Annotated in this window: 48 protein-coding genes, 1 tRNA gene and 2 pseudogenes (1 of these 51 running past the window's edge); 24 read left to right on the top strand and 27 right to left on the bottom strand. The window is 61.2% G+C overall.

The genetic code is table 11. The features are described from left to right. Positions 1-349, top strand: partial view of a pseudouridine synthase gene (locus tag R3F00_RS07855; RefSeq protein ID WP_371281224.1) — the end only. It extends 365 nt beyond the left edge of the window; 349 of the gene's 714 nt are visible here — the last part of the coding sequence; its start codon lies off the left edge, out of view; the stop codon is at positions 347-349. Here the strand turns inward: R3F00_RS07855 and R3F00_RS07850 are convergent, their stop codons facing one another. Beyond that, complete coding sequence (locus R3F00_RS07850; protein ID WP_371281223.1) at positions 350-1,594, bottom strand: TIGR03862 family flavoprotein; 1,245 nt, start codon at positions 1,592-1,594, stop codon at positions 350-352. A 114-nt stretch (positions 1,595-1,708) separates the two neighbouring features. Here R3F00_RS07850 and R3F00_RS07845 point away from each other — a divergent pair, with 114 nt between their 5' ends. Then, positions 1,709-2,320, top strand: coding sequence for a rhomboid family intramembrane serine protease (locus R3F00_RS07845; protein ID WP_371281222.1), 612 nt, complete (start codon positions 1,709-1,711; stop codon positions 2,318-2,320). A gap of 33 nt (positions 2,321-2,353) precedes the next feature. On the opposite strand, the gene R3F00_RS07840 is transcribed toward R3F00_RS07845, so the two are convergent. The 3 genes from R3F00_RS07840 to R3F00_RS07830 are packed head-to-tail and all read right to left on the bottom strand — an operon-like array spanning position 2,354 to position 5,989. After that, the gene (locus R3F00_RS07840) at positions 2,354-2,863 is read right to left on the bottom strand and encodes a hypothetical protein (protein WP_371281221.1); all 510 of its coding nucleotides are present in this window, start codon (positions 2,861-2,863) and stop codon (positions 2,354-2,356) included. Further along, positions 2,860-4,314, bottom strand: coding sequence for a DUF1501 domain-containing protein (locus tag R3F00_RS07835; protein WP_371281220.1), 1,455 nt, complete (start codon positions 4,312-4,314; stop codon positions 2,860-2,862). The genes R3F00_RS07840 and R3F00_RS07835 overlap by 4 nt, the downstream gene beginning before the upstream one ends. 10 nt (positions 4,315-4,324) lie before the next feature. Further along, positions 4,325-5,989, bottom strand: a complete 1,665-nt coding sequence (locus R3F00_RS07830) for a DUF1800 family protein (RefSeq protein WP_371281219.1) — start codon at positions 5,987-5,989, stop codon at positions 4,325-4,327. A 304-nt stretch (positions 5,990-6,293) separates the two neighbouring features. Between R3F00_RS07830 and R3F00_RS07825 the strand changes: the two genes are divergently transcribed. After that, positions 6,294-10,109 carry a two-component regulator propeller domain-containing protein gene (locus R3F00_RS07825; protein WP_371281218.1) on the top strand — a complete coding sequence of 1,272 codons (3,816 nt, stop codon included), beginning with the start codon at positions 6,294-6,296 and terminating at the stop codon, positions 10,107-10,109. Positions 10,110-10,130: 21 nt separating this feature from the next. Here the strand turns inward: R3F00_RS07825 and R3F00_RS07820 are convergent, their stop codons facing one another. The 3 genes from R3F00_RS07820 to R3F00_RS07810 all read right to left on the bottom strand — a co-directional run bounded on the left by R3F00_RS07820 (position 10,131) and on the right by R3F00_RS07810 (position 14,183). Continuing rightward, positions 10,131-11,660 (bottom strand): DUF3369 domain-containing protein, encoded by a 1,530-nt coding sequence (locus R3F00_RS07820; RefSeq protein ID WP_371281217.1) that lies wholly within the window; start codon positions 11,658-11,660, stop codon positions 10,131-10,133. Between the two features lie 208 nt (positions 11,661-11,868). Next, positions 11,869-13,026, bottom strand: a complete 1,158-nt coding sequence (locus R3F00_RS07815) for an isovaleryl-CoA dehydrogenase (RefSeq protein ID WP_371281216.1) — start codon at positions 13,024-13,026, stop codon at positions 11,869-11,871. A 56-nt stretch (positions 13,027-13,082) separates the two neighbouring features. Continuing rightward, complete coding sequence (locus R3F00_RS07810; RefSeq protein ID WP_371281215.1) at positions 13,083-14,183, bottom strand: Glu/Leu/Phe/Val dehydrogenase dimerization domain-containing protein; 1,101 nt, start codon at positions 14,181-14,183, stop codon at positions 13,083-13,085. Between the two features lie 365 nt (positions 14,184-14,548). Here R3F00_RS07810 and R3F00_RS07805 point away from each other — a divergent pair, with 365 nt between their 5' ends. Beyond that, on the top strand, positions 14,549-15,157 hold the full coding sequence (locus R3F00_RS07805; protein ID WP_371281214.1) for a hypothetical protein: 609 nt from the start codon (positions 14,549-14,551) through the stop codon (positions 15,155-15,157). Positions 15,158-15,190: 33 nt separating this feature from the next. Here the strand turns inward: R3F00_RS07805 and hflD are convergent, their stop codons facing one another. The 3 genes from hflD to R3F00_RS07790 all read right to left on the bottom strand — a co-directional run bounded on the left by hflD (position 15,191) and on the right by R3F00_RS07790 (position 17,475). Beyond that, positions 15,191-15,814 (bottom strand): high frequency lysogenization protein HflD, encoded by a 624-nt coding sequence (gene hflD / locus R3F00_RS07800; RefSeq protein ID WP_371281213.1) that lies wholly within the window; start codon positions 15,812-15,814, stop codon positions 15,191-15,193. Between the two features lie 97 nt (positions 15,815-15,911). Continuing rightward, a complete protein-coding gene (gene mnmA / locus R3F00_RS07795; RefSeq protein WP_371281353.1) occupies positions 15,912-17,006 on the bottom strand; it encodes a tRNA 2-thiouridine(34) synthase MnmA in 1,095 nt (364 codons plus the stop codon). 22 nt (positions 17,007-17,028) lie between these two features. Continuing rightward, positions 17,029-17,475 carry an NUDIX hydrolase gene (locus R3F00_RS07790; RefSeq protein ID WP_371281212.1) on the bottom strand — a complete coding sequence of 149 codons (447 nt, stop codon included), beginning with the start codon at positions 17,473-17,475 and terminating at the stop codon, positions 17,029-17,031. Between the two features lie 187 nt (positions 17,476-17,662). Here R3F00_RS07790 and clpS point away from each other — a divergent pair, with 187 nt between their 5' ends. Both clpS and clpA read left to right on the top strand, forming a co-directional pair. After that, positions 17,663-17,989 (top strand): ATP-dependent Clp protease adapter ClpS, encoded by a 327-nt coding sequence (gene clpS, locus R3F00_RS07785; protein WP_371281211.1) that lies wholly within the window; start codon positions 17,663-17,665, stop codon positions 17,987-17,989. Between the two features lie 47 nt (positions 17,990-18,036). Next, entirely contained in the window at positions 18,037-20,313 is a 2,277-nt protein-coding gene (clpA, locus tag R3F00_RS07780) for an ATP-dependent Clp protease ATP-binding subunit ClpA (protein ID WP_371281210.1), read from the top strand. A gap of 217 nt (positions 20,314-20,530) precedes the next feature. Here the strand turns inward: clpA and infA are convergent, their stop codons facing one another. The 4 genes from infA to trxB form a co-directional block, all read right to left on the bottom strand. Next, positions 20,531-20,749 carry a translation initiation factor IF-1 gene (gene infA, locus R3F00_RS07775; protein WP_092409181.1) on the bottom strand — a complete coding sequence of 73 codons (219 nt, stop codon included), beginning with the start codon at positions 20,747-20,749 and terminating at the stop codon, positions 20,531-20,533. Positions 20,750-20,883: 134 nt separating this feature from the next. Further along, a complete protein-coding gene (aat, locus tag R3F00_RS07770) occupies positions 20,884-21,669 on the bottom strand; it encodes a leucyl/phenylalanyl-tRNA--protein transferase (RefSeq protein WP_371281209.1) in 786 nt (261 codons plus the stop codon). Then, positions 21,666-22,823 (bottom strand): GNAT family N-acetyltransferase, encoded by a 1,158-nt coding sequence (locus tag R3F00_RS07765; RefSeq protein WP_371281208.1) that lies wholly within the window; start codon positions 22,821-22,823, stop codon positions 21,666-21,668. Before R3F00_RS07765 ends, aat begins: the two co-directional genes overlap by 4 nt. A 113-nt stretch (positions 22,824-22,936) precedes the next feature. Next, on the bottom strand, positions 22,937-23,899 hold the full coding sequence (gene trxB, locus R3F00_RS07760) for a thioredoxin-disulfide reductase (protein WP_371281207.1): 963 nt from the start codon (positions 23,897-23,899) through the stop codon (positions 22,937-22,939). A 270-nt stretch (positions 23,900-24,169) separates the two neighbouring features. Between trxB and ald the strand changes: the two genes are divergently transcribed. The 13 genes from ald (at position 24,170) to R3F00_RS07695 (ending at position 38,930) form a co-directional block, all read left to right on the top strand. Beyond that, on the top strand, positions 24,170-25,237 hold the full coding sequence (gene ald, locus R3F00_RS07755) for an alanine dehydrogenase (protein ID WP_371281206.1): 1,068 nt from the start codon (positions 24,170-24,172) through the stop codon (positions 25,235-25,237). A gap of 45 nt (positions 25,238-25,282) precedes the next feature. Next, positions 25,283-27,604, top strand: coding sequence for a DNA translocase FtsK (locus R3F00_RS07750; RefSeq protein ID WP_371281204.1), 2,322 nt, complete (start codon positions 25,283-25,285; stop codon positions 27,602-27,604). 292 nt (positions 27,605-27,896) lie between these two features. Then, positions 27,897-28,547 (top strand): outer membrane lipoprotein chaperone LolA, encoded by a 651-nt coding sequence (gene lolA / locus R3F00_RS07745; protein WP_371281203.1) that lies wholly within the window; start codon positions 27,897-27,899, stop codon positions 28,545-28,547. Positions 28,548-28,721: 174 nt separating this feature from the next. Continuing rightward, positions 28,722-29,129 carry a MerR family transcriptional regulator gene (locus R3F00_RS07740; RefSeq protein ID WP_371281202.1) on the top strand — a complete coding sequence of 136 codons (408 nt, stop codon included), beginning with the start codon at positions 28,722-28,724 and terminating at the stop codon, positions 29,127-29,129. Next, entirely contained in the window at positions 29,126-29,800 is a 675-nt protein-coding gene (locus tag R3F00_RS07735) for a hypothetical protein (protein WP_371281201.1), read from the top strand. The genes R3F00_RS07740 and R3F00_RS07735 overlap by 4 nt, the downstream gene beginning before the upstream one ends. Positions 29,801-29,812: 12 nt before the next feature. Then, complete coding sequence (locus tag R3F00_RS07730; protein WP_371281200.1) at positions 29,813-32,170, top strand: heavy metal translocating P-type ATPase; 2,358 nt, start codon at positions 29,813-29,815, stop codon at positions 32,168-32,170. A gap of 95 nt (positions 32,171-32,265) precedes the next feature. Then, a complete protein-coding gene (locus R3F00_RS07725) occupies positions 32,266-33,615 on the top strand; it encodes a replication-associated recombination protein A (RefSeq protein WP_371281199.1) in 1,350 nt (449 codons plus the stop codon). Then, on the top strand, positions 33,612-35,156 hold the full coding sequence (dacB, locus tag R3F00_RS07720) for a D-alanyl-D-alanine carboxypeptidase/D-alanyl-D-alanine-endopeptidase (RefSeq protein ID WP_371281198.1): 1,545 nt from the start codon (positions 33,612-33,614) through the stop codon (positions 35,154-35,156). Before R3F00_RS07725 ends, dacB begins: the two co-directional genes overlap by 4 nt. A gap of 79 nt (positions 35,157-35,235) precedes the next feature. Further along, positions 35,236-35,793 carry a hypothetical protein gene (locus R3F00_RS07715; RefSeq protein WP_371281197.1) on the top strand — a complete coding sequence of 186 codons (558 nt, stop codon included), beginning with the start codon at positions 35,236-35,238 and terminating at the stop codon, positions 35,791-35,793. Positions 35,794-35,888: 95 nt separating this feature from the next. Next, positions 35,889-37,166, top strand: a complete 1,278-nt coding sequence (serS, locus tag R3F00_RS07710; RefSeq protein WP_371281196.1) for a serine--tRNA ligase — start codon at positions 35,889-35,891, stop codon at positions 37,164-37,166. A gap of 288 nt (positions 37,167-37,454) precedes the next feature. Further along, the gene (locus R3F00_RS07705; protein WP_371281195.1) at positions 37,455-38,300 is read left to right on the top strand and encodes a hypothetical protein; all 846 of its coding nucleotides are present in this window, start codon (positions 37,455-37,457) and stop codon (positions 38,298-38,300) included. Positions 38,301-38,304: 4 nt separating this feature from the next. Then, positions 38,305-38,505 carry a hypothetical protein gene (locus tag R3F00_RS07700; RefSeq protein WP_371281194.1) on the top strand — a complete coding sequence of 67 codons (201 nt, stop codon included), beginning with the start codon at positions 38,305-38,307 and terminating at the stop codon, positions 38,503-38,505. Between the two features lie 53 nt (positions 38,506-38,558). Then, entirely contained in the window at positions 38,559-38,930 is a 372-nt protein-coding gene (locus tag R3F00_RS07695; RefSeq protein WP_371281193.1) for a hypothetical protein, read from the top strand. A gap of 528 nt (positions 38,931-39,458) precedes the next feature. On the opposite strand, the gene R3F00_RS07690 is transcribed toward R3F00_RS07695, so the two are convergent. The 5 genes and pseudogenes from R3F00_RS07690 to R3F00_RS07670 all read right to left on the bottom strand — a co-directional run bounded on the left by R3F00_RS07690 (position 39,459) and on the right by R3F00_RS07670 (position 41,705). Beyond that, the gene (locus R3F00_RS07690; protein WP_371281192.1) at positions 39,459-40,034 is read right to left on the bottom strand and encodes a tetratricopeptide repeat protein; all 576 of its coding nucleotides are present in this window, start codon (positions 40,032-40,034) and stop codon (positions 39,459-39,461) included. Positions 40,035-40,056: 22 nt separating this feature from the next. Next, on the bottom strand, positions 40,057-40,371 hold the full coding sequence (locus R3F00_RS07685; RefSeq protein ID WP_371281191.1) for a tetratricopeptide repeat protein: 315 nt from the start codon (positions 40,369-40,371) through the stop codon (positions 40,057-40,059). Continuing rightward, positions 40,308-40,775 (bottom strand): hypothetical protein, encoded by a 468-nt coding sequence (locus tag R3F00_RS07680; RefSeq protein WP_371281361.1) that lies wholly within the window; start codon positions 40,773-40,775, stop codon positions 40,308-40,310. Before R3F00_RS07680 ends, R3F00_RS07685 begins: the two co-directional genes overlap by 64 nt. Positions 40,776-41,211: 436 nt before the next feature. Next, positions 41,212-41,427 (bottom strand): annotated as a pseudogene (locus R3F00_RS07675) (hypothetical protein); the annotation flags it as partial. Next, positions 41,358-41,705, bottom strand: a complete 348-nt coding sequence (locus R3F00_RS07670) for a protein kinase (RefSeq protein ID WP_371281190.1) — start codon at positions 41,703-41,705, stop codon at positions 41,358-41,360. The gene R3F00_RS07670 and the pseudogene R3F00_RS07675, both read right to left, overlap by 70 nt. Positions 41,706-41,993: 288 nt before the next feature. On the opposite strand from R3F00_RS07670, the gene R3F00_RS07665 reads away from it, so the two are divergent. From R3F00_RS07665 to R3F00_RS07650, 4 genes and pseudogenes are all read left to right on the top strand, one after another. Further along, positions 41,994-42,158 (top strand): hypothetical protein, encoded by a 165-nt coding sequence (locus R3F00_RS07665; protein ID WP_371281189.1) that lies wholly within the window; start codon positions 41,994-41,996, stop codon positions 42,156-42,158. Between the two features lie 240 nt (positions 42,159-42,398). Next, a pseudogene (locus R3F00_RS07660) lies at positions 42,399-43,036 on the top strand (ECF-type sigma factor). 120 nt (positions 43,037-43,156) lie between these two features. After that, entirely contained in the window at positions 43,157-44,179 is a 1,023-nt protein-coding gene (locus tag R3F00_RS07655; protein ID WP_371281188.1) for a hypothetical protein, read from the top strand. A gap of 1,098 nt (positions 44,180-45,277) precedes the next feature. After that, a tRNA-Ser gene (locus tag R3F00_RS07650) sits at positions 45,278-45,367 on the top strand. Between the two features lie 268 nt (positions 45,368-45,635). Here R3F00_RS07650 and R3F00_RS07645 read toward each other — a convergent pair. The 3 genes from R3F00_RS07645 to R3F00_RS07635 all read right to left on the bottom strand — a co-directional run bounded on the left by R3F00_RS07645 (position 45,636) and on the right by R3F00_RS07635 (position 50,650). Then, positions 45,636-47,795: a serine/threonine protein kinase gene (locus R3F00_RS07645; RefSeq protein WP_371281187.1), complete on the bottom strand. Its 2,160-nt coding sequence runs from the start codon at positions 47,793-47,795 to the stop codon at positions 45,636-45,638. A 263-nt stretch (positions 47,796-48,058) separates the two neighbouring features. Beyond that, entirely contained in the window at positions 48,059-48,958 is a 900-nt protein-coding gene (locus R3F00_RS07640; RefSeq protein WP_371281186.1) for a TSUP family transporter, read from the bottom strand. A 36-nt stretch (positions 48,959-48,994) separates the two neighbouring features. Next, positions 48,995-50,650: an MFS transporter gene (locus R3F00_RS07635; RefSeq protein WP_371281185.1), complete on the bottom strand. Its 1,656-nt coding sequence runs from the start codon at positions 50,648-50,650 to the stop codon at positions 48,995-48,997. Positions 50,651-50,787: 137 nt separating this feature from the next. Between R3F00_RS07635 and acs the strand changes: the two genes are divergently transcribed. Beyond that, entirely contained in the window at positions 50,788-52,731 is a 1,944-nt protein-coding gene (acs, locus tag R3F00_RS07630) for an acetate--CoA ligase (protein ID WP_371281184.1), read from the top strand. 23 nt (positions 52,732-52,754) lie between these two features. On the opposite strand, the gene phoU is transcribed toward acs, so the two are convergent. The 5 genes from phoU to pstS all read right to left on the bottom strand — a co-directional run bounded on the left by phoU (position 52,755) and on the right by pstS (position 57,336). Beyond that, the gene (phoU, locus tag R3F00_RS07625; RefSeq protein WP_371281183.1) at positions 52,755-53,507 is read right to left on the bottom strand and encodes a phosphate signaling complex protein PhoU; all 753 of its coding nucleotides are present in this window, start codon (positions 53,505-53,507) and stop codon (positions 52,755-52,757) included. Positions 53,508-53,516: 9 nt separating this feature from the next. Continuing rightward, positions 53,517-54,260 (bottom strand): phosphate ABC transporter ATP-binding protein PstB, encoded by a 744-nt coding sequence (pstB, locus tag R3F00_RS07620; RefSeq protein WP_371281352.1) that lies wholly within the window; start codon positions 54,258-54,260, stop codon positions 53,517-53,519. Between the two features lie 73 nt (positions 54,261-54,333). Beyond that, entirely contained in the window at positions 54,334-55,221 is an 888-nt protein-coding gene (gene pstA / locus R3F00_RS07615; protein WP_371281182.1) for a phosphate ABC transporter permease PstA, read from the bottom strand. Continuing rightward, positions 55,218-56,189 (bottom strand): phosphate ABC transporter permease subunit PstC, encoded by a 972-nt coding sequence (gene pstC / locus R3F00_RS07610; protein WP_371281181.1) that lies wholly within the window; start codon positions 56,187-56,189, stop codon positions 55,218-55,220. The genes pstA and pstC overlap by 4 nt, the downstream gene beginning before the upstream one ends. Before the next feature lie 160 nt (positions 56,190-56,349). Continuing rightward, entirely contained in the window at positions 56,350-57,336 is a 987-nt protein-coding gene (gene pstS, locus R3F00_RS07605; protein ID WP_371281351.1) for a phosphate ABC transporter substrate-binding protein PstS, read from the bottom strand. Between the last annotated feature and the right edge of the window lie 335 nt (positions 57,337-57,671).

Below are 57,671 nucleotides of genomic sequence, written 5' to 3'. Positions count from 1 at the left end.
CGAATTGCTGCGCTCGGAAAACAATCACGAGAAGGAATACCTGGTAGGTGTGAACAAGGCGGTGACCACGGAATTTCTGAACGGCATGGCGCGCGGTGTGCGAATCCATGGCCAGATGACGAAGCCGTGCCGCACATGGAAGCTCGCCCGGTTCGGGTTTCGCATCGTCCTTACCCAGGGGCTCAATCGGCAGATTCGACTGATGGCTGCGGCGTTCGGCTACCGGGTGAAGCAGCTGCGCAGGGTGCGCATCGTCAATATCAGGCTGGGCGCCTTGAAAGTCGGCCAATGGCGAAACCTGACCGATGCCGAGTTGAAGGGCCTGCTGCCGAATCGTACCCAGTGGTGATCAGGCCCGGCACTGCGCCAGCCATTCCGCTGCGCCGGATCCGGCGATGACGCCACTGGCAAAACAGGCTGTCAGCAGGTAACCGCCGGTCGGCGCTTCCCAGTCCAGCATTTCTCCGGCGCAAAAGATGCCGGGCATGGATTTCAGCATGAGCCTGGCATCGAGTTCTTCAAGGCGGACGCCACCGGCCGTGCTGATGGCCTCTTCCATGGGGCGCGGTTTTCGCAGTCGGACCGGAAGAGCCTTGATGCCCGCGACCAGTCGCTCCACGTCGTCGAAAGCCTGGCGTTCCAGCAGTTCATGCAGCAGGGCGCTCTTTACGCCGTCGATGCCGGCGTACCGGTGCAGGTGCTTGGCCATGGAGTGTTTGCCCCGTGGGCGTGACAGGTCCCGCTGCAGCCGCTTCGCGTCGCGGTCCGGAGCGAGATCGAGATGGATCAACACGGAGCCCTGCGCGGAAATGGCGTCCCTGAGCTCCGCTGATACCGAATAGACGAGACTGCCCTCGATGCCGGTGGAGGTGAGCACGAACTCACCCTGGCGCTGTCGGGAAGTTCCATCTGCGGAATGCCAATGGATGACAACCGGCTTCACGGGCGAGCCGGCATGTCGCGCGCTCAGATGCGTGGTCCAGCCGACATCGAATCCGCAATTGGAAGCTTGCAGTGGCGCAATGTCCACACCGCGCTGATTCAGCAACTCCTGCCAGCGGCCGTCGGATCCCAGCATGGGCCAGCTGCCGCCGCCGAGGGCAAGAACCACAGCATCGCACTCGACCAGGCTTTCCTTGCCGTCGGTGCCAAAGCGCAGAGTCTGCCGATCCGCCCAACCAAGCCACTGATGATGGACATGGAAGTGCACGCCACGGGCTCGCAGACGGCGTACCCAGCCACGTAGCAACGGGGCAGCCTTGAGATCCTCCGGGAATACCCGCCCGGAGCTGCCAACGAAAGTCCTGATGCCGAGATTGCCAGCCCATTCCCGGAGCGCTTCGTTGTCGAACCTCTGCAGCCAGTCACCGATTTCCTCTGCGCGCAGACCAAAGCGGGACGCAAACGTCGGCAAGGCATCGGAATGGGTGAGGTTCAGTCCTCCCTTGCCCGCAATCAGGAACTTGCGGCCCACGGAGCCCATGCGCTCGTAGAGATCAACCGAAACGCCGGCATTTGCGGCGCACTCCGCAGCCATCAGACCGGCCGGTCCGCCGCCGATTACCACGAGTCGTTGCCTGCCGGTTGGTGTCATGCGCGAATGTTCTCATGCTTCGAATGACCGCATATGGATGCGATACTGCGCCGCCCGCATCACGGCGGGGCCAACCGATGCAGCAGGATTCCCCCGCGCAGAGCGATGCAAACCATGAATGCAACCATTGTCATCATCCTGATCACCTGCCTGATTTCGTGGCTGGCATTCAAGGACAATCGCTGGTTCACCGAGTTGATTCTGTGGCCACCAGCGATCAAGCGAGGCAGGCAATACTACCGGCTGGTGAGCTATGGCTTCATCCACGCCGACCTGTCGCACCTGCTGTTCAACATGATCACGCTGTACTTCTTTGGCAGCCTGATCGAGCAGTTCGTGTCGAATTACATCGGCGTGGCCGGGTACGTGGCCTTGTATGTTTCGGCCATCGTCGTTTCGATCCTGCCCACCTACATCAGAAACGTCGACAACCCGGAATATCGGAGTCTTGGCGCATCGGGTGCCGTTTCCGCCGTGCTGTTTGCCTTCGTGCTCCTGCAGCCCTGGAGCCTGATCTTCGTCTTCTTCGTGCCCTGTCCGGCTATCGTCTATGCCGTGCTGTACATCGCCTATTCGATCTACATGGACCGCAAGGGTAGCGACAATATCAACCACAGTGCGCATCTCTGGGGCGCAGCTTACGGCGTGCTGTTCATGCTGTGCATGGAGCCGAGACTGATCGGCGTCTTTCTGGAGCAACTGTCCAGCCCGGGTTTCCTGTCCTGACCCGAGTCGGGTGGCAGACTTGCCCAGCCGCGATCAGGGGCGCGGCTCGAATCCGCCGAAGAAGATGAAGTCGGTCTGCTGATAGGGCGCGCCAAGCATGATCCAGTCGAAAATGAGCGCCTGCTCTTCCAGCGGGATGGGCGGGCGCCCGCGCGGCATGCGATCGCCCACATTGGGCACGTCGCAGTTGAGTTTTTCGAACAGAACACTGTTCAGCGGTTGCCCGGGGACGACCAGGAACCGGCCTGGCTGGCCATTGGAAGGCGCATTGACGAGATTGTCCCAAGAGAACTCGGGATCGAGATCCAGATCGCCCGACGGACTGCCGCCGTGGTCGACGTGGCAGTTCGAGCATCGATTGGCGAACAAGTCCTGGATGGTCGTGGTGTAGTCGATATTCCAGGTGATCGGGATGCTGGCGATGCTCTCGCAGCCGCTCGCGGCGATGGCCGGCGTGCTCGATACCAGTGCCATGGCCAGGGCAAGACCCGCACCGCGAGCGATTGAAGTCTGCACGGTGATGTTCGGCGAGCGATTCGTCAAGACTGCATGAACCCGAGATTGTTCGAAGAGAAGTTCGGCAAGTTCGGGAAAATCGTGTTGAGGTCGGTGGTCGAGGTGACCCCCATCCAGTTGGCGAGCGTGGCAGCCATCTGGTCAACGCTGGTCGAGGGAATGAACTGGCCTCGACTGAGACTGACCGGCCCGTTCAGCGTCTGGTCCGGGAAGGCGCCGTAGAGCTGACCGCCGTTGACCTTGCCGCCCATGATCATGTTGACCGAGCCCCAGGCGTGGTCCGAACCGTTTCCGTTGGTCGACAGGGTGCGGGCGAACTCGCTCATGGTGAAGGTCGTGACCTCATTCTGCGCGCCAATCTCTCCGAGCGCGGTCCAGAATGCACCGAGTGCCTGCGAGACACGCGTCATGTAGGCGGCGTGTCCACTGGAGCCCGTGCTCATGAGATTGTCATGCATGTCGAAGCCGCCGAGACGCACATAGTAGATCTGACGCTGATGCTGCACGTCGAAAGAGGTGGCGCGGGACAGCTTGATCATGCGCGCGACCATCTTGAGCTGGTTGGCCAGCGATTCGTTGGGAAAATCAGTGGCGACGTTTCCGATTCCGCCGGATTCCAGACCGGTGCTCAGCAAGTCGTACAGGCTGCGCGAACGCGCAAATACAGCCTTGTACTCTTCCTGGTACGGCGAGGGATAACTCGCATCAAGCAGGAGCTGAAGCGCGCCGCGCCGCGCTGCACCGGAACTGCTGGTTCCGGTCATGCCGGACAAGCCGGACAGGCCGCTTGAAGACATCTGGTAGGGGAATGTGTTCGCGCCGACTTCGAAGCGATTGCCACCCCCTATCGATATGCAGGGGGAAAGCGTCTGGTTGAGGTTGTTGGTGCGCACGAGATCGGCAACCTGACCACCCCAGCCACGCGCAGATGGTGTGGTGCGACCGATATGCCACAGGTTTTCCTGGTCGCTGTGAGAATAGAGCTGGGGCGGGCGCAGCGCTGGCGTCGAGTTGTATTCCGCCTTGGTGATCGGCTGGATCAGGGGTCCGATATTGTTGACGAAGGCGAGCTTGCCCTGGTTGTACAGCGAACGCAGCCCGGGCTGACTGGGTCCGGTGCGGTCGATCGTGCTTGGATGCAATGCATAGCTGCCACCGGCACCGCTGATCTGGGTCCCGCTCAGCGAATTTCGGGGAATGGCCAGTCCGCCCGGGTTGGAGCTTGCGTTGTAGACGCCGCTGCGCGACTCCTCGTAAACGTCGTAGCGTGCCTGGTCGTAGGGCACGAGAAGGTTCCATGCATCGTTTCCGCCAGCCAGATAGACACAGACCAGGGCCTTGTAGCCGGGAACGGTAGTCTGGGCCAGGGCACTGCTGATCAGGTTGAGCTGGGGCAGCAGTGTCGATGCGCCACCGGCGCAGATCGCACAGGAGAGTTGGCGCAGGAAATTTCTACGGGATGTGGATTCGCCGCTCATGAGACTGGCCTCAACGTTGCACTGCGTATTCGGGGGAAAGAGCCGTCACGTAGATCACAGTGCGTGCCTTTTCATTTGCGGATGTACCATTCATGAAGACCAGCATGTTGATCAGCGCATCGCGCATCATTGTGGACATGCTGCCGTACATCATGCGCTTGTTGACCTCGTCGACCATGGCTGCAGGATCCGAGGACAGTGCCTCAAGCGGCGCGAGGTTGAGCAGGGGCCGGTTGCTAGGCGGATTGGACATGCCGACATAGCTGTTCCAGCTGTAGGTGTAGTAGCTGTTCGAGCTGGAGGTCAGGCTGCTTTCGTTGAGGGTCTGGAATTCCGGAGAGAACAGACCTGCGTCTGCGATGGCGCCCGGTTGCTGGTAGTCCGGCTCGAAGAAATTGAACACCGTATCGGCACCCAGCGGACGCTGGCCGAATGTGCCGCTGGGGTTGGTCATGCCCATCGGGATATTGCCGTACTCGTCGGCTGCCGGCATCTGCGCGTCCCAGGCCCGCCACATCGCCGTCAGCTTGAGCATCGGCTCGCGTGGCTTGCCGCTGTTGACGCCTGGTGCATTGCGAGCCTCGGGATCGAGCAGGATCTGCTTGATGACTGCGCTGAGATCGCCGCGCTCGCCGAATCCGTTGTCGTTGAACTTCTGTGCGACGCGCTGGATATAGGCCGAAGAAGGCGAGCTCGAGACGAATCGCTGGATCAGTTGTCGCGAGATGAAGGGCGCGACGTTCGGGTGGGCGAACAGGAGATCGAGACCGTCGGCGACGTCGTCCGGGCAGGATTGTCCGGCCGGCAGCACCGTGCCACCAATCACTGTCTTGGCGGTGACGTCATGTTCACTGGCAATGCATGTCATGCGCAGGTAGGTGTTGGTTCCGTTGCTGATCGTGGTTGCATTGTTGTAGTTGAAGCCCGTGAAGACCTTGGCGTAATTTGTCACCACGCTCTGGTCGTAGGTCGGAATGGGTTGGCCACCATTGAGAATGGGCGTGAAATTGACGTTTCGCTCGATCAGTCCGATCGTGAACAGCTGCATCACTTCTCGTGCGTAGTTCTCGTCAGGCTGGCGCAGTCCGTCGCTGGAGGCTTTCCTGTTTCGAAAATGACTCAGATATTTGCCCATCGACGGATTCCACGTGACGTGGTCGAGCAGTTCTCCGTAGTTTCCGAATGCATTGCGGGCGAGGATGTCCCAGTATTCGCTGACCTGTATCGATTCGCCGCCCAGACTGCTGTTCTGGTCCGAGATCACGAGTATCTGGCTGAGCGCAAACGCGGCGCGCTGGCGTAGCTGGTCGCTGCCGGTTGCTGCGGTATGAAACCAGCGGTCGAGCCGATTGTTGTGGCTGACGCCGCTCTGGTTGGCCGCAAGCCGTGCGTCATTGACCATCTCCATGTAGGTTCGGGCAGAGGTGGCCGGCTTGTTGAATTCCTGCCGCAGCCATTCCGAATAGCCGATCGTGCGCAGGCGCGCAATTTCCGGGATGGTGGGGCCGAAGCTGGCCTGGGTCAGGAAGCGCGCCGCTTCGGCGTCGCTGGCCGGAAGGTCGGTTGGACTCTCGAAACTGCTGCTGAACAGCGGATCATGGAGCAAGGCATGCGCACTTGTGGCGCCAAAAAGCGCAGCGCAGGCCATCAGTCCGGACAACCAGTTCTTTTTCATACGCGATCCCCGAGAGCTTGCTGGACGATACGCCCGAATGAATCATTCAGTGTGTGACGTTCGTCAACAGAATTGTTTGTTGTTGCGTGACGGAATTCCGACTTCCGGATCAGGTTGTGCAAGGACCGCTGGATGCTGACAAAATGCAACGTCCATAGAAGTTTACACGAGCTGGTTGTCGATTGATCCCTGTCTGCCCATGGATGCTGCAAAGCAGCAGATTCTCGCCTTGCTTGTCGCTCGGGTCGCGGAGGTCTAGCCTCTTGGAAATGCGCGCTTCCCACGCCAAGATGCGGTTCGGTTAATGCCTGGTCCATGTCGACCCTTGCTGTTGCTGGCGATGCTCCTGATCGTCTGCGCTGGCACTCCTGCAGAAGCCGACAATGTGCCCGGAATCGACAACATGCATTTCCGGACCTTCGGCACGGCTGAAGGCCTGTCGCAGGCGACAGCGCGGGTCATGGTGCAGGATCCGAGCGGTTTCGTCTGGATCGGAACCCAGGATGGTCTGAGTCGATTCGACGGCTATGAATTCCGCACCTATCGTTCCGTGCGCGACGATCCGTGGTCGCTGTCGCAGAACCACATCTGGGCCCTGGCCTCGGACAGCAAGGGCAGCCTGTGGATCGGTACCCAGGCCGGAGGGCTGAATCGTTATGACCCGGCCCTGGACCGCTTCACCAGCTATCGATCGAATCCGGGCAATCCCAATTCCCTTGGCAGCAACCATGTCACCGCGCTGCTGGTCGATCGGGATGACCGGGTCTGGGTAGCCACTTCCGGTGGCCGAATCCAGTGGTTCGATCGGGAGGCGTCGAATCTCGTCGACACGCCGATCAAGGCAGCGGCGGAATTGCGACTGGTTCGCTCGATAATGCAGTCGGCAGATGGCGGGATATGGTTCGGCGCCAGAGACGGTTTGTGGCGAGTTGACGGGGATGGTCGTGGACTGCGCGAGATTCGTGCCGGCAACCTGACGCCGCTGGATGTGCATGCCATTGCCCAGACCCCGGATGGCGATATCTGGGCCGGTACCGCCGAGTCGGGTCTGTATCGGCTGGACGCGGCCGGCACCCTCAAGCAGTACTACGGCGCGCGAATGGACGGCGCCGGTGACGGGCTGCCCGATCCGGCCATCCGGGCACTGCTGGCCGACCCCGATGGCGGACTCTGGATCGCCGGAAACAGCCGCGGTCTTTCGCATCTGGATCCGGCCACCGGTCGGTTTCAGCACTACCTGCACGACCCGTCACGCCACCACACGATAGCCGCCAATCGCCTGTCGGCCCTGCTTCGGGGCAGGGACGGCGACCTGTTCGTAGGCAGCTGGGCAAACGGTTTCTCGGTCCACAGTCCCCGCACCGAGGCATTCACGCGCATCGAGAGCGTGGCCGGCAATCCGCTGACCCTGCCGTCCCGCCTGGCGTTGACGGTATGGGGAGACCCTGACGGTACCCTGTGGGTGGGTGTGCTGGAGGGCGGAGGACTGGTCCATCTTGATCCGCAGCGGGGCGTGATCGACCGCTACACGCATGATCCGAAGGTGCCGGGTTCGCTCTCGCACGACTTTGTGCAGAACATCATGAGAACCCGCGACGGCAGCCTGTGGGTGGCCACGATTGGCGGCGGCATCAATATCCTGCGTCGCGGCAGCTCCACGTTCGAACATATTCGACACGACCCGGACGATTCCGCCAGCCTGGCCGAAGATTCCATTCTCTACATGTATGAAGATCGTGTCGGCACGATGTGGATAGGAACAGCCAGCAAGGGGCTCGATGAGCGCTGCGCGACCTGCAAGGGCTTCGTTCACCACAGGCATGATCCTGAGAATCCGGACGATCCCCGAAGAATTGGCGGGGACGCGGTCGGTACGATCGTCGAGACACCTGCCGCGGAATTGTGGTTGGCACTGCGCGCAGGCGGTCTCGACCGCTACAACCGAGAAGCAAGACGATTCGACCACTTCCATTTCAACAGGGACGACAGCACGTCGGTGGGCAGCGATGCGATTTCGACACTGAGTGTCGATTCCAGCGGCGAGCTCTGGATCGGCACTCAGGGGGGCGGCATCAGTCACCTTCTGCCAGGTTCGGAAATGTCTCCGCGGTTCGAGACCTTTGGCAGCAGGGAAGGGCTCGCGGCAGAAGCGATAGGCGCCATTCTGGAGGATTCGGAAGGCTATCTCTGGATGAGTACAACGGCCGGAATCAGTCGTTTCGATCGCAGAACCGGCCGCTTCATCAACCTGGGTCCCAACGATGGCACGCTTCCTGGTGGCTACTGGATAAACGGCGCGACGCGGCTTCCGGGCGGATTGATCGTATTCAGCGGCCTTGAAGGGATCAGCATGTTTGACCCGGCCCAGGTCAGCCTGCCACCGCCACCGCAACCACTGGCAACGCGGCTGCTCTTGCAGAACGTGCCGGTCGAGTTGAGTTGGCGCGACCCCGATTCACCGCTGGATACGAGCCTCTGGCTGGGCGGCAAGGTTTCCTTGCGTCATTACGACGACAACGTCACCTTCGAATTCGCCGCTTTCGATTTTTCCGACCCGGAATCCATTCGCTACAGCTATCTGCTCGAGGGCCATGATTCGCAGTGGATCGAAACAACCGCATCCCGTCGTTTTGCCACTTACACGGATTTGCCATCCGGTAGCTACCGCTTGCGCCTGCGCGCGCGTCATGATGGCGAGGACTGGGTAGAGCTGGAACCCGGCGTCGATGTGCGTGTCGCGCCGTCCCCATGGGCATCGCCGCCTGCGTTTGTCGGCTACTCCATGGGCACGTTGGCGCTGGCCTGGCTGGTTGCCCTGCAGGTGCGCAGGAGTGTGCGCCGTCGGATGGTCGCGCAGGAAAGCATCCGGCAGAGTGAGGAAAGACTGAAGCTCGCGCTATGGGGCAGCGGCAGTGAGCTCTGGGACATCGATCTGCGCAGCGGTCGCATGCTTCGTGAGAACAAGCTGGAGTACTTGGCGGCAACCGAAGAGGCCGTGGATTCTACAATCGATTCCTATCGCCCCTTCGTGCACAAGGACGATCTTGCCGGCTTCAATGCCGCGCTCACCGCGCACTTGAAGGGTATCGCCCCCTCTTTTGAATCGAGCTATCGCACGCTGAACCTCGATCATGATTGGGTCTGGGTGCTGACGCGCGGTCGGTTGGTCGAACGCGATGCCGAGGGATACGGCCTGCGCATGGCCGGTACCACCCACGACATCAACGCGCTGAAGCATGCCGAAGAGGCGTTGCGTCGGCTCAACGAGGAACTCGAACTGCGTGTCGAACGAAGGACATCCGACCTCAGCACCACCAACCTTGAACTTCAGCAGACCCTGGATCGTCTGACCCTGACCCAGCGCCAGCTGCTCGAGGCGGAAAAGCTCGCTTCACTGGGCGGTCTGGTCGCCGGCATCGCTCACGAAATCAATACGCCAATAGGCATTGGTGTCACCGCGGCATCGCACTTGAACGAAGAGGCGCGGCAATTGTCCCGCTTGCTGGAGAATGGCGAGCTCAAGCGCTCCGATCTGGAGCGATTCGAGCACGCTGTCGTCGAAGGCGCTCAGATCATCCTGCGCAACTTGCAGCGCGCTGATCGATTGATAAGGAGCTTCAAGCAGGTCGCCGTGGACCAGTCGACCGAGGATCGCAGGGTTGTCGAACTGGGCGCGTGCGTCAGCGAGATTCTTACCACGCTGGGTCCGACCCTCAAGAAGACGCCGCATACGATTGCCTTGAGCTGTCCTGAACCCGTGGTTTGCGAAACATCGCCCGGAGCGCTGTATCAGATCATGAGCAATCTGGTCATGAACTCGCTGCTCCACGCATTCAGCAATGAAAAGCCGGGAAAAATAGAGATCAGCATCTACCAGCATGAATCTGGCATTGTCATCGACTACAGCGACGATGGCTCCGGCATGGACGAAGTTGCGAGTGCGCGAATCTTCGATCCCTTCTATACGACCCGGCGCGGCTCTGGCGGCTCCGGCCTGGGCATGCACATCGTCTACAACCTGGTCACCCAGGTATTGGGCGGCACCATCGTGGTAAACAGCGCGCCCGGCGAGGGAATCCGGATCTGCATCCGCTTCGATGCCGGCAAAAAGGTCGATTAGGGTCGCGTTGGGGGCAGCGCTTCAGAAGTCGGGCATTTCCTTGCGCAATGCGGCGATCTCGTCCCAGTTCTCGAAGAGAAGGTCGGTCAGTGCCGGGTCAAACTTGAGGCCGCGCTGCGACTTGATGAATTTCCTGATTTCATCGTCCGACCATGGCTCCTTGTAGCAACGGCGGCTGCCCAGCGCATCGAAGACATCGGCCAATGCCGTAATTCTGCCGGCGATCGGAATTTCCGATCCGGCCAGACCACGCGGATAGCCGGTGCCATCGAAATTTTCGTGGTGGGTCATTGCGATTTCCGTTGCCATCCTGAATGCCGGACGCTTTGTCCCTGCAAGCAGCCGGGCACCGATCTCGGCGTGGGTGCGCATGATCACGGTTTCTTCGGGCGTATGCGCACCAGGCTTGTTGAGGATGGCGTCAGGTATGCCAATCTTGCCGATGTCGTGCAATGGCGCGGCATAGTTGAGCAGCTCGCAGGTTTTTTCATCGAGTCCATGCATGCGACCGAGCATGGAAGCGAGGATGCCGACGCGGCGCACATGATTCGCCGTCTCCTTCGAGCGCGTTTCGGCAGCACCCGCCAGCAGATAGACCATGTCGAGCTGGCTGTCGAACAGCTCCTGATTGAGGTGCATGTTTTCATAGGCAATCGAGACATTGCTGCAGAAGACCTGCATCAATTGATGCGCATGCTCGTCCAGACGGTGCGATTCGCCGACGTACAGCAAGGCTTCGGTGGCATCGCTGTCGGAGAAATGCAGCACATAGTGATCGTCGGAAAAGACGTGCTGCTTGCTGCTGAACGCACGCTCCAATGACTCCACCATGTGCTGCGGCAGTTTCTCTTCGGCGTTGCGCGACAGATAGCGTGAAAACTGGCCGCTCGCCGCCGTGACCTGGAAATGCTCCGGAAGCTTGCCGTTCGGATGTGCGATCCGGCAACACAGTGCGCCGCCTTCAACTCCGATCAACTCGGTCAGCTTGGACAGGACTACCGAGGCGAAGTGTTGCGGGTGGTGGTGCGAGAAGACTTCGGATGAGGCCTTGATGACTACTTCAAGACCTCGTCGACTTGCTTCGATGGTGCGCATGTCGCGGTAGGCGCGCAAAGCCGAGTAGAGCGTGGTCGCGAGCTTCTGTGCGGTCAGCTCGGTTTTTTCCTTGTAGTCGTTGATGTCATAGGCAGCCACGATCTCGTGTTCGGGAGCCTGGCCTGGTTGGCCGGTACGCAGGACGATGCGAACGAAATGATTGTCCAGTCGCTCGCGAATGGTGCGGACGAGTTTCAATCCGGCCTGTTCGGTTTCCATCACGACATCAAGCAGGATGACTGCGGTGTCGGTGTGCTCGCGAAGCAGTTTCTCCGCCTCGGCACTCGAATACGCGCTGATCAGCTGCAGCGGACGATCGGCGAAGCGGAAATTGCCGAGTACAAGACGGGTAACCTGATGGACTTCGGGCTCGTCATCGACGATCAGTATCTTCCACGCGGGTGCTGCCTTGGTCGGCTCCGGTGAAAAATCCAGGTTGTCGTCTATCAGCCCCATAAAGACCCTCGTGGCTGCTGACTGCAGTCTACTCCAGCTGAACGAGATGTCGACTGATTGGATGTACTGCCTTGCAGATCAGACGGGACAGGGCGATAGCGCGTATCCGGGCCATGCGACCGGAAAAGGTCTTGATGCCGGTTTCCCGGCAGGACTGTGAATCCGAGCCAGGAGGGTCTCGGGATTCGCTGCCTTGCGGCCCCGAGCCTCAGCTCTTGCCGTGGAACAGCTCGCGGCCGATCAGCATGCGCCGAATTTCGTTGGTGCCGGCGCCGATCTCGTAGAGTTTCGCGTCGCGCAGCAAGCGCCCGGCGGGATACTCGTTGATATAGCCATTGCCACCGAGTGCCTGGATGGCCTCGAGTGCAACCTTGACCGCGTTCTGCGATGCATGCAGGAGGCAGGATGCCGGATCGATGCGCGACTTCACTCCGCGGTCGAAATCCTGGGCGACCATGTAGGCATACGCACGGGCGGACTGAAGATCGGTATACATGTCCGCAATTTTCGCTTGCATGATTCCGAAGGTGCCGATTGGAGCATTGAATTGCTTGCGTTCCCGGACATACGGGACGACCAGGTCCATGGCCGCCTGCATCAAGCCGATCGGACCGCCAGACAGGACCAGGCGTTCCGTATCCAGGCCGCTCATCAGCACGCGCACCCCTTCATTGACCTGGCCGACGATGTTTTCGGCAGGTATTTCGCAATCCTCGAATACCAGTTCGCAGGTATTGGATCCACGCATGCCGAGCTTGTCGAGCTTTTGCGCAGTGGTGAAGCCCCTCATGCCCTTCTCGACGATGAACGCCGTCATGCAGCGCGAACCGGCCGGCTTGGGGGCTGTACGCATGTAGACCAGCAGGACATCCGCGTCAGGTCCGTTGGTGATCCACATCTTCGAACCGTTGGCGACCCAGACATCGCCTTTCTTGTCGGCCTTGCAGGTCATGGATCCGACAACATCCGAACCCGCACCGGGTTCGCTCATGGCCAGCGCACCAATCCACTCGCCACTGCAGAGTCTGGGCAGATACTTGCGCTTCTGTTCGTCGCTGGCGTTGTTGTTGAGGTTCTGCACGCACAGGTTCGAATGCGCGCCGTAGGACAATCCCACGGAGCCGGAAGCACGCGAGATTTCCTCGAGAGCGACAACATGTGCAAGATAGCCCAGTGCCGAGCCGCCGAACTCCTCGGTCACGGTGATGCCGAGCAGGCCCATTTCGCCAAGCTTCTTCCACAGATCGTTCGGGAATGCGTTGTCCCGGTCGATCAGGTCGGCCCGCGGCGCGATTTCCTTTTCGGCAAACGCCCGTACGGCTTCGCGCAGGGCTTCGAGGTCTTCGTCGAGCTTGAACGGTTGCATGGTCGGGATCCGGTCGGTGGGTTGCAGGCGGTTGGCTCTTCCTTGCGCTTTCTGGCCTAGTTGCCGCGGCGCCCGTGGAAGCTTGGAGCCGTTACGCCAAGGTGTGGCAGACGCAACTTGCCGATGGTGGCGATGCGTTCTTCCGCAAGGCGATCCGCAGCGAGGTAAGTCGGGATGCTGTCGCGCTTGGCGATCTCGAAGATCCGGCTGACGTTCTGGTAGATGGTACGCATCATGCGCATCGCACGCTCGCGATTGTAGCCATCGATTTCCAGCGAGATGTTCATTACGCCGCCGGCGTTGACGGCATAGTCTGGAGCGTAGAAGAGCCCGCGGCGGGAGACCTCATCGCCGATCTGGTTGCTGGCAAGCTGGTTGTTGGCCGCACCGCAGATGACCTTGCACTTCAGCCTCTCCAGCGTCTCCTCGTTGATGGTGCCGCCCAGGGCGCACGGGCTGTAGACGTCGGCGTCAGTGTCGTAGATTTCGTCGAGGCCCACGGCGATGCAGCCGTGTTCATCCACTGCGCGCTCGACCAGTTCCTTGCTGATGTCGGTGACGTACACCTTGGCATCATGTTCACGCAGCAGCTTGATGAATTCCATGCCGACGTGCCCCGCACCCTGTACCGCATAGCTGTACTTGCCGACATCTTCATTGCCATAACAGGCATTGAGTGAAGCCAGCAGACCCTGGAGAGTGCCGAAGGCAGTGAAAGGAGAGGGGTCGCCGGATCCACCGTGAACCTGGTGAACGCCGGTCACGAACGAGGTCTCGCGGAATACCCATTCCATGTCGTTGACGTCGATACCGACATCTTCCGCCGTAATGTAGCGACCATTCAGTGAATTCACGAAACGGCCGAAAGAGCGGAACAGTGCTTCCGACTTGTCCCTGGCCGGATCGCCGATGATCACGGCCTTGCCGCCGCCGAGGTTAAGGCCCGCCACGGCGTTCTTGTAGGTCATGCCGCGAGAGAGCCGCAGCACGTCATTGATCGCCTCCTGCTCACTCTTGTAGGGCCACATGCGCAGGCCGCCCAGCGATGGACCAAGAACGGTGTTGTGGATGGCGATAATGGCCTTCAGGCCGGCATCCTTGTTGTGGCAGAACACCACTTCCTCATGGCCGGTATTGGCGAGGGTTTCAAAGATCATTACGTGCTCCGCGATCAGTAGGTACGCCCGGACGCCGCTGTGCGACAGGTTTCGACTTGATGTCTGGCGTCAAAAAGGTTGGACAGGATATTGAAGAACTTGGGTTTCTGGCGCGATCAGCCGCGCCGGGACGGGTCAGCAGGCGCGTAGTCTATCTGCGCCCATGCATGGCCACAAATGCCAGGGGTGGCAGCAGCGATGAATGGCCGGCATCGGCCCCGGGGTTTCAACCGACCCGCGATCCGGTCCGGCGCGAACAAAACGATTCCCGGCCTGTCCGCAGGCCCGCCGGCGTGCGAGTGCCGGACTTGCGGCCAGGTTGACTTGTAACGCAGGATTGGGGTTTGCCCATCTCTGGAGATGTCATGCGTCACCGCATTGCTGGTCTGGCTGTTGCCTTGCTTGTCGGATGTCTTGGTCTGGTCGTCGCCGCGCCGGCGCTGGCCGATGGAAGTGCCGCCGATGCCCTGTTCCAGGCGCACGAGAAAATGCTCGCTTCGCGTTGTGTGACAGAGTCGGTGACCACGTCTGCTGACGGCAAGGAGAGCCGATCGACAATCGAGTTCGACACGATCAATCGGATGCGCGTCGTCACCGACCAGATGTCCTTCATCATTCTGCCGGAGGGGACCTGGATGCGAAGTGGCGACGGGCAATGGACGAAGCCGCCGATAGACATGAGCGCCATGTTCAAGCGGCTGGTCCCTTCGACCATCGAGGAAATCAGGGCAGGTACGAGCAATGTGAAGGACGAAGGCATGCAGTCCGTCGACGGACGCGAACTGCGTGCCATCAGCTACGACGTCAATACCAAGATCATGGGCATTGCGGTCTCGTCGCGGAACACGGTCTACCTCGATGATTCGGGTCGCATTCTGCGCACCGTCAGCGATGGGTCGGCCATGGGGCACAAGACCCATACGGTTCAGAACATCCGCTACGACGATTCGATTCGCGTCAATCCCCCCGGCTGAGTCATTGGCGGTGCGCTGCACCGCGACGCGGTGTCATCCGCGATCGAGCGTGCAGCGCGCGAGCAGGCCTCGCGCGAGCATGGCGTATTCCTTGCGGCGGACCAGCAAGCGCCACTGGCTGCCGCCCATCTGACGCCAGAGAACGGCGGCCCTGATGCCGGCCAGCAACAAGGACCGAATCTGCTCGACGCGACGCGGGTCGGCCAGATTGGTGGGATTCCCGTGCACGACGATGCGCGGGCTGAGATTGGACAAGGTCTGGCTGTACAGCTCGGCCAGGCGCCCCTGAACGGTAGCGTGGGCCACGCCAAGGTGATCGACCTGGCGCTGGATGGACTCAATGCCTTCGCTGATTTGACGAAGCATGTTCTTGCGCCCGGACAGTTTGCGTTCGAGCCGAAGAACGCCGACCGCCAGCTGCGAGACCGCCACGTTGCGCTCGCTGCTGTCGAGGTTCTCGATCAGAACTTCCATGCCGGTCCTGACTCCGGAAAGCCCGCCGAAGACATCGGCGGCGCTGTCGCTGTCAATGCGGAACAGGCTGGCCAGACTGGATTCGATCGCGGCATTCTCTCCGCGCCCCTCGTTGGCAATGGCACGCACTTGCGAACAGGCCTGGAACACCCCGGCAAGTGCGATGACGCGAGACTCACGCATGAGTTGCTGCCATATCGTTGCGACATGTGGCGCAAGCACGATGTAGTGGAGTTGGGGTCAATGGAGTTTCCGATTCAGGGGTTGCCGATGCTGCAGGTCAGGAAGGGTTGGTCCATCCACCGAACGGCGAATCGCTTCGTTCTATGACGCCACCTCCCAGGCAGACCTCGCCATCGTAGAACACAACGGACTGTCCCGGTGTAACGGCACGCTGGGGTTGATCGAATTCGACCAGGCATCCCTGCTCATCGAGCCGGACCAGGCAGGTCTGATCCGGCTGGCGATAGCGGGTCTTCGCCACACAACGGAATTCGCTGGCCGGGGCGGCGCCGGCCACCCATGTCACATCGCTGGCCTGGAGCCTGCTCGAGAGCAGCCAGTCATTGGCGTTGCCCTGGACCGCGAACAGGATATTGCGGCTGACGTCCTTGCCGACCACGTACCAGGGCTCGCCGGTCGAATCCTGTCGACCGCCAATGCCAAGCCCGCCGCGCTGGCCGAGGGTGTAGTACCAGGCGCCCTGGTGTTCGCCGATCCGGGTTCCATCAGGCGTCCGGATTTCACCTGCGCTGGCCGGGATGTAGCGTCCGAGAAATTCGCGGATATCGCGCTCGCCGATGAAACAGATGCCTGTGGAATCCTTCTTTGCATGGCTTGGCAAGCCGGCCTCGCGGGCGATCCGGCGCACCTCGGGCTTGGGCATTTCGCCCACCGGAAACAGGGTGGCGGCGAGTTGATCCTGCCCCAGCGCATGCAGGAAATAGCTCTGATCCTTGTTGTCGTCGACGCCGCGCAGCAACTGCCAGTACCCGTCCCTGAGTCTGTTCCGGGCATAGTGCCCCGTCGCGATGGTTTCGGCGCCCAGCGTTCTGGCGTGATCGAGGAAGGTCTTGAACTTGATTTCCCGATTGCAGAGCACATCGGGATTCGGCGTGCGTCCGGCGCGGTATTCGGACAGAAAATGCTCGAACACCTGATCCCAGTACTCGCGGGCGAAGTTCCGAGCGTGAAACGGGATACCCAGCCGAGCACAAATCGCAACCGCGTCTTTTCGATCCTCTTCTGCCCGGCACGGGCCGAGACGCTCGTCTTCTTCCCAGTTCTGCATGAACAGACCGGCGACATGCTCGCGCGAGCGCGACAGCAGCAGGGCGGCAACCGAGGAATCGACGCCGCCGGAAACGCCGACCATGATCAGCCCCGTGCCCACGGTCCTAAATCGAAAGAGTGCCGGGGGCCAGCCTGCTGATGCTGTCGAGAGGCAGGCGGCGTCCGCCGAGCCAGTCGTCAATGCTGGACAGTATCAACGGGCTGCGCAGACGCTCTCCAGCGGCGGCTATTTCGTCGCGACTGAGCCAGAGCGCGCGCAGGATTCCCTCATCGAGGGGCAGGGAGGGGTCGTGATCGAGCGCTCGCGCAGCGAACGTGAAGCGGACAAACTGACTTCCGGACTGGGTGCTGGTCCACTGCTGGATGCCGACCAGGCATTCGAGTTCGACATGCCAGCCGGTTTCCTCAAGGGTTTCCCTGATCGCAGCGGACTGGAGGGTTTCGTCCGGTTCAAGGTGACCGGCAGGCTGGTTGATCACGGTCCGGCCATGCACGGTTTCCTCGACCAGCAGGAAGCGGCCATCCCTGGGGACCACGGTCGCGACGGTCACGCGTGGGCACCATACCCGGGGCTCTTCTGCCAGTGTTGTCGTCACTCTTTGCACCATATTCATCGGTGCGAAGTTTACAGGACCGCGCATGATTTCCCGCGACCTCGGGAAATGTTCAGCCCTTGTCACTTGAACCGCGGTCGGCGGAACCTATACTGGATGGCAACAACAGGTCCCATGCAAACCCATGTCCCAACTGCCACAGCACGAAAATGACCACGAGCACGGCCTGGCTGTCGAGGTCGCACCGCCCGAGGTTGCCAAGCCGCCTTTGTACCAGGTGGTTATCCTGAACGACGATTTCACGCCGATGGATTTCGTTATTGTGGTCCTTGAAACGTTTTTCACGATGGATCGCGAGCGCGCCACCCAGGTCATGTTGCATGTCCACACGCGCGGAAAGGGCGTTTGTGGCGTATATACAAGGGAAGTGGCCGAAACAAAGGTGACACAGGTCAACGAGTTTTCCAGGACACACCAGCATCCGTTGCTGTGCACCATGGAAAAATCCTGAGCCACCCCACATATCTCCTGCATCAACCATCCATCGAGGCAAACCGGATGTTCAGCAAGGATCTAGAGCTCACCATCGGCCAGTGTTACAAGGAGGCGCGCGAGCAGCGCCACGAGTTCATGACGGTCGAGCACCTGCTGCTTGCGTTGCTGGAGAATCCCTCCGCGACCCAGGTGTTGCGTGCCTGCAGCGCCGATCTGGACAAGCTGGGTCGCGATCTTCGGTCGATCATCGCCGAAACCGTACCGGTACTGCCGCCCGCAGACGAGCGCGACACCCAGCCCACGCTGGGTTTCCAGCGTGTTCTGCAGCGCGCGGTCTATCACGTGCAGTCCTCGGGGCGGAAAGAAGTGACCGGCGCCAACGTGCTGGTCGCGATCTTTGGCGAGAAGGATTCACATGCGGTCTATTTCCTGGGCCAGCAGGACGTGAATCGCCTCGACGTGGTCAACTACCTGTCGCACGGCATTGCCAAGATCGGCGACGAATCGGGCGAGACCGGCGGTGCCGAGCAGGCTGCTCGCGAAGGTGAGGGCGGTGAAGAGCCGCGTGGCAATCCGCTCAACGAATTCGCCAACAACCTCAATGAACTCGCCAGTCAGGGCAAGATCGACCCGTTGATCGGTCGAGAGCTGGAAGTCGAGCGCACGATTCAGGTTCTCTGCCGCCGGCGCAAGAACAACCCGCTCTATGTCGGCGAGGCCGGTGTAGGCAAGACTGCACTGGCCGAGGGTCTGGCCAAGCGCATTGTCGAGGGCCATGTCCCCGACGTACTCAAGGACGCCACGATCTATGCGCTTGATCTAGGCGCCCTGGTCGCCGGTACCAAGTATCGTGGCGACTTCGAGAAGCGCCTGAAGGCGGTCATCAACCAGCTCAGGAAAGAACCCGGCGCGATCCTGTTTATCGACGAGATCCATACCATCATCGGCGCGGGTTCCGCCTCCGGCGGCACCATGGACGCCTCCAACCTGATCAAGCCGATGCTCGCATCGGGCGAGATGCGTTGCATCGGTTCGACGACGTTCCAGGAATATCGGGGCGTATTCGAGAAGGATCGCGCTCTTGCGCGACGTTTTCAGAAGATCGACGTCGTCGAGCCCACGATTGCCGACAGCGTGGAGATCCTCAAGGGCCTCAAGTCCCGTTTCGAGGAGCACCACCATGTCGAGTACACCAGCGAGGCCCTGCAAGCCGCGGTGGATCTCTCGGTCAAGCACATTTCCGACCGCCTGTTGCCCGACAAGGCCATCGATGTCATCGACGAGGCGGGTGCGAGGCAGCGGCTGCTGCCCGATGATCAGCGCACCGGGACGGTCGATGTGGGCGAGATCGAGTACATCGTCGCGCGCATGGCCCGAATCCCTCCCAAACAGGTCTCGGCGTCGGACCGCGACGTGCTGCGCAACCTCGAGCGCAACCTGAAGATGGTGGTGTTTGGTCAGGATTCGGCCATTGACGCGCTGACCAGTGCGATCAAGATGGCGCGATCGGGCCTGGGCGATCCGAACAAGCCGATCGGCAACTTCCTGTTTGCCGGCCCGACCGGTGTGGGAAAGACCGAGGTGACTCGTCAGCTCGCCCTTCAGCTCGGCGTCGAGCTGGTCCGTTTCGACATGTCCGAATACATGGAGGCGCATTCGGTTTCACGTCTGATCGGTGCGCCTCCGGGCTACGTCGGTTTCGATCAGGGCGGCCTGTTGACCGAACAGATCGTCAAGCATCCGCACAGCGTGCTCCTGCTCGACGAGATCGAGAAGGCACACCCGGATGTCTACAACGTGTTGTTGCAGATCATGGATCGTGGCGCGCTGACCGATACCAATGGCCGCGAGGCCAACTTCAAGAACGTGATCGTCGTCATGACGACCAACGCCGGTGCCCAGGCGGCGGCCCGGCGCACGATCGGCTTTGTGGATCAGAACCATGCGTCCGATGCGATGGAAATCATCCGCAAGGCGTTCACCCCCGAATTCCGCAATCGACTGGATGCCATCGTGCAATTCGGCGCGCTCGATTTCGAGCACATCCTGCGCGTGGTCGACAAATTCCTGATCGAGCTCGAAGTCCAGTTGCAGGAGAAGCATGTATCCCTGGATGTCGATGCCGAAGCGCGCAAGTGGCTGGCCGAAAATGGATTCGATCCGCAGATGGGAGCGCGACCGATGGCCCGGGTGATCCAGGACAACGTCAAGCGGGCGCTGGCGGACGAACTGCTGTTCGGCGAATTGGCCGAAGGCGGCAAGGTCAGGCTGACCGTGCACGACGGCAAGCTCAAAGTCGAATCGGAAGCCGCCGCCAAGCTGCCGGCGGTGGTCGAGTAGTCAGCGCTCGCGCGGGCAGGACAGTTGCCTCTACTTGCGAGAGGGGGTTCTGTCTTGTCGCCCTTCGATGCCGCGTAACCGGTCTGGCTGGCCGCCTTTCCGTCAACGCCCGTAGGCACTGGTCCGGTTTCCCGGGCGTGCCATTCGTTTCCGCCTTGTTGTGCGATCCCGGATCAACGGCACATCCTGTGCTGTCCGGGATGAAGGCATCCTGCCTTCACTTCATGCGGTAGGTGATGCGACCCTTGGTCAGGTCATAGGGAGTCATCTCGACCTTGACCTTGTCGCCGGTAAGAATGCGGATGTAGTTCTTGCGCATCCGACCCGAAATATGGGCAGTGACCACGTGGCCGTTTTCCAGCTTGACGCGGAACATGGTGTTCGGAAGGGTCTCTAGGACCGCACCTTCCATTTCAATGACATCGTCTTTTGACATTTTTCCCTGAGCTTGACACTCGGCGTGGCCGAGAAGGCGCGGAATTCTACACGATCGAGGCCCATCTTATCGACGGGATCGGTCCGAATCCGGATATCTGTTCAGATTTCCTGCGCGGCAAGTGGTGATCGGCGTCAGGATTCGGCGGTCGGGGTTGATCTGGTGCCTTCAGGCAGGTCGCCTGCGGCAGTGGCACCTCGGAGAAATTCACGGGCGACGAGCCCGTCCGCCCAATCCGTCCAGCGGCCAACCCGGCCGGGCTGGGCGATCAGGGAGGCGATGCGCCGATTGAAGTCGTCACGCCCGATCTCGAATGCGCCGAGTGTCTCGAGATGGTCCGAGCTGACCTGGGCATCAAGCAACGAGAATCCCTTCTCGCTCAATATCTTGCACAAGGAAAGCAGGGCGAGTTTGGATGCGTTGCTGCGCAGGCTGAACATCGACTCGCCGAAGAACATGCGACCAATGGCGACTCCGTATATGCCGCCCACGAGGCCATCGCCATCGCGGATTTCCAGCGAGTGCGCATATCCCTTGCGATGCAGCCGGATATAGGCCTCGAGCATGTCGTCCGTAATCCAGGTGCCGTCGCCATGGTGGCGTGGCGCAGCGCAATGACGCACGACTTCGTCGAACGACGTATCGATGCTGATTTTCCACGTGCAGGAGCGGATCCAGCGCCCGAGCCGACGCGGCACATGCGGGCTTGCGGTGGCAATGACCATGCGCGGGTCGGGCGACCACCATAGAATGGGCTGGCCTTCGGAGTACCAGGGAAAAATGCCGTGCGCGTAGGCCTCGATCAGGCGCTCGACGCTGAGGTCGCCGCCGAAGGCCAGCAATCCGTTGGGTTCTTCCAGCGCGGATTCAGCCGCTGGAAACGAAAGATCGCCGGTACGCAATTGCGGCAACCTGATCACTTCCTGTCCCCTTCCTCCGCCATGAACGGCGAATGTTGCATCAGATCCTGCTTGTAGGACGCCAGGGCCAGGGTCTCGCGGCGCATGGCATCGCCAATGGCGAGAGCGAAGCGCGGGTCGACAACATGATGGAACGAGCGCGTGGCTCGCGGCAGGAAGCCCCGCGCGATCTTGTGCTCACCCTGAGCTCCTGGCTCGAACCAGCGAAGCCCGTGCCGGATGCAGTACTCGATGCCCTGGTAGTAGCAGGCTTCAAAATGCAGTCCCGCGATCTGTTCATGCGTTCCCCAGTAACGCCCGTACAGGGTATCGCTGCTGCGAAGGCAGAGCGAAGCAGCAATGATCCGGCCTGCCTTGCGGCACAGGACCGCAACGACCTGACCCGGCATGGCCTGCCCGAGATGGCGGAAGAACGATTCGGTCAGGGCAGGGTGGTTGCCATGGGCGTCGAAAGTCGACAGATACAGCCGATGCAACGCGCCCCAGTCCGCTGGCTCGAGCTCGTCGCCGTGCCGGATCTCGCAGTGGACTCCCGCTGCGCCGACGTTGCGCCGTTCCTGGCGAATGTTCTTGCGCTTTTTCGGCTTCAGCGCGGCCAGGAATGCTTGGAAATCATCCCAGTCGTGATTTTTCCAGTGAAACTGCCAGTCCATGCGCGGCAGCCAGCGTGTGCCAGAAAGTGCGTCCGCACCGGGCGGATCGACGAAGTTGAGATGCGCAGAGGAAAGTCCCATCGAACGGGTCTGCTGTTCGATCGCCGCGATCAGTGCGCGCCGTCGGAGGTCGGATCCATCGCCGCTGCCGACCAGCAATCGTGGCCCGGTGACCGGCGAGTAGGGCACGGCACAAAGCAGTTTTGGGTAGTAGTCCAGACCATTGCGCTGGTACGCGGCAGCCCAGGACCAGTCGAACACGAATTCGCCGTGCGAGTTGCCCTTCAGATACAGCGGTGCGGCTGCAACAAGCGTTCCGCTTTCGTAAAGGCCGATCGGACATGCCTGCCAACCGTAGGCGGCCTGGATGCAGTCGTGCTGTTCGAGGCCAGCCAGGAAGGCATGGGAGACAAACGGGTTGTCGCTGTCAGCAAGAGCGTCCCATGCGCACGCATCGATCTCGCTTATGCCGTTGTGCAGGCGGATTTCGATGGGCGGCATGGGGATTCGCTGCGAGCAAGCTCTTCGTGGGAAGCGACTTTAGCCGCGATGCTCCTGTTTCCGAGAATCAAGACAATGCATCACGGCTGAAGCCGTGTCCTGATCGAGGGTTGTCAGCCGGCCAGGCCGAGCTTGTCGAGATACTTCTCCGCATCGAGGGCGGCCATGCAGCCGAAGCCTGCCGAAGTGACGGCCTGTCGGTAGACCTGGTCGGCAACATCGCCTGCGGCAAACACGCCCGGAACACTGGTGGCGGTGGCATTGCCTTCCAGACCGGTGCGTATCGTGATGTAGCCATTGCGCATGTCGAGCTGGCCTTCGAAGATGCCGGTGTTCGGCGTATGGCCGATGGCGACGAACATGCCGGTCACCGGCACGTCGCGCGTGGAGCCATCTTCGGTGCTCTTGACGCGCACTCCGGTGACTCCGGTCGAGTCGCCGAGAACCTCGTCCACGCTGTGGTTCCAGAGGATATCGATCTTTCCGGCCGCCTGTTTCTCGAACAGCTTGTCCTGCATGATCTTTTCGGCGCGAAGCTTGTCGCGGCGATGTATGAGGGTCACCTTGCTGGCGATGTTGGCCAGATACAGCGCCTCTTCGACCGCCGTGTTGCCTCCACCGATGACGGCCACTTCCTGGCCGCGGAAGAAGAATCCGTCACAGGTTGCGCAGGCCGAAACACCCTGGCCCTTGAATTTCTCCTCCGACTCCAGGCCGAGGTACATGGCCGTGGCGCCGGTGGCGATGATCAAGGCGTCGCAGGTGTATTCGCCGCTGTCGCCCTGCAGGTGAAACGGGCGCTGCTTGAGATCGACCGTGTGGATGTGATCGAAGACGATCTCCGTATCGAACCGTTCGGCATGTTTCTGCATGCGTTCCATCAGCGCAGGGCCCTGCAGGCCCTCGACATCGCCGGGCCAGTTGTCGACATCGGTCGTGGTCATCAACTGACCGCCCTGGGCCAGCCCGGTGATCATGGTCGGCTTGAGGTTTGCCCTCGCTGCATAGACCGCTGCAGAGTAGCCGGCCGGGCCGGTTCCAAGGATGAGCAGACGCGTGTGCTTCGGAGTCGTCATGTATAATCCCGACCGCTTTTCCGGCCTTTTGTTGTGGCGATTCTGTATCGTGCCTGCGCTTCGGGCTGTAGCCCGGAATTCGTCGGCACACCAAGGTTTCACGGCCGCAATGAACTTCGATCCATTGAACCGATCGTCGGCAGCGGTAGATGAGGATGGGGTGCCGGGACAGACGAATCAAGACTTGCCGTGCAATGACGTGGTTTGGCAGTTCGAATTACCCGCGCCGGCATCCGCATGGCGCGCTTATTGATCCAACTGGAGAATCAGATGCGTATCGGTATCCCATCCGAGACCAAGACCCTGGAGGGTCGCGTGGCCCTGGTGCCCGCGGCCTGTGCCGATCTTGTCCTGCGTGGACATGAAGTCTTCATCCAGTCAGGCGCTGGCACCAAGAGTGGCTTCAGCGATGACGACTTCGTCAAGAACGGGGTCAAGATCGTGGCTGATGCGGAAAAGCTCTATGAAGCGGGCGAGCTGATCGTCAAGGTCAAGGAGCCGATCGCCGGCGATCTGTCGCATCTGCGCAAGGATCATCTGCTGTTTTGCTACCTGCACCTTGCGGCCGAACCGGCCCTGACCCGGAGCCTGCTGGATATCGGACTGACCGGCATCGCCTTCGAGTCGGTCGAAGATGTCGACGGCAGCCTGCCGCTGCTCGCGCCGATGTCGATCATCGCCGGACGCATTGCGATCCAGGTCGGTACCCACTTGTTGCACCAGCCGGCCGGTGGCAAGGGCAAGCTGCTCGGCGGCCTGCCATCCACGGATCGCGGCAAGGTGGTCGTGCTCGGCGCCGGTGCTGCGGGCGGCAACTCGGCCGCACTGGCCGCCGCCGGTGGTGCCAACGTGATCGTTTTCGACAAGCGTCCCGATCGCCTTGCCCAGATGATGGCACTCGGCGCCAACGTGACGGCGCTCTATCCCTACGAGGAATACGTCGCTCGCGAACTGCGCTCGGCCGATCTCGTCGTTGGTGCGGTGCTGGTGCCGAGTGCACGTGCGCCGCGCGTGGTCACCGCGGCCATGGTCAAGGACATGGAGCCCGGCAGTGTGCTTGCCGACATCTCGATCGATCAGGGCGGTTGCTTTGAAACTTCGAAGCCGACCACCTGGAAGGACCCCACCTATGTCGTCGACGGAGTGACGCATTTCGCCGTGACCAACATGCCGGGTGCCGTGCCGCAGACCTCCTCGCAGGCCATCTCCGCGGCCATCCTGCCGTACGTGCAGCGTTTGGCCAGCGGACCGGCATGGCGTGACTATGCACCGCTCAAGGGTGGTATCAATGTCGACGCTGGCAACATCGTGCATCCCGCGCTCGAAGGTGTTGTTTGATTGAAAACAATAGCTTGCGCTGACATTTTAAGGTAACTTCTTTCTGTGGCGCGAGAATCGAAATCCAGAAACCCCACCCCGCTCGACGACAGGTTGCAACGTCGCCTGCGTGAGGTGGGCTTTCTGCTGCTGTTGCCAGTGGCGATCTACCTGTTTGCCTGCCTGTTCACCTACAGCCCGGCCGATCCGGGCTGGTCGCATGTCGGCGAGCCCGATCAGGTAGCCAATTTCGGCGGCAAGATCGGTGCCTATGCGGCCGATCTGCTGTTCTATTTCTTCGGTGCGCTGGCCTACGCGTTCCCGGCCTTGCTGTTGCTGGTAGGCGCCGTTGTCCTGCGCGGAGGCGGTGGCCCGGATCGCTCGCCCCTGGAGCCTGCCTTCCGTCTGGTCGGCGGCCTGGCCTTCTTTGTGGCCGGCTCGGGCCTTGCCTTTCTGCACTTTACCGAACCCAGTCAGTTGCCGGCCAAGGCCGGGGGCGTGCTCGGCGCCCTGATCGGCGGCTCGCTGATGAAGGGCTTTGGATTCCTCGGTGCAACCCTGTTCCTGCTGGCACTGTTCCTTATTGCAGTGACCCTCGCTACCGGATTGTCCTGGTTCAAGCTGATGGACTGGATCGGACGCAGCCTGCTCGCTGTGCTGGCCTGGGCACGCGAGCGCTCCAGGAAGGCGGAGGACTGGAGTGCGGCCCGTCAGGCCCGTGTCGAACGCGAAGTCGTGCGCAAGGTCGATACGATCCGTCAATCCAAACGCGAGCCGCTCAAGATCGAGCCGACTTTGGCTCCGATCGGAAAAAGCGATCGGGCCCGGCGCGAAACGCAGATTCCGTTGTTTGTCGGTTCATCCACGGAAGGCGAAGTGCCGCCATTGGCCCTGCTCGATGAACCCACTCAGCGCGTCACCGGCTATTCGCAGGAAACCCTGGATGCGCTGTCGCGCCAGGTCGAATTCAAGCTCAAGGATTTCCGCATCGACGCCGAGGTGGTCAGCGCGCATCCGGGACCGGTGATCACGCGGTTCGAGATGCAGCCAGCCCCGGGCGTCAAGGGCAGCCAGATATCGAGCCTGGACAAGGACATCGCGCGCGGCCTGTCCGTGCTCAGCGTGCGCGTGGTCGATGTGATTCCAGGCAAGTCGGTGATCGGTCTCGAGATTCCGAACGTCAACCGCGAGATCGTCTACCTCTCCGAAATCCTGCGTTCCGACAAGTACGACCTGATGAAGTCCCCGCTGGCTCTGGCACTTGGCAAGGACATTGGTGGCGCTCCCGTGGTCGTCGACCTCGGCAAGATGCCGCATCTGCTGGTTGCCGGCACGACCGGCTCGGGCAAGTCGGTGGCGCTCAATGCGATGGTCCTGAGTCTGCTGTACAAGGCCAACGCGGCCGATGTGCGCATGATCATGATCGATCCCAAGATGCTGGAACTGTCGGTTTACGAAGGCATTCCGCATCTGCTTGCTCCGGTTGTCACCGACATGAAGGAAGCGGCCAATGCCCTGCGCTGGTGCGTGGCCGAGATGGAGCGCCGCTACAAGCTCATGGCCGCCGTCGGCGTGCGCAACCTGGCCGGATTCAACAAGAAGGTTCGCGACGAAGAGGCCAAGGGTCAGCCCTTGCTGGACCCCTTGTTCAGGCCGGATGCCTCGCAACCCTCAATGAAGGCTGAGCCACTCAAGCCACTGCCGTATATCGTCGTCATCATCGACGAGTTCGCCGACATGATGATGATCGTCGGCAAGAAGGTCGAGGAACTCATAGCGCGACTGGCACAGAAGGCGCGCGCAGCCGGCGTACACCTGATCCTCGCAACCCAGCGTCCCTCCGTCGATGTCATCACCGGATTGATCAAGGCCAATATTCCCACCCGTATCGCTTTCCAGGTATCGAGCAAGATCGACTCGCGCACGATCCTTGACCAGTCCGGCGCGGAAACCCTGCTGGGTCATGGCGACATGCTTTACCTGCCACCCGGCACGGCGACACCCGAGCGAGTCCACGGTGCATTCGTAGACGACCATGAAGTGCACAAGGTCGTCGAATGGTTGCGCGCCCAGGGCAAGCCCGACTACATCGATGGCGTGCTCGAGGAAACCCAGACCATGGCCGATGGCAAGATCATCGGCGAGACGGGATTGCCGCAGGATGCAGCCGATGCCGAAGGCGGCGAAGACGCGGTCCTCTACGACAAGGCCGTGCGCATCGTCACCGAAACCCGGCGCGCCTCGATTTCCGGCGTGCAGCGGCATCTGCGTATCGGCTACAACCGGGCCGCACGCCTGATCGAACAGATGGAGCGCGATGGTGTCGTCAGCGGGCCCGAGCATAACGGCAACCGGACCGTGATTGCACCGCCGCCACCGCGCGATTGATTCCAGCCGCGAGGATCCGCACGTTGGCTGGTGAACTGGCAAGCCGCGCTTCAGCAAAGCCGTGGGATTCTGAGTGGAATGAAAAGGTCCATGCGCCAATCTCTACACGTCCTCACCTCGGCGAAAGCCGAAATTCTTCTTGATTCCGTGCACCACTTGAATGCATCCCGGTTCGACTGCGCATTCGGGTAGTGAAGGACGCCAGGATGACAAGCGGTTGGGTCAAAGCCGTTCGATTCCGGGCCCGTTCAAGGCCTCGCTATCGAACAAAACCGATTCAAGGAGTTTCCCGATGCTTCGCGCCATGATGGTGTTGACCTGTCTAGTTGCATCCGCCTCCACAGCAGCGGAATCCGCACGCTCTCGCCTTGAGTCGTTCTCGCAGGGCATCCAGACCATCAGCGGTCGCTTCGAGCAGTCCGTTATCGGGGCCAGCGGCAGTCGCGGTGAAGTGTCGTCAGGCACCTTGGCGCTCAAGGCGCCACGTCAGTTTCGCTGGCAAACCCTGACCCCCTACGAACAGCTGATCATCGCCGACGGCAACCGGGTATGGGTCTACGATCCGGATCTGGAACAGGTCAGCGTGCGCAGCCAGGGAACAGAGGAGGCGCACAGTCCGCTGTCGGTGCTGACCGACTTGTCCCGGCTGGACGCCGAATTCACGGCCAGCGAAACCGGTGAGCGAGACGGTCTCGAATGGCTGAGGCTGGTTTCCAGGGCGAACGAACCCGAATTCGCCTTTGCGGAACTCGGCTTCGGAGCGCAGGGGCTGGAGCAGATGCGTTTCGAGGACGCCCTCGGCAATACCACCGAGATTCTTTTTTCGGACTGGAAGCGGGATCCGAAACTCGCCGTGGATGCGTTCTCGTTTACGCCGCCGGCGGGCGTCGATGTCGTCGGCGATCCGGGTAACGATGCCGAGGTCTTTCCGATCGCTGACTGATGCGAGCGAGCCTTGCCCGGGCCTCGCTGGCCCGAAACTGACTGCCAGCTGAATCCGCAAAGTCTGGCCCTTGACTCTGGACCATGGTCCAGGGTGCATGCTGGCGACCACGGATTCCGCCAGGAACTGGGCAAGCAGTCCCGGCAATCCGATCCAGACTGATCGGAGGCAAGCATGACCCAATTCGCCATAGGCCAACTCGCCAGTGCGGCAGGTGTCGGCATCGACACGGTGCGCTATTACGAGCGCAGTGGCTTGCTCAAGCCCGCCAAACGCACGGCGTCAGGCTACCGCAAGTACGGAGATAGCGAACTTGATCGTCTCAATTTCATTCGCGGTGCCCAGCATCTCGGATTCAGCCTGAATGAAATAGCCGAATTGCTGGCCATCAGCAGTCGCGGCGACGTCAAGGCCATGTATGAGGCCGCCAAGCTGCGCCTGGCTGATATCGATCACCGCATTTCAGAACTGCAGCGCATGCGCGCTGCCCTGGTCAACCTGATGTCGGGTTGTCCGCAAGAAGGCATGCCGGGGGATTGTCCTATCCTGCGGGCGTTGCTCAACAAGGAGTCTTCACAATGAAAGTCCTCAACACGGTTGCCCGAATGGGAGAGATCGAGTCGCGTGAAGCAAGCCGTCTTTGCTGCCTGACGCGTGTCAATGTGCTGTTGAGGGCGCTGCGCGCCCGTCATCAGCATTCCGTTGACTCACGCCTTTCCGGCGACCCGGCCAAGAGCGAGATCCTGGTCGACGAGCCACACGCGCCAAGCCTGCACGACGTATTCGCCGCCGAGCTCGAGGCGTCGGTTGCTGCAGAGGCATCACCGGCTGGCGGAGTCGCTGAGACCGGGATCGCATACGACAGCCCGCGGGAAATTGCCCGGGCCAGGCTGGTATTCGCAGCAAGTCTGGCCATTCCACTGCTGCTCATCGCAGCGAGCCTTGCCGTATTCGAAGGGCAGCTCGGGCAAGCTTCAACGTCTCTTCTCAAATTTTCCGCGCTCGCTCTGGCCACGCCGCTTGTCCTGGCCATGGCCAGCAATGCACTCGCAACGGGTTGGCGCGGGCTGCGTGCCCATCCCGCGCTGAGCCTGACAGGAGTTGCTGCCACGACCGACTACGCGGCCGGCGCTTTCGCCCTGTCATTGCCGAGTGCTGGCACTTCACCGGCGCTCACTTTCGCGCTGGCGGGCCTGCTGGTCGTGGCGGTGCGCCTGGCCCACTGGGTCCGCCTGCGTTGGGCAACGTCCTAGCGAAATACGGTCATGACTGACCGCCGGAACGGGAGGCGCCACGGACACCGGCATGACGGGGTCGACGGGAATCCCGCTGCCACATCGGACAGGGATCCTGTCTGTGGCATGACGGTCAATCCGCAGACGGCGAAGCACAGTGCAGGCCACGCCGGCCAGACTTATCACTTCTGTTCGGCGGGCTGCAGACAGAAGTTCATGGCTGATCCGGAGCGGGTTCTCCACCCTGGGCAAGCCACGGCCGAGGGCGCTGCGGACGAGCGCGCGATCCATACCTGTCCGATGCATCCGGAGATCCGCCAGCAGGGTCCGGGAAGTTGCCCGAAATGCGGCATGGCCCTCGAAGCACTGGTGCCGACCGGCGACGAGATCGACAGTGAACTGCTGCAGGTTCGACGCAGGTTCCTGATCGCCTCGGTGCTGGCTCTGCCCCTGTTGCTGACAGCCATGGGCCCGCACCTGCTCGGTCTGCACTTCGATGCCGGCACCTCGACAATTCTGCGCTGGGCGGAATTCCTGCTGGCCACGCCGCTGGTGCTGTGGCTCGGCGCTGCCTACTACCTGCGTGGATGGAAGGGTCTGCTGGCCGCGTCGCCCAACATGTATACCCTGATCGGGCTGGGCGTTCTGGTCGCCTACGGATTCAGTCTGGCTGCCATGTTCGCTCCAGGCGTCTTTCCCGAGTCGATGCAAGACATGCATGGCGACGTGCCGTTCTACTTCGAGGCGGCTGGTGTGATCATCGCCCTGGTCCTGCTCGGCGAATGGCTGGAATTGCGCGCACGTGGCAAGACATCCGCTGCCATTCGGCGTCTGCTCGATCTCGCACCGAAAATCGCGCATCGCGTCAGCGACGCCGGTGACGAAGAGGACATTCCGCTGGCCCAGGTCAGTGTTGGCGATCGCCTGCGCACTCGGCCTGGCGAAAAAATTCCGGTCGACGGCACCGTCATCGAGGGCAGCAGCAGCGTCGACGAGTCGATGCTGAGCGGCGAGCCGATTGCGGTCAGCAAGAACGCCGGCGACCCGGTCACCGGCGGCACCATCAATGGCACCGGCAGTCTGCTCATGCGTGCCGAAAAAGTCGGCAATGAAACGGTGCTTGCGCAGATCGTCGACATGGTCGCAAAGGCGCAGCGCTCGAAGGCACCCTTGCAGCGGTTGGCCGACAAGGTCTCGGTCTGGTTTGTGCCCACCGTTGTCGCGATTGCTGTCGCTGCTTTCATTGCCTGGTATGCCTTTGGCCCCGAGCCCCGGCTTGCCCATGCGATCGTCAACGCGGTCGCGGTCCTCATCATTGCGTGTCCCTGCGCGCTGGGCCTGGCCACGCCGATCTCGATCATGGTGGCCAGCGGACGGGGCGCCGAGATGGGCGTGCTGTTCCGCGAAGCGGCGGCAATCGAAAGCCTGAGCCACGTCGATACCCTGGTGCTCGACAAGACCGGCACGATTACCGAAGGCAAGCCGAAGCTGACCGATGTGGTCGCCGCCGAGGGATTCGTCGAGACCGATGTACTTGCCATGGCGGCCAGCCTGGAATCGGCCAGCGAACATCCGCTCGCCCGCGCAGTATTGCAGGGCGCGAAAGATCGCGACATTGCGATACACAAGACCGATGGCTTTGATTCCGTGACGGGAGAGGGTGTGCGCGGCGAAGTCGAGGGAAGAAAGATCGCGTTGGGCAATGCCAGATTGATGGCCAGCACCACGACTCCGGATGCTCTGGCTGACAAGGCTGATGCACTGCGCAACGAGGCCAAGACCGTCATGTTCGTGGCAGTTGACGGCAAGCTGGCCGGCTTGATCGCCGTGCAGGATCCCATCAAGCCAGACGCAGTCGAAACGCTGAATGCGCTCAAGGCCGAAGGCTTGCGCCTGGTCATGCTGACTGGCGACAACGAAGCAACGGCAAGGGCGGTGGCGGCAGTACTGCCTCTCGACGAGGTACGAGCCGGAATTTCACCCAAAGACAAGGCTGATGCCATCGCAGAAATGCAGAAGGCCGGTGCCCGCGTGGCCATGGCTGGCGACGGTATCAATGATGCGCCCGCACTCGCCGCGGCCGATGTCGGCATTGCCATGGGCAATGGCACCGATATCGCCATGGAGAGTGCGCAGGTCACCCTGGTCAAGGGCGAATTGGGCGGCATCCTGCGTGCGCGACGCCTTTCAGCGGCAGCCGTGCGCAACATCCATCAGAACCTGTGCTTTGCATTCGGCTACAACGCGCTGGGTGTGCCGATTGCGGCGGGTATCCTCTATCCGTTCTTCGGACTGCTGCTGAGTCCGGTCATCGCAGCGGCGGCGATGAGTTTCTCGTCGGTTTCGGTGATCAGCAACGCATTGCGCCTGCGCGGCACAAAGCTCTGAATCGGGCAGCCTGCAGGCAGCGAATTGCATCGGAACATGAACGGGAAAGAGCCCGCCGGCGCGGACCACGCCATGCTTTTCCGTATCATGGCGGCATGGCCCGAAAGAAGACCGTCGAAACCGCCGCCCTGTTTGCCGAACCGGAAGGGCTGAAACCGCTCGCCGAACGCATGCGGCCGCGCACACTCGACGAAATCGTCGGGCAGACACGTCTTTTGGAGACTGGCAAGCCCCTGCGGCGGGCGATCGAGAACGGCAAGCTGCACTCGATGATCCTCTGGGGTCCCCCCGGATGCGGCAAGACCACGCTGGCCCTGCTGCTGGCGCAGTATGCGGAGGCGGAGTTCAAGGCAATCTCGGCGGTGCTGTCGGGATTGCCGGATGTGCGTGCCGCGTTGGCGGATGCAGAAAGCGTATTCGGGCAAGGCCGGCGAACCGTCCTGTTCGTCGACGAAGTGCACCGCTTCAACAAGGTCCAGCAGGACGCGTTCCTGCCGCACATCGAGCGAGGTGTGATCATCCTGGTCGGGGCGACCACCGAAAATCCCTCGTTCGAGCTCAACTCGGCGCTGCTCTCACGCTGTCGCGTGCATGTGCTCGAGTCACTCACGAATGATCAGATAGTCGAGGCGCTCAAGCGTGCACTGGCCGAACCCGAACGCGGACTCGGCGAAATGAATCTTCAAGTTCAAGAGGATTCGTTGGCCCTGATTGCACGCGCGGCGGATGGCGATGTCCGCCGTGCCTTGACCCTGCTTGAAATCGCGTCGGAGCTGGCTGATGAGGGGCGCATCGACGAAGGTACCCTGACCCAGGTGCTGGCCGATCGTACTCGCCGTTTCGACAAGGGTGGCGAACAGTTCTACGACCAGATTTCAGCCTTGCACAAGTCGGTGCGTTCGTCCGACCCGGATGCCGCGCTTTACTGGCTGACGCGCATGCTCGACGGCGGTGTCGATCCGGCCTACCTCGCGCGTCGGCTGACACGCATGGCGATCGAGGATATCGGCCTGGCCGATCCGCGTGCGCTGAGCCTGGCCCTGGAGGCCTGGAACACCTGGGAGCGTCTTGGTTCGCCGGAAGGTGAGCTGGCGTTTGCCGAATTGGCCATCTATCTGGCGATTGCAGCGAAAAGCAACGCAGCCTATGCCGCCTTCAACGCGGCGCGTGCCGAAGTGCGCGCGAACGGAACCCGCGAGGTGCCGATGCATCTGCGCAACGCGCCGACCAGACTGATGAAGGGGCTCGGTTACGGCAAGGGCTATCAATATGATCCGGATGTTGAAGACGGGGTAGCGCTGGATCAGCAATGCCTGCCCGATGGATTGACGCAGACCGAATTCTACCAACCCGTGGATCGCGGGCTGGAGCTGAAGATTGGCGAGAAGCTCAAGGCCTTGCGCGCAGCGCGACGTGACGCACGGCACAGGGAGGGGCAGGAATGAGGCGATGGATCGCGATGGTATTTGCGCTGCAGTTCGGATTGGTCGCGTCGGTGCAAGCTCAGGAGACGCAGGACACGGCTGCGCCCGGTTCCGCCATCGCCAAGCTTACCCGGGACATCGACGCCCATATTGGCGATGCTGCGTTTGCGGATGCGTCCTGGGGCATAAAGGTGGTCTCGCTCGACACGGGCAAGACGCTGTACGCGCACAACCCGGACAAGCTGTTCGTGCCGGCCTCAACGGCCAAGCTCTACACCGCTGCATTGGCGCTGGATACGTTCGGCTCCGACCACCGGATTGCCACGACCTTGTTCGCGACCGAAAAGACGCGACGCAGCGGTGAAATCTGGGGCGATCTCGTGCTGGTCGGCTATGGCGATCCGACCCTGGGCTTCGACAAGCGCAGTTCATGGGCGGACGTCCTGGCCACTGCATTGCGCAAGACCGGCACGACCGAGGTGCGCGGCTCGCTGATCGCCGACGCTACCTGGTTCGCAGCGCCGCTGTACGGCAGTGGCTGGGAAGCGGCGGATTTGCAGAGCTGGTTCGGTGCGCCGGTTTCGGCCCTGAGTGTCGACGAGAATATTGTCAGAGTCGAAGTACGACCTGCGCCACAGCCCGGTGCGAATGCCCGGATCGCATTCGAACCGCCGGGATCGGCACCGATCCTGATCAACAACCTGCGCACCCTGCGTGCGCCGGCTCCGACCGACATCAGTCTCTATCGTGCGCCCGGTAGCGAGGTACTGCATGCATTCGGCACGATTGCGAGCAACGCCGCGCCGCAGTTCTATCGCCAGGCCTTGCACGATCCTGCCCTGATAGCGGCAGAGCAGTTGCGCGCGGCGCTGTTGCGCCAGGGCGTCGTGGTCAAGGGCAAGTCGCGCAGTGTCTACTGGCCAGAGCACGACGACGCACTGTCGTCCGACAAGCTCCATCGGATCGCCGATGTCTGGTCGCCACCGCTTTCGGAAATCGTCACCCGCGGGCTCAAGGTTTCGCAAAACCTCTATCTGCAAAACCTCCTGTTGATGGTAGGTGCCAAGGCGGCCGAAGAGGAAAAGCTTGCGGGCAGGGAATCGCCCGTCTTCAGGTCGACCGAATCGCGAGGCATCGAGGCCTTGCGTCGGTTTCTGCAGCGCATCGGCGTACCGATGGAGGGTGTCCTGATCGAAGACGGCCCGGGACTTTCGCGGCGCGACCTGACCTCGGCATCAGCCCTGACCAGCCTGTTGCTGCACATGGGCGATGCGCCGAACGGCCTTGCATTTCGCCAGGGGCTGCCCGAAGCGGGTGTGGATGGCTCACTGACCTGGCGCATGCGCAACAGCGCCGCAAAGGGACGCATACACGCCAAGACCGGGACCATGGCCTATACCTATGCGCTGGCCGGCTACGCGCAGACGGCTGCCAACGAGCGACTGGCCTTCACGATCCTGCTCAACAACTATCGTCGCCCGCGCGGCTCCGACCGGGCGTCGGCCGAACTGGACGAAATCGCAATCCTTCTTGCCGAGCTGAACGAGCGCAGCGCTCCATGAGTTGACAGCGCTGCAGCGCAGCTTGCCCTGCCATCCGGCTGGGTTTAGCGTTCAGCGACCATCCTGGGAGGGGATTCATATGCGTATTCTGATTGCCGCCGTACTCGGTACCGTCATCATGTTCGCCTGGGGTTTCGTGGCCCACATGCTGCTGCCCATCGGCGAGATGGGCATGCAGCAACCGCAGAGTGAAGACGCGGTTCTCGAAGGCGTGAAGACCGGCATGCCGACACCCGGAATCTACATGCTGCCGAGCCTTGATCCGGAGAAATGGGGCGACGAAGCGGCCATGGCTCCGTGGGTGGAGAAGGCCAAGGCCAATCCATTTGTCTATGTTGTCGTGTCGTCGCCCTTGAGCGACCCGGCCGGAATGGGTCCGCAACTGGTCAAGCAGATTGGCAGCGATTTCCTCGGTTGCCTGATCGCAGCGTGGCTGCTTGCGGCCACCGCCTGGGGTTTCGGTGGTCGTGTACTTGGAGCCGCCGGAATGGGCCTGTTTGCCTGGACCGCCTCGATCGTTCCAATGTGGAACTGGTACCGCTTTCCGGCCGACTTCATGATCGGCGGTTTGATCGAGCAGGGCGTGGGCTGGCTGCTGGCCGGCATAGGCATCGCCTGGTGGCTGGGTCGTAAATAGGCGCCCACAGGGTAGCCAAGCTGTTCCGCGGATTTGCGGCAAACAGGGTGGCGCGGCGATAATCCGCGCCCCCTTGTTTTTCTTGGATTTTCTTCATGCTTGATCCAGCCCTCCTGCGTGGACAGCTCGATGTCGTCGCCCGGCGCCTCGCCACACGAGGCTACGCGCTCGACACGGCCGCCATCGAATCGCTGGAGTCGCAGCGCAAGGCCGTCCAGGTCGAGACACAGGAACTGCAGAACACGCGCAACACGCGCTCCAAGGCCATCGGCATGGCCAAGGGCAAGGGCGAAGACACCACCGCACTGATGGCAGAGGTGGCTGAAATCGCCGACCAGCTCAAGGCCAACGAACAGCGACTGGCCGACATCCAGCAACAGATTGCGGCGATCACGCTGGGCATCCCGAATCTTCCCGACGAATCGGTGCCGCAAGGTGCGGACGAAGCCGGCAATGTCGAACAGCATCGCTGGGGTACGCCGCGGATCTTCGATTTCGCGATCAAGGATCACGTCGAACTCGGTGCGCACAAGGGCTGGCTGGATGGCGAAGTCGCGGCCAAGCTTTCCGGATCAAGATTTACCGTCCTGCGCGGTGAACTTGCACGTCTGCATCGCGCCCTGGCCCATTTCATGCTCGACCTGCATACCGAAGAACATGCCTACGTCGAAACCAATGTGCCGCTGATCGTCAACACGGAATCCATGCAGGGTACCGGGCAGTTGCCCAAATTCGAGGAAGACCTGTTCTCGATCGAGGTCAACGAATCGAAGCGATATCTGATCCCTACTTCCGAAGTGCCGCTGACGAATATCGTGCGCGACACCATCACCGATGCCGAACAGCTGCCAATGCGAATGACGGCGCATTCGCTCTGCTTTCGCGCCGAAGCCGGCTCGGGGGGGCGCGACGTGCGCGGCATGATCCGCCAGCACCAGTTCGAGAAGGTCGAACTGGTCAGTATCAGCAAGCCGCACGAGAGCGACGATGAACACGAGCGCATGACGCGCAGCGCCGAAATCGTGCTCGAGAGGCTGGGCTTGCCGTACCGGCGTATGCTGCTGTGCACGGGCGACATGGGCTTCGCCGCGGCCAAGACTTTCGACCTCGAAGTCTGGCTGCCGAGCCAGAACACCTATCGCGAAATATCTTCGTGCTCGAACTGCGGTGATTTCCAGGCCCGTCGCATGCTTGCGCGCTGGCGCAATCCGGAATCGAACAAGCCCGAGCTTGTGCATACCCTGAATGGATCCGGCACTGCCGTCGGCCGCGCCCTGATCGCCGTGATGGAGAACTACCAGAACGCCGACGGCTCGATCGACGTCCCCGAAGTGCTGTTGCCCTACATGGGCGGAATTACGCGTTTGAGCTGATCGGATCTGCTGCGTCGAGGAATCGACGCTCTCGCTCCAAGGGTCGGATTGGCGACTGGCGGAAACACGAACTCCCGGGAAGCCCGGTATCCACATTCTCCCGCCGTCTGCTCTTTTTCGGGCGCCTCTTGGGCAGTCCGAGATCGGTCCGCACCCGAATCGTCCCTTAGGCCGATCGATGGAATTGGCCGTGCCCTTTCAGCGCCGATCTGCCGCGATGCGATATTCATTGGCGTACTTTTCCGCCATTTGTCGCATGAGCCTCAAGGAACGATTCCAGGAGGCTGCATGTTCATCACGCGACCACGCATTTTCGGTGTTGCACTGGCTCTCGTCACACCGCCGGCTGTTGCCGGATCTGGCTCCGGCTGGGTGCTGGAGACAGTGCCCACGTCCGAGGTGCTCAACGGCGTCAGCGCTCCGTCGTTGGATTACGCCATGGCCGTTGGCAACAACGGCACCATTGTGCTGTTCGAGAACGGAGACACGGGAACCCTGATGGTTTCCGGCACCAGCAAGGACCTGCTCGACGTCTACGCATCCTCACCGAATCTTGCCGTTGCCGCCGGTATCGATACCGTCCTGCTCTGGGATGGCATGAGCTGGGACGAAATCAGGAATACGACGGATGGGACGCTGTTTACCGGAACCTGGATTTCTCCGGAAGAGGATGTGGTCCTGTACGGCATACTCGGTGCCAGCTTCGACTTCGTCTGCCCATACTTTCCGGCCATGCCCGATCCACCGCCGTTCTGCCGGACCTTTGGTAGAGCGCTGCTGGCGGCCTGCGGCCACAGCGACGACATCAAGGTCATCACCGAGGACGGTGATGTCTATCGCGTCGACAATTTTCTGGGCGATATCGACGCTACCAATCCAATCCACGAGGAACCCGGACTGCTCGGCCTGACCGCCGTCTATGCGCCGCAGTTGAGTTGCCTTTCGGGAGCCGTTCCGCCCCGTTCGATGTTTGCCATTCGCCAGTCCGGGGAGATCTGGCATTTCGACGGAGACAACTGGACCGACATGAATGTGCCCATTCCAGCCAGCCAGACGCTCACGGCGATTTCCGGCACCGGTCCGGGCCTCGTCGTGGCGAGCGGATTCGAACCAAAACCCCGCTGGTGGGAATGACGGCGTGATCTGGCTTTTCAACGGAAACTCATGGACCCAGGAAAACGGACTCCGGGCAGGATCCGCCGGAATGGTCGATGTCAGTGCGAACATCGAAAGGGATTCGGACTTCATCTTTGCTGGCGACTTCGACACAGCGACGATTCCGGCCAGCGCGGGTTTGCTTTCGCGTATTCGCGCCGTGGAGAAGAAGGGCAGCTGCTGACCAACGAGGTCCTGGCGCCATCTCCGGTCAGTGACCTCTCTGCATCGCTACTCTTGAATACACCTGAACCCCATGTATTCGGACAGCGTCTGGTCTACGATTTATTGATCAAGAATGAGGGCGGACAGACCCTCATGAATATCGATTTCCAGATCGGTACCGATGCCCGCGACCTGACCTATGTGTCGAACGACTGCGGTCTCGGCAATCTGTCCAATTCATCTACCTGGGTGGAATGGGGTAGACCGATCGCGGTGCTCGAGCCAGGAGCGGCGTTTCCCTGTACGGTTTCCTACGACATCGCTACCCAGTCCGCGACCGGGTTCATTACGGCTCGCGTGGTCGCCTTCAACATCGATGACTATGACCCGCTAAACAATACGTACTCGGTGGCCATCCAGGCGAATCAGACGCCAGCACCCTGAACTAGTGGAGATTCGCGATAGACGGTCGTCATGGCCTCCGCCGGGCGTAGATGATCCGGGCCAAAAACTGCTCGAATTGAGTGCTACCCGGAAGTAGGAGACAAGACTGCAGAACAGCCGTTTGGAGTAGCAACAGCTGTCCGCAGGGCAAGTGCCATGGATGGCTCGCACTCAACTGCCGACAGGCTGATGAAGGTGGACGTAGGAAGCGTGATGCTCAACATCCGGAAGCGGGAGCGCCGCCCTCGTTGCCTTGATCCAACCCATCCATGGTGTTCTCCTCCGGGCCGGCATTCGCCGTTCGTACCCGATCCAGTCGGATGCGGTCAGGACCCCGCCGGCACAAGAACAACATTCCCAACGGACTCCTCCTGTATGGGGGCCCCACAATCAATGCATCGACAATGACGAGTGTCGATGCCAAGCGCCCGGGATGAAGTTCAAGGGGTCCTGTTGGCGCGCGAGCGTGTCGGCGGATTCTGCTCGAAGGTTTTGCACCCGCCAGTCGCTCGCGCCGCGCCACCTGGATCAAACGATCCATCGCGGATGTTTCCATAGCCGAGCCTCGCTCGGTCTCTCCGGCCCACTGCAGCAGGCGACCGAAAGCTGGATATCCAGCGTCCGCCAGTCGTCGGGGCCGCGGTTGTCCAGACTGATCTGACTGGCCTCTTCGGCGAGGGCGACGATTTCGTCGGACGGTCGTTCGTTTTCGCGCTGGCGCGCCTTGGCCAACCAGATCAGCGTATCGGCCAGATGTGGATGGCGTCCATCAGCCAGATTCTTTCTGATTTGGCGCGCGAGTTCGAATTGCTCGATCGCCGGTTGGACCTTGCCAAGGTCGAGCAACGTTCTGGCGCGCATGTGCGCGATGAATCCTGCGCTGGGGTGCTGTTCGGGCAACTCGCGCTGACGAATCGAAGCGGCCCGATCGATGAAAGCGAGTGCGTCTTTCGGCTGACCTCGGTTCAATTGGAGCATGGCCAGATTCACCAATGGGGCAATCTGGCGTTCGCTGCCATCAGGGAATTTTGCGTCGTCCAGGGCAATGGCCTGTTTGTAGTGTTGCCCCGCCTGATCGAAGTCCCCGAGATCGTGTTCGACCAAACCACGGTTCCCAACACCCGGATCAGGCGTAACGAGTCAGGCCCGGTGTTTTTCTTCCATGGAAAGGCAGCTTCGTAGTGCGGGATTGCCAGCACCGATCGGCCCGACTGTAGGCGTCGCTCGAGCGCATTCTGGGTGCGGGCGATAAGTGGATGGTTGGGCTCATGCGCGCTCCCATGATCTGCAACGCCTGGCTCAGATAGGTTTCGGCTTGCTCGTATTGCCCTTGTGCGAGGTGCACCACGCCCAATCCGTACAAGGCATCCGCGGTCCTCACATGTTGATCACCATAGATCGAACGGATGGTCGCGTAGACATCCGTACTGGATCTGGGCATTCCTGAAGTCGCCGTCCGACCAGTACGGTGAGGCCATCTTGCTGCGCGCTACCATGAGCTGCACCCGCTCGCCTTGCCTTCCCTTCGTCATCCCATCCCCGCAATGCTTCGGCGAGCATCCAACGCGCCTCGTCTCGCTTTCCGGCGTTGGCCAAAATGGTGCCGAGTCCGGCCTTGGCAGTGCGGATGGCCAGCGCATCGCTGCGTTGTTCGGCCAGCGCAAGCGCCTGACGCTGGTAGGCTACGGCTTGCTCGCTTCTTTCGGCCAGGTTTTCGGCGTGCGCAAGGCTGCTCAGAGCGCGCAATCGCTGGTCGGTTGCGTCCACCGGCAGCTCGTCCAGTGCCTCGAGCAGACGCTGGCGACCGGCTTCCAGCTCGCCGATATCGACCAGGGCGCGTCCCATGGTCTGTTTGAGGCTTCCCGAAATGTCCACAGGGCAGGCGGGCGCGTTCGATCTGGGCGGCGCCGTCCGTCAACAGCGTGGACAGTTCGGGCGGCTTGCCCTCCTGCATGCGCGGGCTGGCTTCGTTGAAGAGATCGGACAGGAAAGCAGACACGCTCTGGGCTCTCGCCGTCTGTGAACGGGCCTTCTCGAGTGCGAGGCCCAGTCGGTGCGTCTGCACTGCGAGAATCACCGACAGGCCGATGAGGCCGAGCACGCTCATCGATCCGATCGCGACGCCTTGTCGATGGCGTCCGACGAACTTGCTCAATCGGTATCCCGTCGAGTCAGGCCGCGCCTTGACCGGCCGGCCCTCCAGCCAGTTCTCGATGTCGTCAGCCAGGGCCGACGCGGTTGCGTAGCGCTGATCGGGGTCGCGGTGGAGCGCCTTGAGCACGATCCGGTCGAAATCGCCCTGCAACTGTCTGGACAGGCGTCGGTCCGGGTCCACCCGCTGGCTCGGCGGTGTCGGCGTCACCCGCAGTGCATCCTCGAAAATGCCGGCCAGCGATCTGTTGCGTCGGTCGAAAGCGCGCTGGTCGGTCACCAACTCGTAGAGGACAGCCCCCAGCGCATGCACGTCGACTGCGGTACCGACAGCCTCGCCACGGATCTGCTCGGGAGCGGCATAGTCCGCCGTGAAAGCAAGCGAGGTGTATGCGTCTGGTCCACCGCATCGCCAAAGCCGGACAGCGGCTTGGCGATGCCGAAATCGAGCAGCTTGGCCTGGCCATTGGCGCCGACCAGGATATTTCCCGGCTTGATGTCGCGATGCAGGATCAGGTTCCGGTGTGCGTGATCGACGGCGCGGCAAACTGGCAGGAATATGCGCAGCCGTTCCCGTAGCGCGAGCCGATGTATTCGGCAGTAGTCGGTGATCGGATTTCCCATCGATCCACTCCATGACCAGGTACGGGCATCCCGATTCCGTACTGCCGCCATCGAATAGTCGGGCGATGTGCGCGTGGTTCAAACGCGCCAGCATTTGTCGCTCGGATTCGAACCGGATCCGGGCCGGATCGGAGCGGGCGATGTTCGGAAACTTGATGGCGACGATCTGTTCGAATTCGCCATCGTCGCGAAAACCGCGCCAGACGTGGCCCATGCCTCCCCGGCAATTTTCGAATCCAGTCTCCACGGACCGATGCGAGTGCCGTGTTTCAGGGCATCGAGTGGGAAATGCGCAAGCGATTCCGGTTTGATGTCGAGCGGCGACTCGCCCGAATCGTGCGCGGCGAGCAGGCGGCACAGCGTGGCGGCCTGGTCGGGATCGGCTTCATGCACTCGCGCCAGGCGCAGTTCGCGCTCGTCCACGGTGCAATCGACCAATTCGTCGAACAGTGACCAGAGCTCGGTTCCAGCGTGGATCGTTCATGGATCTGCCCGCATCCGCGAATCTGCCGGTGCTGGCCGGCGGTCAACTGCATACTGCGCGGTCGAGCCTTGCAGTGCAAAGTGCGGGCCCGATTTCTTGAGCAGCATTGGGCGCTCGACCGTATCAAGCCGGAGTGGCCACGATTGTGCGATCCCTGGCCCGGTCGGGATTAGACTGTCGACCATGGCAGACCCGACGTCACGCGACTGTTGCGGCAAGTATGCAGCGGCGATTCATCCGAGGCCGAATTGCTCGAACTGGTCTACGCCGAGCTCAAGGAAATGGCACGCAGCCGGATTTCCCGCGAAGCCGGCGTAATACCATGGGCACGACCGGTCTCGTTCACGAGGCGTGGTTGCGGATAGTCGGGCCGGGCTGGCCCGATATCGAAAGCCGACGGCATTTCTTCGGCATCGCGGCCGAAGCCATGCGGCGCATCATGATCGAACGGGCGCGCTCTGCCGGAAGGCAAAAGCGGGGCAATCATGCAACGCGGATCACGCTGCAGGAGTACCACGGCCAGGAAACGCGCAACGACAGCATCGACCTTGTCGCACTGGACCAGGCCTTGAGCGAACTCGAAGCCGGGGACAGCGGCATGTCGCAGGTCGTCAAACTGCGCTATTTCTGTGGACTTACGGCAGAGGAGGTCGCGGAAGTACTGGAAATTTCGCCGCGCACGGTCGATCGCAAAATGGAAGGCCGCCCGGGCCTGGATGCAGGTGCGTCTTGGCTGAGAGGAAGGGCCGACCGGGTCGGCCTGTTGCAAATCGTTCACGAAGAAATTGGCGCGTTAAAGCGTGTTTGTCGCATGGGGTGTCAGGACGCATACGGAGACCTGACATGAACCCTTGTTGGCCTGGAATAGCCCTTTTTGCGATGCTCGCAGGAGCCCATCCGCAATCGCCCAGCTGCCGACTATCCTGCGCGGTGACACGCCGGTGTCGGGTGACCAGTTCGCCGCTCGGTGGCCATTGACGGCACTATCGCCGTGGTCGGCGCACCTCGGGATGGCACGATCGCCGCGGAGGCTGGCGCCGCCTATGTCTATGAGAAGGCGGCGGGTACCTGGTCGCATCTGCAAACGTTTTACGGCCAGGATATCGGCGATCAGTTCGGCTACTCGGTAGCCGTGGTCGTGGATTCGTCCGGACTCAACGAAGGGGACTTCATTGCGGTTGGCAGCCTGCTCGGTGACGGCGTCACCGGTTTGAGCAACGTCAATATCTATCGTCGAATACCGCCAAGTCCGACGTTTGCGTTTCAGCAGACGGTCAGTGCCGGCGATGGCAACGGATTCGATGAATTCGGCCATGCCATCGCGCTCGACCTGAGCGTGCCCGGAGAGAGCCTGAGTGGCGATCCGGTCTATACCCTGGTCGTCGGCGCGCCCGACGACAATGGCGCCCAGGGTCAGGACATGGGCTCGGTCTACATCTTTCAACTGGCACCCAACGGCATCGCCTGGGCCCCTACCGCGAAGCTGGTTCCGACGGATATCGTCGGCGGCGACCTGCTCGGCCGCTCGGTCGCGATCGAGGGCGACCTCATTATCGCCGGCGCAACGGGTTGGCCATTCGGCAACAATCCCGGAGGGGTCTCGTATCTGATGCGCCGCTTCTACGACACCGGGGCTGGTTATTTCAATTGGGAGGTCAACAATCGGCTCACCGCGAGCGACGGTGAGTCAGGCGACCTGTTCGGACGCCGGGTCGCCATCGACATCGGCGTGCCAATCGTCGGCGCTCCCTTTGCCGATACCGGTAGCGGCGGGCAGGGCGCCGTCTACATTTTCGGTGGCATGCCTGCCGGCTACGAGATCACCGAATCGCAAAAGATCCTCGCGCCCGATCCCTCGGATTCAATCAATTTCGGCGTCAACCTCGCGATCCACCGGCATGTGCTCGTGGCCAGCGAACAGACCGACCCGCCCGGATCCAGGTCTATCAGTCGCCTGTCCAGAACGACTGGACCTGGGTCGAGACCCTGAGTGTGACCGACCCCGGAACTTCTCAGGTAGGCGCAGAAGCATTGGCGTTCCGCGCCCCGGACGTGATTGCCGGTGACTTCTCCCATAGCGGCGGCGGCGCGGCCTACATCCTGACCAGCCCGGCAATCTTCATCTTCAGCTCCGGTTTCGACTGAGCCACTGCCTCCTTGGGTGAACGCCCCGACTAAGCTAAACTCCGGCCCGCCCATCCATCCAGGATGTGAGGGGCACGCATGGAACCAATCGATCGGCCGCCTTCTCGCAGCAACTCTTGTCAAGCAGAAGGATTCGGAAAGATGGCCGAGTGGTTTAAGGCAGCAGTCTTGAGCGCGGAGGCAGGAAGCCGGAGCCAACATCGCCGAAGGCGATGGCCCGAAGGGCGCAGGACGGGACGTCCGGAGTCAAACTGCCGTGGTGGTTTGCGCAGCAGCCATGATGAGCAGAACAATATGGAGAGATGGCCGAGTGGTTTAAGGCAGCAGTCTTGAGCGCGGAGGCAGGAAGCCGGAGCCAACATCGCCGAAGGCGATGGCCCGAGGGCGCAGGACGGGACGTCCGGAGTCAAACTGCCGTGCTGGCTTGCTCAGCAAGCCCTGACGAGCGGAAAAATCAGGAGAGATGGCCGAGTGGTTTAAGGCAGCAGTCTTGAGCGCGGAGGCAGGAAGCCGGAGCCAACATCGCCGAAGGCGATGGCCCAAAGGGCGCAGGACGGGACGTCCGGAGTCAAACTGCCGTGGTGGTTTGCGCAGCAAGCCATGATGAGCAGAACAATATGGAGAGATGGCCGAGTGGTTTAAGGCAGCAGTCTTGAGCGCGGAGGCAGGAAGCCGGAGCCAACATCGCCGAAGGCGATGGCCCGAAGGGCGCAGGACGGGACGTCCGGAGTCAAACTGCCGTGGTGGCTTGCATAGCAAGCCGTGACGACCGGAAAAATCAGGAGAGATGGCCGAGTGGTTTAAGGCAGCAGTCTTGAGCGCGGAGGCAGGAAGCCGGAGCCAACATCGCCGAAGGCGATGGCCCGGAGGGCGCAGGACGGGACGTCCGGAGTCAAACTGCCGTGGTGGCTTGCACGTCAAGCCGCGACGAGCGGAAAAATCAGGAGAGATGGCCGAGTGGTTTAAGGCAGCAGTCTTGAAAACTGCCGTGGGTTTACGCCCACCGTGGGTTCGAATCCCACTCTCTCCGCCAGAAATGAAAATAGCCCCGAAAGGGGCTTTTTTCATATCTGTGGATGGGAGTGCGTGGACGAAACAACCCAGGGTTCGACAATTTCATCTGGAATGAAATTGGACAGCCGCAGGCTGGCCCGGAGCGCGCAGCGCGGAGGGTGAGGCTCAGGGACGAGCCGAACCTATCCCACTCTCTCCGCCAGACAAGAAAAGAGCCCCGAAAGGGGCTTTCTTCGTGGTTCTTCCTTCCTGCACTTGATCGTGACCAATTGCACCCTCCGGATCCTTCAATTCCCGTCTGGATCCTCCGCCACCAGGACCAGGATCCAGCCCAGCGGATCGATATGGTCGAAGGCGATGATGTCAGCACGGCCAAGAAACTGTGTCGAGACTGTGCCGACTTCGTTGTTCCTGAAGGTTTCGCGAAGTGCATCGTCGCCAAATGGGGTGAGCAAACCCGCGGGCTGACCGTTGGCCGCTGGCTTCAGCACATCTTCCGAGGCGAGCAAGCGAGCATCACCGTCAAGCAGGATGAGCTTGTGCCCGTCGTCATCGCGCAGCAGGTTGTAGACGATGAAATCGAGTGCAATTTCCATCGAGAGCGCACCGATAAACATGCCATCCGGGGCGCGCATCGGGCTGCTCAAGGGTAGCAGGACATTGTCGCCATCCTCATCCGCGAACGGCGTACCCCAGAGCGATTTCGCCTCGGCTTTCATGGTTCGGTACGCATCGCTCTCGCGCGGATCCCTTTCGTCCAGCACGATACGCCCGGGGTAGCGCATGAACAGTCCCTTCTCGAGGACCAGTTCCAGACCCAGTATTCCATTTGCATACTGGCCTCCGCCCAGGCTGCGCCGGGTCGTTTCGAGCAACGTGTCGCGATAGCTTCGAAGGTGATCCAGACGCGCGACATCCGGACGCAACGTGCTCTTGTCGAGCCCCGGAGCCACGCTCCATACGGCTTCCTGCATGCTGAACTCATGGCCCGTTCCGGGCTGGATGGCATAGTCGGCGGGTCGCTTCTCCGCATCCAGGAAGTCTTCACTCCAGTAGATGCTCGGATTCTCTGCGGGCACGCCGAATTGCACCAGTTGTGTCGCTGCCAGTGCGAGCGATTCCAGTTCGCTCTGCACAAGCGCCAGTTGCAGTTGCAGCGAATCTCCCTCACTTGCCACATGCTCGATCAGGTCACGCTCCATGTTTTCGCGTGTACGCACTGCCTCAGCCTGCTGTTCATGGCGCAACATCAGGACAATGAAGCCGAGTGCGGCCAGGGCCACCAGGCCAAGCAGGGAAAGCAGCATGCCCTGACGGTGGTGCCCGACGAATCTCTGCGCGCGTTGCCATGCGGAATCGGGCAACGCGTGCACGGCCTCGCCATGCAGATAGCGTCGAAGGTCGTCGGCCAGTTGGCGCACGTTCGCATAGCGCTGCCCGGGTTCAAGGCGGGTCGCGCGTTCGATGATGGCCCGCAAGGGTGGGTCAATTGCCCGACTCTCGAATGCGTGCGATACGACTTGTCGTTTTCCGGCAGCGGCGTTGTGCATGACCTCCTGTGCGTTGTTGCCGGCGAATGGTGCCTTGAGGGTGACGAGCTCGAACAGCATCAAGCCAAGTGCGCACTGATCGCTGAGTGGTCCGAGTTCATCACGGCGGCCCTGTGCCTGTTCAGGCGACATGTAGCGCGGCGTCCCGACGACGCTGCCGAATTCGGTTTGCGCGCCTCCGGTGTTGTCGCTGAGGCCCAGGCCACTCGTGGAATCCGGATCGTCGCTCTCGAACAGGCGGCAGATTCCCCAGTCCATGACATAGGTTTCTCCGTGCTCGCCGAGCATGATGTTGGCGGGCTTGAGATCGCGATGAATGACGCCCTTGCCGTGCGCATAGTGGATGGCCTCGCAGATCTTCAGCACGTGCTCGATGCGTGCCGCAAGACTGTGTTCCTCGTCCGGTTGGCCACCGTCTGCATAGGACCTGAAAGTCTCCTGCAGGTAGTCGAAGAGCGTTCTCCCCGTGACCAGCTTCATTGCGTAGGCAGGCGCACCTCCGGGTGCCACTTCCAGTCCATAGACCGGTACGATGTAGGGATGGTCCAGTTGCGCGGTGACTTGCACTTCACGCAAAAAGCGGAGTCGTGCCGGGCTGGCATCCCTCAATTCGTCTGACAACTGCTTGATTGCAACCTTGCGCAGCAACTCGAGATCACGAGCGACGTGAACGGTGGCCATGCCGCCACGACCGGCTTCGCCGACGATCATGTAGCGAACCCGGGCCGGTTCGAGATTCGCCTGAGTGGATGACGTCGAAGCGGCGGAAGAAGAATTTTCTATGGTTGCCGCGCCTTCCGTTCTGGCGGGCAATTCCAGGGACAGCGTGATCGCATCGGGATCGGCGGCCGGTTTACGGCCGGGAATGATTCGCGTTGTTGCATTGTCATGATTCACGCTGCCATCTCCGGAGTCGAAGGCCGAGGCCTGACGATAGCCTGCATGGGCTCGATTGACGACCGTGGCGTTGTCCAGGCACTCAACCCTTCAACAACACGCCGGCCAGGGCACGGCCCAGCAGGATCCATTCGAGACCGAACCTGATGTGCGATTCGGTCTGGATCGTCATCGAATGATGCTGCAGGCAGGTCGCCTGGCGTACCACGGGACCATGTCTGTACCCATGCAAGCGACCGTCTGGCGCACATGGATCAAGTTGCCTATCGCGCCTCGATCACGGCAGGAGCTGCCTCAACGCGCGGGGCGAACGCGGCCTTCAGCAATACTGCGGCGGCGTACAGAACGACCGCCACGACACCCCATCGCAGTGCGGTCAGTGGCAGGCTCCTTACCACGAACGCCGCGAGCATGACGGCGGGTATTCCGCCAAGCGCAAGTCCGAGAACGATGCGCAAATCGATACGCTCGGTGCGAATGAATCGAGTTGCACTGGCCGGCATCAGGAATGCGCAGGCCCCCATCATGACGGGAAAGGCGGCGGTCGGATTCAGGCCGAGGAGACTGAGCAGGATCAGCGAAGGCGCATACAGGCCGATTCCGAACGTCATCAGCGTACCCAGGAAGAAGTGCGCTACAACAGCAATTGCAAACAGCCAGCCACTCAAGGCGAGCGAATTGCCGCCAGCCGGGACAAGATCGACATTGGTCAGAGCGTACAGCAGTGCAGCAATGAGCAAGGCGATGCCTACGATCTTCTGCACGGCACGGACACTGAGTCGCTGCACCAGCGGTACGCCCAGGGTGGCTCCTGCAACGGCGGCGACGATACAGGCGATCAGCAGAAGCGGATCAACATCGACTAGCTTTATGAAAATGAGCGCCTGGCAGACGGTTGGAAGGGCCTGCCCGGTATTCAGCGTCGCCGGTATGAAGCTGTCGGGTACCAGCTTGCGCAAGCGGAGCCATGCCGTCGTGGGTGCGAACGAGCCGATGCCCAGTGTGTCGAAGAAATTCGTAACGCTACCGAGCACGACCGCCTCGAAACGAGGCTGCAACTGAGAACGTGCATACGCGATGCGCAGCAGCTGGATCGCATACAGGCTTGCGATGAGTACCAGAGTTGCGAGCAGGATGGTGACGATCACGGGGTTCTCGAACACGGGACAAACATCGATGAAGGCTCCTCGCCCGGCAGGCTATCTGGAGATATCCACATCTCTGGTTTCCGGCAGGAACAAGGTGCCGATAACCAGGCTCATTAGGGCTATGACGACGGGATACCACAAACCCTGGTAGATGTTTCCAGTGGCAGCGACCATGGCAAAGGCGATGGTTGGCAGGAATCCGCCGAACCAGCCGTTGCCTATGTGGTAAGGCAGGCTCATCGAGGTGTAGCGGATGCGCGTCGGGAACAACTCGACCAGCCATGCCGCAATCGGGCCGTAGACCATGGTCACGTAGATCACGAGCACGCTCAGCAGGACGACCAGCATGGGCGTGTTGACCCGTGAATGATCCGCTTTTCCGGGATAGCCGGCCGACTCCAGGGCCTTGCCCAGCTCGGACGTGAAGCGTGCGCGTTCGGCCCGGGCTGCTTCATCGGCGAGCGCGGCGGCATCATGGGAAGCCAGCGTAGTCGAGCCGATCCTGACCCTGGACAGCGAGCCGGGCGGCGCGCTTTCGTTGGAGTAGGGCGTGCCACTTCGGGCCAGCGCGCTCTTGGCGATATCGCAGGAAGTGGTGAACTGGCTGGTTCCAACCGGATTGAACTGGAAACTGCAGTTCGAGGGATCTGCCACCACGACTACCGGACTCGACCGCGCAGCAGCCTCAATGGCCGGATTGCCGTAGTGGGTGAGCGCCTTGAAGATTGGGAAGTACGTCAATGCCGCAAGCAGGCAACCCGCCATGATGATCGGCTTGCGGCCAACTTTGTCCGAGAGCCAGCCAAACACGATGAAGAACGGTGTACCAATGGCCAGCGCGGCGGCAATCATGAGATTGGCGCTGGTCGCCTCGATCTTGAGCGTCTGGGTAATGAAGAACAGCGCGTAGAACTGGCCGGCGTACCAGACGACCGCCTGACCGGCTGTCGCCCCCAGCAGCGCCAGAATCACGATGCGACTGTTTTTGGTCATGAAGCTTTCTGTCAATGGCGCCTTCGACAGCGTGCCTTCGTCCTTCATCTGCTGGAACAGGGGAGATTCGGAAAGTTGCATGCGAATCCAGACCGAAATCATCAGCAGGACGAACGAGAGCAGGAATGGAATTCGCCACGCCCAGGCTTCGAATTCTTCGGCACCGAAGGCATAGCGGCAGGCGAGGATGACGAGCAGGGAAAGGAACAGGCCGAGAGTGGCCGTTGTCTGGATGAAACTCGTATAGAGACCGCGTTTACCATGCGGTGCATGCTCGGCCACATAGGTCGCCGCGCCCCCGTATTCACCGCCGAGGGCAAGCCCTTGCAGCAAGCGCAGAGTAATCAGGATGATGGGCGCAGCGACACCGATGGTGGCATAGTTGGGCAAGACACCGACCAGAAAGGTCGACAGACCCATGATCACGATCGTCATCAGGAACGTGTACTTGCGCCCGATCATGTCGCCGATGCGGCCAAACAGGAGTGCGCCAAACGGACGCACCGCGAATCCTGCGGCGAAGGCGAGCAGCGCGAAGATGAACCCGCTGGTGGGATTGAGCGCCGTGAAGTACTGGCTGGCGATGATCGCGGCCAGCGACCCGTAAAGGTAGAAGTCGTACCACTCGAACACCGTACCAAGACTGGATGCGAAAATGACTTTCGCATGGCCGCGCGTCAGCGATGCCGGTTTGCCGGATTGTGAATTCGTCATGTGCTGCCCCCTGTCGACTTGAATACTTCGGCATTCGCACTGCATAGGTCAACCGGCAATTAGCCGGGGGCGCGCAAGGAGCGCCCGGGCGTGGCACTATCATGATCAACCCCGACAGAGACCCTGTGGAGGACCCCATGTCGCAATTGCACCCTGTACCCGCGGCATTTGCCGCGACCGCGCGCATCAACAAGGCTGGCTACGACGAGCTGTACGCGCAGTCCGTGGAAGATCCCGATGCCTTCTGGTCGCGCGTGGGTGCGCGGCTCGACTGGATCAGGCCATTCAGCAAGGTCAGCGATGTTTCGTTTTCAGCGGAGGATCTGCATATCCGCTGGTACGAGGATGGACTGCTCAACGTTTCTGCCAATTGCCTGGACCGGCACCTGGCCACGCACGGGGACAAGACGGCGATCATCTGGGAAGGCGACGATCCCTCGGATTCGAAGCGGATCAGCTATCGCGAGCTGCATGCAGACGTCTGTCGTGCCGCCAACATGCTGAGTAACCTGGGTCTGCAAAAAGGCGATCGAGTCGCCATCTACATGCCGATGATTCCCGAAGCTGCCGTCGCCATGCTGGCTTGCACGCGTATCGGAGCCGTTCACACGATCGTGTTTGCCGGTTTTTCTCCGGATTCGCTCGCCAGCCGCATTTCCGACAGCAAGTGCAAGCTGGTGATCACCGCAGATGAGGGCATGCGTGGAGGGAAGCGGATTGCATTGAAGCGAAACGTGGACGAGTCGCTGCTGCGCGAGAACACCAACAGCGTCGAAACGGTTCTGGTTGTCAGGCGCACGGGCGGATCGGTCGACATGCAGGTCCCTCGCGACCGCTGGTGGCATGCCTTGATGGAGGGACAATCCGGGCAGCATGAGCCAGTGCCGTGCGAGGCGGAACATCCCCTGTTCATTCTGTACACGTCCGGTTCGACGGGAACCCCGAAGGGAGTCCTGCACACGACCGGCGGGTACCTTGTGTATGCCAGTTTCACGCACGAATGCGTATTCGATCTTCGCGAGAACGACGTCTACTGGTGTACTGCAGACATCGGATGGGTGACCGGACACAGCTATTCCATCTACGGCCCGCTGGTGAACGCGGCCACGACGCTGATGTTCGAGGGGGTCCCGAATTTCCCGGATAGTTCGCGTTTCTGGCAGGTGGTCGACAAGCACAAGGTGTCGATTTTCTACACCGCTCCGACGGCCATTCGTGCACTGATGCGCGAAGGCGATGCGCCGGTCCGGTCGACTTCCCGGGAGAGTCTGCGCGTGCTCGGCTCGGTCGGCGAGCCGATCAATCCGGAAGCCTGGGAGTGGTATTACCGCGTTGTCGGCGAGGGTCGATGCCCGATCGTCGACACCTGGTGGCAGACCGAGACCGGCGGGATCCTGATCACCCCCCTGCCGGGCGCGACAGACCTCAAGCCGGGTTCGGCGACGCTTCCGTTCTTCGGTATACGGCCAGCCATCGTCGACGCCCATGGCAACGTGCTTGAGGGCGAAACGGAGGGGAATCTCGTGCTGACCGCGTCATGGCCCGGCCAGATGCGCACGGTTTATGGCGACCACCAGCGCTTCGTCGACACCTATTTCAAGGCCTACCCTGGCACCTATTTCACGGGCGATGGCGTTCGACGCGATGAGGACGGCTATTACTGGATAACCGGTCGGGTCGATGACGTGATCAACGTGTCAGGCCACCGGCTCGGTACAGCCGAGGTCGAAAGCGCGCTGGTCGCTCATCCGAAAGTTGCCGAGGCTGCCGTGGTGGGTTGTCCACACGAGATCAAGGGGCAGGGCATCTACGCCTACGTGACCCTGCTGGTCGGGGTCGATCCCGATGACTCGCTTCGCAAGGAACTTGTCGACTGGGTGCGCAAGGAGATCGGACCGATCGCAACGCCCGATCATCTCCAGTGGGCGCCGGGGTTGCCGAAAACGCGCTCGGGAAAGATCATGCGTCGCATTCTGCGCAAGATTGCCGAGGACCAGCCCGGCGCGCTCGGTGATACCTCCACGCTGGCTGATCCTTCAGTGGTTGACGCACTCGTCGAGGATCGCCTCAACCGGCAGTAGGCTCGTCGATTGCCGGGCAAGCCTCAGGCATCGGGCTCTTCACCCTTGGCCTTGGGCGGAGCCATCTTGGCCACCACCGAGGCCGTCTTGTCGCCCTTGCGCCTGTCCTGCGGAATCTGCGTGCCGTGCACGATGAAATAGACGTTTTCGGCAATGTTGGTAGCGTGGTCCCCGATGCGTTCGATGTTCTTGGCCATGAACAGCAGGTGCGTGCAGGCCGTGATGTTGCGCGGGTCCTCCATCATGTAGGTCAGGAGTTCGCGAAACATGCCGGTGTAGAGACCATCAAGCTCTTCGTCTCGTGCCCAAGCGAGCAGGGCGCGGTCCGCATCCCTGTCGCGGTACGCGATCAATACTTCGCTGATGATCTCGGCGGCAAGCTTGCCCAGGCGTGGCAGGCTGAAAACCGGTCGGACAAGGTCGACCCGATTCAGGGCAATCGCGCGTTTTGCGACATTGGCCGAATAGTCGCCAATGCGCTCGATGTCGGATGAGATGCGCAAGGCTGCGAGCACTTCGCGAAGATCCCTGGCCATCGGCTGGCGCAGCGCAAGCAGTCGAATGACATCCTGGCTGATGACTTCCTCTAGACCGTCGATTTCCTTGTCGCTCTCCACGATACGCGTGGCCATGTCGCTGTCGCGTTCGACGACGGCATCGATGGAAGCTTCGAGCTCCTTCAGTGCCAGATCGCCCATGCGCTGGATCTCGCCGGTGAGGCGGGCCAGTTCTTCGTCATAGCTCTTCACGATGTGGTCATTGCTCATGGTTGGCATGGATGTTCCTTAGCCGAAGCGGCCGGTTATGTAATCTTCGGTCTGTTGCTTCGTGGGTTGCGTGAACAGCTTTTCGGTTTCACCGAACTCGATCAGCTCGCCCAGATACATGAAAGCCGTGTAGTCCGAGCAACGCGCGGCCTGCTGCATGTTGTGGGTGACGATCGCAATCGTGAAGTTCTCGACCAGTTCGGAAATGAGCTGTTCAATCTTTCCGGTCGCAATGGGATCCAGTGCCGAAGTGGGTTCGTCGAGCAGAAGGACCTGGGGCTTGAGCGCAACGGCGCGCGCGATGCACAAACGCTGCTGCTGTCCGCCGGAAAGCCCCAATGCGCTTTGCTTGAGCTTGTCCTTGACTTCGTCCCAGAGCGCTCCCTGGCGCAAGGCTTCCTCGACGCGGGCATCCATGTCCGACTTCTTGAGCTTCTCGTAGTGCCGGATCGCGTAGGCCACGTTCTCGTAGATCGACATCGGGAACGGCACCGGCTTCTGGAAGACCATGCCGACCTTCGATCGCAGCTTGTTCAGGGCGTACCGTGGATCGAGAATGTTCTCCCCGTCCAGGAGCACTTCGCCTTCTGCCTCCTGTTTGGGGTATATCGCGTAAATGCGGTTGAAAATGCGCAGCAAGGTCGACTTGCCGCAGCCTGAAGGCCCGATCAATGCCGTCACGCGCTTCTCGGCAATGTCCAGGTTCACGTCCTTGATGGCGTGGAACTTGTCGTAGTAGAAATTCAGGCTCTTCGCGCTCATCTTCGGCACGGCGCCTTCACTTTCAGCTCTTGCGTTCGCACCCACAGTGGGCGCCGACATGGCAAAGTTGAGGTCAGTCATGGCTGATCTTGTTCCTGAGGAGAATGGCGCGTGCTATGAGACTCAATACGAGCACGAAGAAAGTCAGTACCAGTGCGCCGGCCCAGGCCAGTGTTTGCCAGGACTCATAAGGGCTGGCCGTGAACTGGTTCATCACGACCGGAACGCTGGCCATGGGCTGGGTCAGATCCGTGCTCCAGTACTGGTTGCCAAAGGATGTGAAAAGAAGCGGAGCTGTTTCGCCGCTGATGCGAGCGAGCGCAAGAATCACACCAGTGACGATACCTGCGGATGCGCCACGATAGAGAACCTGGACGATCACCTTCCATTGCGGAACGCCAAGGGATAGGGCTGCTTCACGCATTTGCGAAGGCACCAGGCGCAGCATTTCATCGGTCGTTCTTACCACCACGGGCAGTACGATGAAGGCCAGCGCGAGCGCACCTGCAATGGCAGAGAATCCGCCGCCCATCTGCGCGACTACGAGGGTGTACACGAACAAGCCGAGTACGATGGATGGCGCCGACAGGAGAATGTCATTGACGAAGCGGATGACCAGCCCGATCTTGCGTGCGCCCGCATACTCGGCCAGCCAGGTCCCGGCAGCAATGCCCAAGGGCGTTCCGATCAGGATGGCGAGCCCGCACATCACGGCACTGCCGAAGAAAGCATTGGCGAGTCCGCCTTCCTGCAGCGGCGGCGGCGTATTCTCGGTGAACAGGGCGATATTGATGCCGCCCAGGCCCTTGCTCAGCGTGGTCCAGAGGATCCAGGCAAGAAAGAACAAGCCGAAGATCGCCGCGACGCATGACAGGATGATCGCCACGCGATTGACGATACGGCGTTTGCGATAAAGTCGATCGGCAACTCGGGTGGATGCAGGCAGCGTTGCCTCGGTCATTTCAGACCCTCCCGTCGGGAAAGCTGCATCAGCATGAGGCGTGCAATCGCGAGGACGAAGAAAGTGACGATGAAAAGGACAAAGCCCAGCAACAGGAGCGCGGAGCGGTAGGTATCGGTCGCTTCGGCAAAGTCGTTGGCAATCAGGGCCGCGATGGTCGTGCCGGGTTCAAGCAGCGATACCGAGAAGCGAACCGTATTGCCCACCACGTAGGCGACTGCCATGGTCTCGCCAAGGGCGCGACCCAGGCCAAGAAAGACGCCGCCGATCACCGCAGACTTCGTATACGGAAGCACGATGTCCCATACGACTTCCCATTTGGTTGCGCCAAGCGCATAGGCCGACTCCTTGAGACGGCCGGGTACGGTCAGGAATACATCACGCATGACCGACGACACGAACGGGATGACCATGATGGCCAAAACGAAGCCGGCGGTCAGCATGCCAATGCCAATCGGCGGGCCCTGGAAAAACTGTCCGATGAACGGCAGGGTGCCGAGGTGGTCGTTGAGCCAGGGCGTGCCGTATTCGGTCATGACGGGCACCAGCACGAACAGGCCCCACATGCCGTAAATGATCGAGGGGATGCCCGCAAGCAGCTCGATGGCCGATCCGACGGGCGTGCGCATCCAGGCGGGCGCCACTTCGGTCAGAAAGACCGCAATGCCGAAGCTGACCGGCACCGCGATGAGCATGGCGATCACGGCAGTGACGAGAGTGCCGAATATCGGGACCAGCGCGCCATAGCGGTTTTCGACGGGATTCCATTCGGCGGAGAAGAAGAAGCTCCAGCCTTCCTGCGCCAGAACCTCCCTGCCACCCCAGAGCATCGACAGCGCAGCACCTGCAAGGGCGATAAGAACAAGGAATGCAGTAATGGCCAGCGCGTAGCTGAAGCCCTTGTCCTGCAGCTCGTCGCGGCGGGAATGGGGTTCGGGTACGGCTCCTCGGGCAGCTATCGTTGTCATGTCAGGGCAATCAAGGGATGGGTCCCGCGGGGTAGGCTGCCGGTTTGACCCGGGGCCGCAGCTCTTGCGTCTCCGGCAAATGGAGGCCTTTCATTCAGGCTTGTAAGACAACGGCCTGCAGGCAAGATGAGTTGCCTGCAGGCCCTGGATCAACCGAATGTCACTTGATGCGATCGGCCCAGTAGGTCTTGATCTGTGCGACGAGGTTAGCGGGCAGCGGCACGTAGTCAAGCTCTGCCGCCTGCGATTTTCCATTCTCATAGGCCCAGCTGAAGAATTCGCGTGCTGCAGCCGAGCGAGCCGCATCCTTCGGCTGCGCGTGCATCAGGATAAAGTTGGTGGCGCTGATCGGCCAGGATTCGTCACCCGGTGCATTGGTGATGACCAGGCTGTAGTCGGTGGCGTTGGCCCAGTCGGCACTGGCCGCCGCAGCCGCGAACGATTCGGCACTGGGGCTGACGAACTTGCCCGCTGCATTCTGCAACTGCGTGTAGTTCATCTTGTTCTGGATGGCATACGAAAGCTCAACGTAGCCGATCGAGTTCTTGACCTGCTTGACGTAGGCGGCGACGCCCTCGTTGCCCTTGCCGCCAAGGCCGACCGGCCACTGTACCGATGTGCCTTCGCCAACCTTGTCCTTCCACTCCGGGCTGACCTTGGAAAGGTAGTTCACAAAGTTGTAGGTGGTGCCCGAGCCGTCCGAGCGGTGCACGATCGTGATCTTGCCGTCGGGTATGCTCATGCCGTCATTGAGGGCAGCAATGGCCGGGTCATTCCACTTGGTGACCTTGCCAAGGAAGATGTCGGCGAGCACCGGGCCGCTCAGCTTGAGCTTGCCGGGTTCGATGCCAACGACATTGATGACCGGAACCACACCGCCGATGACCGACGGAAACTGGACCAGGCCGGCTTCCTTCAGGTCGTCCGGCGAGAGCGGCTTGTCGGACGAGCCGAAATCGACCGTCGCCGCCTTGATCTGGGCAATGCCGCCGCTGGAGCCGATCGACTGGTAGTTGACCTGTTTGCCCGTGGCGGCATTGTAGTCGGCTGACCACTTCGACATCAGCGGGAAAACAAACGATGCTCCGGCTCCGGTAACGTCTGCAGCGAGGGCCGTATTGGCTCCGAATACCGCTGCCGCGGTAATGACCGCCGCACTCAATTTGCTGGAAATAGTCACTCTGGCGACTCCTTGGGGTTGTGTAACAAAGGCTGGACAGGCGCACTTTGTAGCCCCCCAAGATTGCAGGAGTGTTACAGGTGGTGGGAGCGGGAGCAGGGAAGGGGGAGTGGGGACAGGGCATGTGCAGTGCAACGCTCAGGCGTCTTGAGGCCGGCTTCCTTCATTCTCACTGACCGAGAATGTAGATCCTGCTTGTGAAAAAGCTAGGACAAACAGGGTGTTAAGACGAGAAGCTCGAAAATGCCACTTGTTTCGACTCCCGCGCTAGTCTCCGCTGATGTAATCCGGACCCTTTCCTA

The organism is Dokdonella sp., assembly GCF_041395345.1.
Lineage (GTDB): Bacteria > Pseudomonadota > Gammaproteobacteria > Xanthomonadales > Rhodanobacteraceae > Dokdonella.
Note: the sequence above shows the minus strand (reverse complement) of the source record. Positions and strands in the feature narration are given on the sequence as shown.

Coding starts and splice junctions, on each gene's coding strand:
- R3F00_RS07850 (WP_371281223.1), bottom strand. CDS start 1,594: ATGACACCAACCGGCAGGCAACGACTCGTGGTAATCGGCGGCGGACCG.
- R3F00_RS07845 (WP_371281222.1), top strand. CDS start 1,709: ATGAATGCAACCATTGTCATCATCCTGATCACCTGCCTGATTTCGTGG.
- R3F00_RS07835 (WP_371281220.1), bottom strand. CDS start 4,314: ATGAGCGGCGAATCCACATCCCGTAGAAATTTCCTGCGCCAACTCTCC.
- R3F00_RS07830 (WP_371281219.1), bottom strand. CDS start 5,989: ATGAAAAAGAACTGGTTGTCCGGACTGATGGCCTGCGCTGCGCTTTTT.
- R3F00_RS07825 (WP_371281218.1), top strand. CDS start 6,294: ATGCCTGGTCCATGTCGACCCTTGCTGTTGCTGGCGATGCTCCTGATC.
- R3F00_RS07820 (WP_371281217.1), bottom strand. CDS start 11,660: ATGGGGCTGATAGACGACAACCTGGATTTTTCACCGGAGCCGACCAAG.
- R3F00_RS07815 (WP_371281216.1), bottom strand. CDS start 13,026: ATGCAACCGTTCAAGCTCGACGAAGACCTCGAAGCCCTGCGCGAAGCC.
- R3F00_RS07810 (WP_371281215.1), bottom strand. CDS start 14,183: ATGATCTTTGAAACCCTCGCCAATACCGGCCATGAGGAAGTGGTGTTC.
- R3F00_RS07805 (WP_371281214.1), top strand. CDS start 14,549: ATGCGTCACCGCATTGCTGGTCTGGCTGTTGCCTTGCTTGTCGGATGT.
- hflD (WP_371281213.1), bottom strand. CDS start 15,814: ATGCGTGAGTCTCGCGTCATCGCACTTGCCGGGGTGTTCCAGGCCTGT.
- mnmA (WP_371281353.1), bottom strand. CDS start 17,006: ATGGTCGGCGTTTCCGGCGGCGTCGATTCCTCGGTTGCCGCCCTGCTG.
- clpS (WP_371281211.1), top strand. CDS start 17,663: ATGTCCCAACTGCCACAGCACGAAAATGACCACGAGCACGGCCTGGCT.
- clpA (WP_371281210.1), top strand. CDS start 18,037: ATGTTCAGCAAGGATCTAGAGCTCACCATCGGCCAGTGTTACAAGGAG.
- infA (WP_092409181.1), bottom strand. CDS start 20,749: ATGTCAAAAGACGATGTCATTGAAATGGAAGGTGCGGTCCTAGAGACC.
- R3F00_RS07765 (WP_371281208.1), bottom strand. CDS start 22,823: ATGCCGCCCATCGAAATCCGCCTGCACAACGGCATAAGCGAGATCGAT.
- trxB (WP_371281207.1), bottom strand. CDS start 23,899: ATGACGACTCCGAAGCACACGCGTCTGCTCATCCTTGGAACCGGCCCG.
- ald (WP_371281206.1), top strand. CDS start 24,170: ATGCGTATCGGTATCCCATCCGAGACCAAGACCCTGGAGGGTCGCGTG.
- lolA (WP_371281203.1), top strand. CDS start 27,897: ATGCTTCGCGCCATGATGGTGTTGACCTGTCTAGTTGCATCCGCCTCC.
- R3F00_RS07740 (WP_371281202.1), top strand. CDS start 28,722: ATGACCCAATTCGCCATAGGCCAACTCGCCAGTGCGGCAGGTGTCGGC.
- R3F00_RS07735 (WP_371281201.1), top strand. CDS start 29,126: ATGAAAGTCCTCAACACGGTTGCCCGAATGGGAGAGATCGAGTCGCGT.
- R3F00_RS07730 (WP_371281200.1), top strand. CDS start 29,813: ATGACTGACCGCCGGAACGGGAGGCGCCACGGACACCGGCATGACGGG.
- R3F00_RS07725 (WP_371281199.1), top strand. CDS start 32,266: ATGGCCCGAAAGAAGACCGTCGAAACCGCCGCCCTGTTTGCCGAACCG.
- dacB (WP_371281198.1), top strand. CDS start 33,612: ATGAGGCGATGGATCGCGATGGTATTTGCGCTGCAGTTCGGATTGGTC.
- R3F00_RS07715 (WP_371281197.1), top strand. CDS start 35,236: ATGCGTATTCTGATTGCCGCCGTACTCGGTACCGTCATCATGTTCGCC.
- serS (WP_371281196.1), top strand. CDS start 35,889: ATGCTTGATCCAGCCCTCCTGCGTGGACAGCTCGATGTCGTCGCCCGG.
- R3F00_RS07705 (WP_371281195.1), top strand. CDS start 37,455: ATGTTCATCACGCGACCACGCATTTTCGGTGTTGCACTGGCTCTCGTC.
- R3F00_RS07685 (WP_371281191.1), bottom strand. CDS start 40,371: ATGCCCAGATCCAGTACGGATGTCTACGCGACCATCCGTTCGATCTAT.
- R3F00_RS07680 (WP_371281361.1), bottom strand. CDS start 40,775: ATGGGACGCGCCCTGGTCGATATCGGCGAGCTGGAAGCCGGTCGCCAG.
- R3F00_RS07670 (WP_371281190.1), bottom strand. CDS start 41,705: ATGGGAAATCCGATCACCGACTACTGCCGAATACATCGGCTCGCGCTA.
- R3F00_RS07665 (WP_371281189.1), top strand. CDS start 41,994: ATGCGCAAGCGATTCCGGTTTGATGTCGAGCGGCGACTCGCCCGAATC.
- R3F00_RS07635 (WP_371281185.1), bottom strand. CDS start 50,650: ATGACGAATTCACAATCCGGCAAACCGGCATCGCTGACGCGCGGCCAT.
- acs (WP_371281184.1), top strand. CDS start 50,788: ATGTCGCAATTGCACCCTGTACCCGCGGCATTTGCCGCGACCGCGCGC.
- phoU (WP_371281183.1), bottom strand. CDS start 53,507: ATGCCAACCATGAGCAATGACCACATCGTGAAGAGCTATGACGAAGAA.
- pstB (WP_371281352.1), bottom strand. CDS start 54,260: ATGAGCGCGAAGAGCCTGAATTTCTACTACGACAAGTTCCACGCCATC.
- pstA (WP_371281182.1), bottom strand. CDS start 55,221: ATGACCGAGGCAACGCTGCCTGCATCCACCCGAGTTGCCGATCGACTT.
- pstC (WP_371281181.1), bottom strand. CDS start 56,189: ATGACAACGATAGCTGCCCGAGGAGCCGTACCCGAACCCCATTCCCGC.